This window comes from Alteromonas sp. G5_S2_22_S1, assembly GCF_054968525.1.
The window spans coordinates 1-57490 of sequence record NZ_JBQKUJ010000004.1; the positions used below are offsets into that span (position 1 = coordinate 1).

55 protein-coding genes, 1 tRNA gene, 1 rRNA gene and 1 pseudogene (1 of these 58 cut by a window edge) are annotated in these 57490 nt (G+C 44.7%); 32 read left to right on the forward strand and 26 right to left on the reverse strand.

Annotation, left to right across the window (positions count from 1 at the left end; translation table 11 throughout):
• Positions 1-100: 100 nt before the first annotated feature.
• Positions 101-216 (forward strand): 5S ribosomal RNA (rrf, locus tag ACTRWF_RS05990).
• A 91-nt stretch (positions 217-307) separates the two neighbouring features.
• Here rrf and ACTRWF_RS05995 read toward each other — a convergent pair.
• The 9 genes from ACTRWF_RS05995 to ACTRWF_RS06035 all read right to left on the reverse strand — a co-directional run bounded on the left by ACTRWF_RS05995 (position 308) and on the right by ACTRWF_RS06035 (position 10887).
• A complete protein-coding gene (locus tag ACTRWF_RS05995; RefSeq protein ID WP_462835241.1) occupies positions 308-838 on the reverse strand; it encodes an acyloxyacyl hydrolase in 531 nt (176 codons plus the stop codon).
• 135 nt (positions 839-973) lie between these two features.
• Positions 974-1783: a substrate-binding periplasmic protein gene (locus ACTRWF_RS06000; RefSeq protein WP_012516557.1), complete on the reverse strand. Its 810-nt coding sequence runs from the start codon at positions 1781-1783 to the stop codon at positions 974-976.
• 1 nt (position 1784) lies between these two features.
• Positions 1785-2576, reverse strand: coding sequence for a type 2 periplasmic-binding domain-containing protein (locus ACTRWF_RS06005; RefSeq protein ID WP_012516558.1), 792 nt, complete (start codon positions 2574-2576; stop codon positions 1785-1787).
• A 140-nt stretch (positions 2577-2716) separates the two neighbouring features.
• Positions 2717-5806, reverse strand: coding sequence for an error-prone DNA polymerase (locus ACTRWF_RS06010; RefSeq protein WP_024015430.1), 3090 nt, complete (start codon positions 5804-5806; stop codon positions 2717-2719).
• A gap of 28 nt (positions 5807-5834) precedes the next feature.
• Complete coding sequence (locus tag ACTRWF_RS06015; protein ID WP_232362890.1) at positions 5835-7346, reverse strand: Y-family DNA polymerase; 1512 nt, start codon at positions 7344-7346, stop codon at positions 5835-5837.
• Positions 7292-7996, reverse strand: coding sequence for a recombinase RecA (locus tag ACTRWF_RS06020; protein ID WP_462835242.1), 705 nt, complete (start codon positions 7994-7996; stop codon positions 7292-7294). Before ACTRWF_RS06020 ends, ACTRWF_RS06015 begins: the two co-directional genes overlap by 55 nt.
• A gap of 249 nt (positions 7997-8245) precedes the next feature.
• Positions 8246-8758, reverse strand: a complete 513-nt coding sequence (locus ACTRWF_RS06025; protein WP_012516563.1) for a hypothetical protein — start codon at positions 8756-8758, stop codon at positions 8246-8248.
• 2 nt (positions 8759-8760) lie between these two features.
• On the reverse strand, positions 8761-10512 hold the full coding sequence (locus ACTRWF_RS06030) for a DUF885 domain-containing protein (protein WP_012516564.1): 1752 nt from the start codon (positions 10510-10512) through the stop codon (positions 8761-8763).
• Between the two features lie 39 nt (positions 10513-10551).
• Complete coding sequence (locus ACTRWF_RS06035) at positions 10552-10887, reverse strand: DUF1820 family protein (RefSeq protein ID WP_012516565.1); 336 nt, start codon at positions 10885-10887, stop codon at positions 10552-10554.
• A 188-nt stretch (positions 10888-11075) separates the two neighbouring features.
• On the opposite strand from ACTRWF_RS06035, the gene ACTRWF_RS06040 reads away from it, so the two are divergent.
• Positions 11076-12713 carry a M28 family metallopeptidase gene (locus ACTRWF_RS06040; protein WP_012516566.1) on the forward strand — a complete coding sequence of 546 codons (1638 nt, stop codon included), beginning with the start codon at positions 11076-11078 and terminating at the stop codon, positions 12711-12713.
• 289 nt (positions 12714-13002) lie between these two features.
• Entirely contained in the window at positions 13003-13770 is a 768-nt protein-coding gene (locus ACTRWF_RS06045; protein WP_012516567.1) for a glycosyltransferase family 2 protein, read from the forward strand.
• Between the two features lie 111 nt (positions 13771-13881).
• On the opposite strand, the gene slmA is transcribed toward ACTRWF_RS06045, so the two are convergent.
• Both slmA and coaBC read right to left on the reverse strand, forming a co-directional pair.
• Positions 13882-14469, reverse strand: coding sequence for a nucleoid occlusion factor SlmA (gene slmA, locus ACTRWF_RS06050; RefSeq protein ID WP_012516568.1), 588 nt, complete (start codon positions 14467-14469; stop codon positions 13882-13884).
• Between the two features lie 121 nt (positions 14470-14590).
• Positions 14591-15814, reverse strand: a complete 1224-nt coding sequence (gene coaBC / locus ACTRWF_RS06055) for a bifunctional phosphopantothenoylcysteine decarboxylase/phosphopantothenate--cysteine ligase CoaBC (RefSeq protein ID WP_012516569.1) — start codon at positions 15812-15814, stop codon at positions 14591-14593.
• A gap of 205 nt (positions 15815-16019) precedes the next feature.
• On the opposite strand from coaBC, the gene radC reads away from it, so the two are divergent.
• The 9 genes from radC (at position 16020) to mutM (ending at position 23051) form a co-directional block, all read left to right on the forward strand.
• Positions 16020-16697 (forward strand): RadC family protein, encoded by a 678-nt coding sequence (gene radC, locus ACTRWF_RS06060; RefSeq protein WP_012516570.1) that lies wholly within the window; start codon positions 16020-16022, stop codon positions 16695-16697.
• Between the two features lie 92 nt (positions 16698-16789).
• The gene (locus ACTRWF_RS06065; protein WP_012516571.1) at positions 16790-17149 is read left to right on the forward strand and encodes a hypothetical protein; all 360 of its coding nucleotides are present in this window, start codon (positions 16790-16792) and stop codon (positions 17147-17149) included.
• 93 nt (positions 17150-17242) lie between these two features.
• Positions 17243-17932 (forward strand): YjbF family lipoprotein, encoded by a 690-nt coding sequence (locus ACTRWF_RS06070; protein WP_015065856.1) that lies wholly within the window; start codon positions 17243-17245, stop codon positions 17930-17932.
• Positions 17932-18681 (forward strand): capsule biosynthesis GfcC family protein, encoded by a 750-nt coding sequence (locus ACTRWF_RS06075; protein WP_015065857.1) that lies wholly within the window; start codon positions 17932-17934, stop codon positions 18679-18681. The genes ACTRWF_RS06070 and ACTRWF_RS06075 overlap by 1 nt, the downstream gene beginning before the upstream one ends.
• On the forward strand, positions 18678-20780 hold the full coding sequence (locus tag ACTRWF_RS06080) for a YjbH domain-containing protein (protein WP_015065858.1): 2103 nt from the start codon (positions 18678-18680) through the stop codon (positions 20778-20780). Before ACTRWF_RS06075 ends, ACTRWF_RS06080 begins: the two co-directional genes overlap by 4 nt.
• 327 nt (positions 20781-21107) lie before the next feature.
• Positions 21108-21344: a 50S ribosomal protein L28 gene (rpmB, locus tag ACTRWF_RS06085; RefSeq protein WP_012516576.1), complete on the forward strand. Its 237-nt coding sequence runs from the start codon at positions 21108-21110 to the stop codon at positions 21342-21344.
• 11 nt (positions 21345-21355) lie between these two features.
• Positions 21356-21511, forward strand: a complete 156-nt coding sequence (gene rpmG, locus ACTRWF_RS06090; RefSeq protein WP_012516577.1) for a 50S ribosomal protein L33 — start codon at positions 21356-21358, stop codon at positions 21509-21511.
• A 265-nt stretch (positions 21512-21776) separates the two neighbouring features.
• A complete protein-coding gene (locus tag ACTRWF_RS06095; RefSeq protein WP_015065859.1) occupies positions 21777-22241 on the forward strand; it encodes a hypothetical protein in 465 nt (154 codons plus the stop codon).
• Positions 22242-23051, forward strand: coding sequence for a bifunctional DNA-formamidopyrimidine glycosylase/DNA-(apurinic or apyrimidinic site) lyase (gene mutM / locus ACTRWF_RS06100; protein WP_012516579.1), 810 nt, complete (start codon positions 22242-22244; stop codon positions 23049-23051).
• Between the two features lie 26 nt (positions 23052-23077).
• On the opposite strand, the gene coaD is transcribed toward mutM, so the two are convergent.
• Together coaD and ACTRWF_RS06110 are read right to left on the reverse strand one after the other, a co-directional pair.
• Complete coding sequence (gene coaD, locus ACTRWF_RS06105) at positions 23078-23566, reverse strand: pantetheine-phosphate adenylyltransferase (protein WP_012516580.1); 489 nt, start codon at positions 23564-23566, stop codon at positions 23078-23080.
• 105 nt (positions 23567-23671) lie between these two features.
• Complete coding sequence (locus ACTRWF_RS06110; protein WP_012516581.1) at positions 23672-24397, reverse strand: 3-deoxy-D-manno-octulosonic acid kinase; 726 nt, start codon at positions 24395-24397, stop codon at positions 23672-23674.
• A 93-nt stretch (positions 24398-24490) separates the two neighbouring features.
• Between ACTRWF_RS06110 and ACTRWF_RS06115 the strand changes: the two genes are divergently transcribed.
• From ACTRWF_RS06115 to glpG, 8 genes are all read left to right on the forward strand, one after another.
• Positions 24491-25495: a glycosyltransferase family 9 protein gene (locus ACTRWF_RS06115; protein ID WP_012516582.1), complete on the forward strand. Its 1005-nt coding sequence runs from the start codon at positions 24491-24493 to the stop codon at positions 25493-25495.
• An 89-nt stretch (positions 25496-25584) separates the two neighbouring features.
• Complete coding sequence (locus ACTRWF_RS06120; protein ID WP_012516583.1) at positions 25585-26058, forward strand: hypothetical protein; 474 nt, start codon at positions 25585-25587, stop codon at positions 26056-26058.
• Positions 26055-27230, forward strand: coding sequence for a TonB-dependent receptor (locus tag ACTRWF_RS06125; RefSeq protein ID WP_462835243.1), 1176 nt, complete (start codon positions 26055-26057; stop codon positions 27228-27230). Before ACTRWF_RS06120 ends, ACTRWF_RS06125 begins: the two co-directional genes overlap by 4 nt.
• 9 nt (positions 27231-27239) lie before the next feature.
• Positions 27240-29684 (forward strand): putative bifunctional diguanylate cyclase/phosphodiesterase, encoded by a 2445-nt coding sequence (locus ACTRWF_RS06130; RefSeq protein ID WP_020742591.1) that lies wholly within the window; start codon positions 27240-27242, stop codon positions 29682-29684.
• Between the two features lie 158 nt (positions 29685-29842).
• Positions 29843-31039, forward strand: a complete 1197-nt coding sequence (locus ACTRWF_RS06135) for a glycine C-acetyltransferase (protein ID WP_012516586.1) — start codon at positions 29843-29845, stop codon at positions 31037-31039.
• Positions 31036-32061 carry an L-threonine 3-dehydrogenase gene (tdh, locus tag ACTRWF_RS06140; protein WP_015065862.1) on the forward strand — a complete coding sequence of 342 codons (1026 nt, stop codon included), beginning with the start codon at positions 31036-31038 and terminating at the stop codon, positions 32059-32061. The genes ACTRWF_RS06135 and tdh overlap by 4 nt, the downstream gene beginning before the upstream one ends.
• Entirely contained in the window at positions 32061-32372 is a 312-nt protein-coding gene (gene glpE / locus ACTRWF_RS06145) for a thiosulfate sulfurtransferase GlpE (protein WP_012516588.1), read from the forward strand. Before tdh ends, glpE begins: the two co-directional genes overlap by 1 nt.
• Before the next feature lie 172 nt (positions 32373-32544).
• Entirely contained in the window at positions 32545-33408 is an 864-nt protein-coding gene (gene glpG / locus ACTRWF_RS06150; protein ID WP_012516589.1) for a rhomboid family intramembrane serine protease GlpG, read from the forward strand.
• Positions 33409-33528: 120 nt separating this feature from the next.
• Here glpG and ACTRWF_RS06155 read toward each other — a convergent pair whose 3' ends face one another.
• Complete coding sequence (locus ACTRWF_RS06155) at positions 33529-33942, reverse strand: flagellar basal body-associated protein FliL (RefSeq protein WP_012516590.1); 414 nt, start codon at positions 33940-33942, stop codon at positions 33529-33531.
• A gap of 148 nt (positions 33943-34090) precedes the next feature.
• Between ACTRWF_RS06155 and ACTRWF_RS06160 the strand changes: the two genes are divergently transcribed.
• The 4 genes from ACTRWF_RS06160 (at position 34091) to ACTRWF_RS06175 (ending at position 36393) form a co-directional block, all read left to right on the forward strand.
• Complete coding sequence (locus tag ACTRWF_RS06160; protein WP_015065863.1) at positions 34091-34660, forward strand: chorismate--pyruvate lyase family protein; 570 nt, start codon at positions 34091-34093, stop codon at positions 34658-34660.
• Positions 34657-35517, forward strand: coding sequence for a 4-hydroxybenzoate octaprenyltransferase (gene ubiA / locus ACTRWF_RS06165; RefSeq protein ID WP_278384376.1), 861 nt, complete (start codon positions 34657-34659; stop codon positions 35515-35517). The genes ACTRWF_RS06160 and ubiA overlap by 4 nt, the downstream gene beginning before the upstream one ends.
• Positions 35518-35711: 194 nt before the next feature.
• Complete coding sequence (locus ACTRWF_RS06170) at positions 35712-36086, forward strand: type II toxin-antitoxin system RelE/ParE family toxin (protein WP_012516593.1); 375 nt, start codon at positions 35712-35714, stop codon at positions 36084-36086.
• A 1-nt stretch (position 36087) separates the two neighbouring features.
• Entirely contained in the window at positions 36088-36393 is a 306-nt protein-coding gene (locus ACTRWF_RS06175; protein ID WP_012516594.1) for a helix-turn-helix domain-containing protein, read from the forward strand.
• 110 nt (positions 36394-36503) lie between these two features.
• On the opposite strand, the gene ubiK is transcribed toward ACTRWF_RS06175, so the two are convergent.
• A complete protein-coding gene (ubiK, locus tag ACTRWF_RS06180; protein WP_012516595.1) occupies positions 36504-36755 on the reverse strand; it encodes a ubiquinone biosynthesis accessory factor UbiK in 252 nt (83 codons plus the stop codon).
• Positions 36756-36866: 111 nt separating this feature from the next.
• Between ubiK and rep the strand changes: the two genes are divergently transcribed.
• A complete protein-coding gene (gene rep / locus ACTRWF_RS06185; RefSeq protein ID WP_012516596.1) occupies positions 36867-38882 on the forward strand; it encodes a DNA helicase Rep in 2016 nt (671 codons plus the stop codon).
• A 43-nt stretch (positions 38883-38925) separates the two neighbouring features.
• Here rep and ACTRWF_RS06190 read toward each other — a convergent pair whose 3' ends face one another.
• On the reverse strand, positions 38926-41526 hold the full coding sequence (locus tag ACTRWF_RS06190) for a sensor domain-containing phosphodiesterase (protein WP_348680639.1): 2601 nt from the start codon (positions 41524-41526) through the stop codon (positions 38926-38928).
• Positions 41527-41629: 103 nt separating this feature from the next.
• Positions 41630-42037, reverse strand: a complete 408-nt coding sequence (locus ACTRWF_RS06195) for a c-type cytochrome (RefSeq protein WP_012516598.1) — start codon at positions 42035-42037, stop codon at positions 41630-41632.
• Positions 42038-42317: 280 nt separating this feature from the next.
• Here ACTRWF_RS06195 and ACTRWF_RS06200 point away from each other — a divergent pair.
• A tRNA-Arg gene (locus ACTRWF_RS06200) sits at positions 42318-42394 on the forward strand.
• A gap of 17 nt (positions 42395-42411) precedes the next feature.
• On the opposite strand, the gene ACTRWF_RS06205 is transcribed toward ACTRWF_RS06200, so the two are convergent.
• Both ACTRWF_RS06205 and ACTRWF_RS06210 read right to left on the reverse strand, forming a co-directional pair.
• Positions 42412-43605 carry a type II toxin-antitoxin system HipA family toxin gene (locus ACTRWF_RS06205; protein WP_015065865.1) on the reverse strand — a complete coding sequence of 398 codons (1194 nt, stop codon included), beginning with the start codon at positions 43603-43605 and terminating at the stop codon, positions 42412-42414.
• Complete coding sequence (locus ACTRWF_RS06210) at positions 43595-43885, reverse strand: helix-turn-helix domain-containing protein (RefSeq protein WP_012516600.1); 291 nt, start codon at positions 43883-43885, stop codon at positions 43595-43597. The genes ACTRWF_RS06205 and ACTRWF_RS06210 overlap by 11 nt, the downstream gene beginning before the upstream one ends.
• A gap of 302 nt (positions 43886-44187) precedes the next feature.
• Between ACTRWF_RS06210 and nhaC the strand changes: the two are divergent.
• Positions 44188-45584 (forward strand): annotated as a pseudogene (gene nhaC / locus ACTRWF_RS06215) (Na+/H+ antiporter NhaC).
• Positions 45585-45689: 105 nt separating this feature from the next.
• Here the strand turns inward: nhaC and ACTRWF_RS06220 are convergent.
• The 3 genes from ACTRWF_RS06220 to ACTRWF_RS06230 form a co-directional block, all read right to left on the reverse strand.
• Entirely contained in the window at positions 45690-46109 is a 420-nt protein-coding gene (locus ACTRWF_RS06220) for a YeeE/YedE family protein (RefSeq protein ID WP_012516603.1), read from the reverse strand.
• Between the two features lie 20 nt (positions 46110-46129).
• Positions 46130-46558 carry a YeeE/YedE family protein gene (locus ACTRWF_RS06225; protein WP_278384370.1) on the reverse strand — a complete coding sequence of 143 codons (429 nt, stop codon included), beginning with the start codon at positions 46556-46558 and terminating at the stop codon, positions 46130-46132.
• Positions 46559-46647: 89 nt separating this feature from the next.
• Positions 46648-47100, reverse strand: coding sequence for an RrF2 family transcriptional regulator (locus ACTRWF_RS06230; protein WP_012516605.1), 453 nt, complete (start codon positions 47098-47100; stop codon positions 46648-46650).
• Between the two features lie 129 nt (positions 47101-47229).
• Between ACTRWF_RS06230 and ACTRWF_RS06235 the strand changes: the two genes are divergently transcribed.
• The 5 genes from ACTRWF_RS06235 to ACTRWF_RS06255 all read left to right on the forward strand — a co-directional run bounded on the left by ACTRWF_RS06235 (position 47230) and on the right by ACTRWF_RS06255 (position 51756).
• Positions 47230-48030 carry a sulfite exporter TauE/SafE family protein gene (locus ACTRWF_RS06235; protein WP_015065867.1) on the forward strand — a complete coding sequence of 267 codons (801 nt, stop codon included), beginning with the start codon at positions 47230-47232 and terminating at the stop codon, positions 48028-48030.
• 10 nt (positions 48031-48040) lie between these two features.
• Positions 48041-48895: an MBL fold metallo-hydrolase gene (locus ACTRWF_RS06240; protein ID WP_012516607.1), complete on the forward strand. Its 855-nt coding sequence runs from the start codon at positions 48041-48043 to the stop codon at positions 48893-48895.
• 11 nt (positions 48896-48906) lie between these two features.
• A complete protein-coding gene (locus ACTRWF_RS06245) occupies positions 48907-50580 on the forward strand; it encodes a bifunctional protein tyrosine phosphatase family protein/NAD(P)/FAD-dependent oxidoreductase (protein WP_348680644.1) in 1674 nt (557 codons plus the stop codon).
• A 315-nt stretch (positions 50581-50895) separates the two neighbouring features.
• Positions 50896-51213 carry a TonB-dependent receptor plug domain-containing protein gene (locus tag ACTRWF_RS06250; RefSeq protein ID WP_023559473.1) on the forward strand — a complete coding sequence of 106 codons (318 nt, stop codon included), beginning with the start codon at positions 50896-50898 and terminating at the stop codon, positions 51211-51213.
• Positions 51214-51219: 6 nt separating this feature from the next.
• A complete protein-coding gene (locus ACTRWF_RS06255) occupies positions 51220-51756 on the forward strand; it encodes a DUF2938 family protein (RefSeq protein ID WP_012516610.1) in 537 nt (178 codons plus the stop codon).
• 59 nt (positions 51757-51815) lie between these two features.
• Here ACTRWF_RS06255 and ACTRWF_RS06260 read toward each other — a convergent pair whose 3' ends face one another.
• The 4 genes in view from ACTRWF_RS06260 to ACTRWF_RS06275 are tightly spaced (at most 7 nt apart) and all read right to left on the reverse strand, a layout consistent with a single transcriptional unit that may run on beyond the window.
• Complete coding sequence (locus ACTRWF_RS06260; protein WP_462835244.1) at positions 51816-53480, reverse strand: ATP-binding cassette domain-containing protein; 1665 nt, start codon at positions 53478-53480, stop codon at positions 51816-51818.
• Positions 53481-53487: 7 nt separating this feature from the next.
• Positions 53488-55179 (reverse strand): thiol reductant ABC exporter subunit CydD, encoded by a 1692-nt coding sequence (gene cydD / locus ACTRWF_RS06265; RefSeq protein WP_020742599.1) that lies wholly within the window; start codon positions 55177-55179, stop codon positions 53488-53490.
• Positions 55180-55181: 2 nt separating this feature from the next.
• Complete coding sequence (gene cydB / locus ACTRWF_RS06270) at positions 55182-56183, reverse strand: cytochrome d ubiquinol oxidase subunit II (protein WP_012516614.1); 1002 nt, start codon at positions 56181-56183, stop codon at positions 55182-55184.
• Between the two features lie 2 nt (positions 56184-56185).
• Positions 56186-57490 carry the 3' portion of a cytochrome ubiquinol oxidase subunit I gene (locus ACTRWF_RS06275; protein ID WP_012516615.1) on the reverse strand. 93 nt of this gene lie beyond the right edge of the window, so 1305 of the gene's 1398 nt are visible here — the last part of the coding sequence; the start codon falls outside the window, past its right edge; it ends in the stop codon at positions 56186-56188.

Genomic DNA, 57490 nt, shown 5'->3' on the forward strand with positions numbered 1-57490 from the left:
ATATAGAAGCCGCTACATTTTTATGTATACGGCTTACAGAATTTAGTAAAGTTGATAGTAACCAGCTTTACGCAGTAAACGCTACTGCAAACCAGTTTTTCCTGGCAGCCATAGCGATACGGTACCACCTGAAACCATTTCGAACTCAGAAGTGAAACGTATTAGCGCCAATGGTAGTGTGGGGTTTCCCCATGTGAGAGTAGGACACTGCCAGGTCCCATTAAAAGAAAACCGCCTACCGGCGGTTTTTTTGCTTCTGGAAGAAACAAAATAATAGGGTCAGAGTCAGAACTCTGCCCCCATTTAGTTAGAAGTGGTAGGCGTATGACAAGTTTAGGAAGTCTAGTCCTGGGTTGTCGTTATTAAAGCCACCATTTGAAAAGTGCATATAACGCAGGGCAACGTGTTGCTTCTTATTGATCTCTACAAACACGCCCAATCTGTCTTCAAATTGGTAGTTAGAGCCAATATCTTTACCTGCCACTTTTTGATCGCCAATGTAGCTTGCGCCAATACCTGCTTCTATATATACAGGATACTTGTCATATAGTGTGGATATCTGTTTCATAAAAACAGGCGTCAGTGACGCGCCATAGCTTGTACTGTGCGTATCGTTCTCGCCATATTCCCAAACAACCGCACTAACTTCCCAGTAAAGCTTTATGTCGCCAAACCAATCTGTAGCTAATGTTTGTTCAAGCGGTCGGTATGCGAAGCGCATACCGTCAATGTCATCGAATCCATGCATGTAGTCAACGCTCACGGTTTGCCGTGCTTGTGCTGTAGTCGCAGTAAAAGCGATAAAAAAAGAAAATAAAAGTAATGTTACCTGTTTCATAATTGCTCCTTGATCTGCTAATCAATAAGCAAAATGTTTTCCATCTGATAAAAGTACTTAATATCAGTGGTTTATTTTTTTTGGGGTTTCTTTTTACTACCGATAATCGTGTTATTTACTGACTTTGTGGAAGATTTACAGAGGAGACCAAAGCATGTTGTCTCGAAGTTCTTGCTCTTTCATTAATTGTTTAATTAAGTGCTTCGTCTCTTCGATACCGTATTTTTCTTTTATCTTATTTATAGTTTCAGATTTTGAATGTAAAAACGCATTTAGCTCTTCAATAATGTTGGGGTATTTAAGCGTAGACAGTGAAAACGAGACCGCATTGTGGGGAAGGGTTAAATCAGCGCTAAATGGCCCAACTTGAGGGTGTCGGCGAATAATATGTCGGGCTACGTTATACTCAATGTCCATAGCATCCACTTCGCCATTGTGAAGAAGTGATAAGCCTTCGTATACGCTAGCAACAGTAAAAGTATTTACGGTACCTTCACTAATTTGCTTCTTCCACTTCACCGGTGAAAAACCATCAGGAATAACAAGTTTTCCGATGCTACTAACGCCCTTATTTGTGTTTTCAGGTTTGATTAATGTTACTGAAAACGTCTCGATTAAAGGGGGAGAATAGATTTTATTAAGGTTATACGTTAACGAGTTGTTCCATCGAGGGTTATCTGGAAAAACAAAGTCAACGTTGCCTTTTTTCAGCTCAATTTGAAGGCGTTTAGCTGGCATACTTAGATAGACAAACTGATGTCCGCTTTGTTTGGAAAATGCTTCAAGGATGGCCCAGCCCAACCCTTTTTCATGTTTTGAAGAAAAGTTGTAGTAAGGATCGTACGCAATATTTTGAGCGCCTACGATAAAGGTTTCGGCCTGAATGGCAGGGGTAAAAAGTGCCAGCGCGAACAAAAATGATCTAACATGTCTTAAACCGTTCACCCTACTTCCAAACCTCTTCAATTTCTAATCCTTGTTGCTCTAAAAGTTGTTGAAATAAACGCTCAGTGTCTGTCATTTCATATTTGGCTTTTATATTAGCAATTAATTCTGGGTTTGAGGACATGAAATCATTGAGTTCAGTAATAATATCTTGGTGATAAAGCGTAGATAAAGAAAATGGAATGTCATTATGTGGAAGCGTCAAATCTAAAACAAATGCGTCTTGCTCAAAATAATAAGGCGCAGAATGCTTATGGACAAAATATTCCAAGTCGAGCGCATCCACACGTTCTTGATACACCAAGGTTAGCCCTTGTTGGATATCTTTAACCCATGTGATATCTGTACTCTGATTATCTATTCGCACTTGCCAATTTACAGGTGTAAAACCTAACGGCATGGCAAGGTGTTTTATATTATCTATGCCTTGGCCTGCGTTTTCCCGCTTTACGATAGTTCCTGTTAATGCGCGTGTTATTGGCGCAGAGAAGTATTTTTCTTTAGAGGTTGTAATACTGTTATACCAGCCTCTATTGTCAGGATATACAAAGTCTACATTACCTTTAGCTAATTCAAGCTGAAGTCTTCTAATTGGTAGACTTACGTAAACAAATTTGTGCCCGGAAGCTTCAGAAAAAGCTTCTAATATTGACCAAGCTACACCTTTATCAACCGTAGATGAAAAATCATAATGAGGGAAATATGCTAAGCTCTGTGCACCGATAATGTATTTCCCTGCGCTTATATTAATACTGGCCAAACAGCCACATAAAAGCGCAACCCATCGCTTCATGTTAAACCCCAAAATAATAACTAAAATTTACGATATGCATTTGACTGATATGGTTGGCGATCCTAATGAAGCCAATCATTACAAAAAATATAGCTTTTTTTTAGTATACATTAGACTATAAGTACCAAGGCGTTAAACCCCTAATGAAAGTCTCGCGAATTGAGCGAAATACTTTCCAGCCAGGGTGTTCTATCGATAAGTTTGCCGGCAATAATATGAATTACCCCCTCTTTAGAGCGTTCAATAATACCGTTAACTTGCAGAAGCTTTGCTTTTAAGAAAGTCTTTTGCTGAGCGCGTGCTGTGGCTTGCCAGACAACCACGTTTATATTGCCAATGTCGTCCTCTAATGTAAGAAAGGTAACGCCTGCGGCTGTACCAGGGGCTTGACGTCCGGTCACGGCACCTAGCACTTTAACTACCGACTTATTCTTCTTGTTAATAAGCGTGTTAGACCAGCTGATATCATTGAGTTTATGCTGGCGTTTAAGCAGCGAAATAGGATGGTTGTTAACTGACAAACCTGTCGATGCATAGTCTTCGAGTAAATTTTGCGCATCTGATGGTTTATTTTTTAAAGGCGAATAGCCTTGTTTAGTATTCACCTCTACAGTGTCGAAAAGCGGCAGGCGTGTTTGCGTGTCCATTATTCGCCAGCGTGTTTCGTAGCGGTTGCCGGAAATAGTGCGAAACGCATCGGCGCTCGCTAGCGCCTCTAGCTCGTTACTTTTAATCGATAAATGCTGAATTTGCTCTATATGGGTATAGCCTGCTGCCGGGCGGTTTTTCACAATCTTGTGTGACGCTACTTCACTTAACCCTTTAATCAGCTTAAGCCCTAATTGAATATATTTATCTTCACCCTTGGTAACTAAAGTGTGCTCAGTGTCTGACTTGTTTACACAGGGGGCTTCTACATAAATATTGTGCCGCTTCGCATCTTGAACTAACTGTGACGGCGTATAAAAACCCATTGGCCAGCTGTTTAATAACGCTACGTAAAATTCCACGGGAAAGTAAAACTTTAGCCAGCAAGACACATACGCTAATACTGCGAAAGACGCTGAGTGAGATTCTGGAAAACCATAACCTGCAAACCCTTTAATTTGTTCAAACAAGTTATGTGCAAACGTACTGTCGTAGCCTTTATTCGTCATTCCTTTAATTAACTTGTCTCTAAACTCGAAAATTCTGCCATCTTTTTTCCAGCTCGCCATTGCGCGGCGTAGCTGATCGGCTTCCCCTCCGCTAAACCCTGCGGCCACCATGGCTAGCTGTATAACTTGCTCTTGAAATATAGGTACTCCCATGGTGCGCGACAGAACTTTTTCAACTTCTTTTGATGGGTAGCTAATAGTTTCATTGCCGTGCCGGCGTATTAAATAAGGATGTACCATATCCCCCTGAATTGGGCCTGGTCGTACGATAGCTATTTGCACTACCAAGTCGTAATAACGGCGGGGTTTAAGCCGCGGAAGCATAGACATTTGTGCCCGCGATTCTATTTGGAAAACCCCAACGGTATCAGCGCGACATATCATGTCGAATACTTGCTTGTCATCGCCAAGCTTGGTGATAAAAGGAATGCTTGTCTCGACGGGGTATTGCTTATTGATTAAGGAGAATGCGCGGCGAATGGCGCTTAACATGCCAAGGGCCAGAACATCTACTTTTAATAAGCCAAGGGTTTCTATATCGTCTTTATCCCATTGAATAATAGTGCGCGCTTCCATTGCTGCATTCTCTACAGGAACTAGGTCATACAGGGGCCCCGCACTAATTACAAAGCCGCCTACGTGCTGCGATAAATGTCGGGGCGTTCCTAATAGCGCTTCAGTTAAGCTAATTAGCTGCTGTACACGTTTTTCTTCAGGGTTTAACCCAAGGTCTGCCAATTGGGACTTCCAAGGAATAACGCTGTCCCGTCGGTTTATTTGTTTAACCACAAAGTCTAGCTGAGACTCGCTAAATCCAAGGGCCTTCCCTACATCTTTAAACGCTGATTTAAAGCGATAGCAGATAACGGTAGCTGCAATTGCAGTTCTTTCTCTGCCATATTTTTTATAGATGTATTGAATAATTTCTTCTCGGCGTTGATGCTCAAAATCTACATCAATGTCTGGCGGTTCATTACGCTCTTTGGAAATAAACCGCTCAAACAGCACGCTAATTTGCCTTGGGTCGACAGCGGTTATTTCTAAACAATAGCAAACCACCGAATTAGCGGCTGAGCCTCGGCCTTGGTATAAAATGCGCTGCTGTTTGGCAAATTGAACAATGTCGTAAATCGTTAAAAAGAAGTACTCATACTCTTGCTCAGCAATCAGCCTGAGTTCTTTTTCTATTGTTTGCCTTATCTCTGACGTAATGCCTTCAGGGAAGCGAATCTTAATGCCTTCTTCCACGCGCTCTCTTAAATATGAGGTGGGTGTATAGCCTTCAGGCACAAGTTCAGCAGGGTATTGGTAGCGCAACTCTTCTAAAGAGAAGGTAAATTGTTGGGCAAGGCTATGGGTATTAGCCAGCCACTTTTCAGGATAAAGCTTTTTGATTTTATGGGTTGTACGCAAACTACGCTCTGCATTGCTTAGCGCTTCTCTTCCTATCTCGTGTACGCTGGTGTGCACTTTGGTGGCGTGCAAAATATGCTGTAACGGTAGTCTATCTGCATGATGCATTAATGCACCAGTACAGGCGATGACAGGAAAAGCGTAGGTAGACTGTAAGTGATTATAATGCGCAAACCTATGATGGTCACGCCCGTCTAGCAGGCGTTGCGCGCCGATAAAGGCGTCTATATTGGGGTGTTTCTGTAGCCACTGTGCCCAATACTTATCCTCATTCACCTCACCGCTAGGCAGCCAGATGAATTTACAGTGGCGAATGGTGCGTATGTCCCACTCGGCAAGCTGATACTCCCCTTTTTCAGAGCGTCTTCTGGCGTTAGTGATAATACGGCACAGTTCGCTGTAGGCCGCTTTGTTTGGGCACAGCAATACAAAAGATAATGTCTTATCAAATATGAAATAGCTGCCTACGATAAGCTTAATGGGCAACCCTTGGTGTGTAATTTCATCGAAAGCGCGTACCACTCCTGCCACTGAGCATTCATCGGTTATTGCTATAGCCTCATAACCAAGAAAAGAGGCCGTGGTTACTAGTTCTGCTGGGGAAGAGGCGCCGCAGAGAAAGCTATAATGGCTTTGGCAAAAGAGTTCACTGTACTTCATGGTATTGCCTTATCTTAAGCGCTTAGGGCTAACAAAAAATACCTTGTACCCACCAGTGACTTTGCGCATCTTTAAACACTAAAAGCCTTACACTTTGAGGCGTTTGCGCTATAAAGTAGTCACGGTTTGTAGGGGGATCTCGCCACCACTCGCTATGCAGGCGTACCGGTCCGAAGCATATCTGTGATGGTTGAATAAGCGGTTTAGGCGCTTCAAAGGTGAAGGTTGGGGTGATATCACTGCTGTAGGAATAGCCACTGCCGTTTGGTTCTGACACCGTCATATATTCAAACTGGTGGCTATTGGTAGCGCAAGGCTGAAAAGTACTGTGATCGCCTAACTTAGCGTTTAGGCGACCAATTAGTTGCTTTTGTGCCACATCGTTAAATCTATCGCTAAAAAAGTCGCCATTGTTGCTATCTATTTCTTCAAACTGTTGGCACCGAACGCCAATGGCGGTGGCCGGTTCCGGTAACTCAAGGTTCTCTGTTTTAAGTGTGAATAAAGGTAGCCAGCTTTTAACGGATGCCTGAGGAAGCGCAGAGCGGATATTAATATCCAAAACGGGTGCTTCTCTAAAATGAATATGCACACTTATACTGGATGTGTATAAGTTTCTTGCGCGTAAATAGTGCGATAAGTGCTCGAACTGCTGGGTCACAAAAGGGGTTAGGTGTTGTGTATTTTCTATATCAAAAGGTAACAGCGTAAAATTATCGAAGTGCTCTAGCGGCCTAAACAGCGTAACCCGAGGAAAGATCTCCCCCCTAAGTGCGGTAAGGTACACAATCGTATTATTGTCAAAGCGCTTGCCTAGCTCTTGAACTGGCATTGCCAGTAACTCATGTACACGAGTAATACCTACTCTGGTCAGTGATTCTATAACTTTTGACGCAAGCGCCGTGGTAGAAAGAGGGCAAGCACCAAGCGCCTGTTTAATTTCTTGTTGCGCATGTAAGTAGGTATTGTGTTTGTGAAGCACAAGTACTTTGGCGGCTTCTATTGTCCATGCACTAGCGAAATGGTAACGAACATTGGCCTCAAATAACGCCTGAGTTAATGTTTTCCAGAGTGCCTCATGACCGCCATAATAGTGACTGAGATTATCTAACCTTATAGCCAAACCATCAGGAGCGTCTAGCACAATATCAGACGCCAACGGATAAAGCCTATGCGCCAGCTGAGTTAGCATATGTTTTTCATTTTCTTCATTGAAAGGCAAAATGTGTACATAAGGGCACAGCGCAGCCGCTTGAGCTAACCCATGACCTATTTCAATACCTTCTTTTTTCGCAACCTCGTTACATTGAATTATTTTGCTCGCTTTACTGCTATACACAGCTACTGGTGTACTTAAAGGCAGCGATGAGTCTGCGCTGCTATCAAGTTGCCCAGGCACTTTGCTATTCAACGTTTTATTGTTAGTTGCTTGATTGTGGCCATCAAGAGTGAGTTGATAGCAGTGAATATAGGCCCACAGCATGGTTAACTCACAGAGTGGAGCGCCTGATCGGAAAGCGTATTGTGTGCCATCGCCCATTTGATCGCTCGATTGTCAGGTGTCCACTGATGGTATATAACAATGTTATCTTTAGGCCAACCATGGCGCTGCTTGCGTATGCTTATTGATAAGGTGTGCGGCTCCCCTAACAAAGCGAGATCTAAAGCAATCGGTAAAGCACTAGCGTTGGTATTTTGCTGTGATATACGCTGTTGCTGTGGCGTATAAAGTAAGCACAATGCATCGTTATGTGTTGCGGCTACTTGTAAACGTCGCGCTGCTTTTTGACCTACGGCATTGCTCCATAACACTACACAATGACAGGCGGAGCTTTTTAAACATTGCTCTGCCGCCCATAATGACTCTTGCTGTGAGCTTGCCTTTACTACAAGCACTTGCTGCGCGTTTAACCCTAAATTTTCTAACCAAGGTGACTGTAACAGCCCTGGTGGGTTAATAAACACGACAAGTTTATGCGTACGGTGCCTACAGATAACCTCTTTGAATAACGAAAGTTCACCGACCCCCGTTAATGAAGCTATACGTACAAGGCCAGTAGACGCAACGCCTCCGTTAAGCGCTTTATCGAGATGCGGAAAGCCTAGTGAAAACTTTGCTTCACTTTGCTTTTTTTCTCTGGCCCGCCAGATATGCGGGTGGTTGTTAAGCACAGATAGCGGTTTGTTCATGACACTCAAAATAAACTGTATTTTTATACAGTATTATAGTGCAGCAAAAAGCCTTTTCAAGCCAAAAGGCTTTCGCCCCATTGTTTTGAATGCTAACTCACTGATTAGTTTGAAAAGGTAGAAGATTAAACTTTGAAAAATGGGAGGAAGAGTGGCTAAGGGTGCTAACCTTTGCAATGCATGAAAGATCAACACCCTAGCACATAGGTAATGCAGTAATAATGTAAATTAAACCGCGGAGTTTTAGCGCTACCCTTCAGCTGTCGGCGTTTTCGTTGGTTTTGCTGTAGTGCCATTTACCGTTGCTGTAACCATTTGGCAAAAGGCAATAAAACCATCCGCGGTATTCTTTGACCATACCATGCGTACATTTCCTGGCAGCGCCTTTACCACCTCGCGTATGTCTTCAAGGCTAACATCTTCGTTAAGCAACGCCTTATTCAGCGACTCTTCTAGTGACATACCCTTCTCACAGCACGCCATAATAATGGTCGAGAAGTTTTGCATTAGCGGGTGTAGCGCTTGGTACTGAACCTGATCGATAAGACGACTTTTATAGGCACTTTCAATACGTGATGTTAGGTTCTTTTCTAATGCATCTGTAACAAGAACCAAGTTGCGATAAACATAAGTCACCTTACTATTCGTTTGCTTATTCGAGTGGCGCAACAGCGCCAACTCTTTCTGTAAGTTCTGCGCTCGCAGCACAAAGTAAATTAAAAACAGGATGAGTAATCCAATAACACCAAATGCAACGATCATGTTTATTTAGCCTTTTGTTCTTCTATAAACGCATCGATATGTTGTTCTAAAATGAATAGTGGAACCGAGCCATTTTCTAAAACAGCGCGGTGGAATTTGCGAACGTCGAAACGTTCTCCTAATTCACTTTCTGCTTTTTCTCGTAGCGCTTTAATTTTGATTTCGCCAATTTTGTAAGACAGCGCTTGCGCGGGCCATGAAATATAGCGGTCAATTTCCGTATTCACGTTATGCTCAGAAAGGGCAGTATTTTCCATCATATAATTTACGGCTTGCTGGCGGCTCCAGCCCATAGTGTGCATGCCAGTATCAACAACTAAGCGGCATGCGCGCCACATTTCATAGCTTAAGCGGCCAAAGTTGTCGTAAGGCGTTTCATAAATACCGGCCTCAATACCCAAAAACTCAGAGTACAGGCCCCAGCCTTCACCAAACGCTGAAATATAAGTATTACGACGTACCATTGGTAAGTCTTCAAGTTCTGCTGCCAGTGATATCTGAAGGTGATGACCCGGCACGGCCTCATGTAATGTTAGCGCAGGTAGTGCATATAAAGGGCGCTTATCAAGGGCATAGGTATTTACCCAGTAATAGCCTGGTTGATCATCGCGGCTAGGGTGGATGTAACGGCCCGTGGTGTACTTAGGCGCAATGGCGTCAGGCACAGGAGCAACGCCGTAGGGCGTTCGCGGTAGATATTCAAATAATGAAGGCAGCTTAGCGTCCATTTTCTTGGCAATAAACGACGCTTCTTTTAATAAGTCTTCTGCGCTGGTGGCGTAAAACTGAGGGTCTTTGCGCAAAAAAGTGATGAAGTCGTTAATCGTACCATCAAAGTCAAGTTCATCTACAATTTGTTGCATTTGCGCGCGGATGCGTTTGACTTCTGACAGCCCCAGGTCGTGGATTTCTTGGGGCGTCATATCAGTAGTCGTATAATGCTTTGCGCGATTGGCGTAATACGCTACGCCATCAGGCCAGTTATTGGCAGCAATATCTTCACGAGCATTAGGAATATATTCATTCACCATAAAGTCGTAAAACGCCTGATATGCGGGAAGGACACTCGTGTTTATCGCTGCTTTGCCTTGTTCAATTAATGCTGACTTTTGTTCGGCAGTAAAGTACTCAGGAAAGCGGGTAAACGGAGAATAAAAACCACTGTCTTCGGCATTTTCTACAATGTATGACGCCACCGAATTTTCAAACCCTTCAAGCACCACTTTAGGCTGCGTATAGCCCTCTTTTAATGCCTGCTTCATATATGTTATCTGCTGATCAAAGTAGTCATGTAAAGCATTTAAGCGGCTAATGTAAGCTTGATAATCTTCCACGCGCTTAAATGTGGACACGTTCGGTAAAGATGCCATGGCACCGTGAAAACCGTATTCAGAGTTAATGGGCACTAAATGAGAGCGATAGGTGTATTCATCTACATAGTTAGCCAACCGGTATTGTTGCATCAGTAGTGCAATATACCCGTCGGTAGAAATGTCTTCTTTTTTGTACTGACTTAGTGCTTTTTGAAATGCACGCCATTGTTCGTTTTTGGCTTTTAATGCTTCAGGTGAAATATCAGGTAAAGCATGTGCTAGTGTGTTATCGCCTTGACGGGAAGCCAATAGGGGAGAAACGGAAAGCTCGTATTGCCAAATGTCATCAAGCAGTTGATACAAGCTTTCATCATTAAGGACTTTTGCCGGTGAACTAGCACTGCAAATTAGTAGTAATGCTGCTAATAGATAGCGATACATAAGGGTCTCCGGTAACCTTTACCGGATAGACTCCAGCGGCTACTCTTTCGTTGGTGTATATATTGGGCTAGGGAAAGCCGTTACTTTATCAGATTTATTCTCCAATTTAGTAATTTTGGCCGTTCCTTTTTTATTTACGGCGTCAATGCGTAAAACGTTGTGCATAGGAACGTAAGTTTTTGTTACTTCTGAAAATTCATTTTTTAGTCTTTCATGACTGGGATCGACAACAACACTCGTGTGGGTATCCCACACAAAGTCGCCTATCTCGATAAAGCCAAATAAAGCACCTTGTATAAGGGTTTTTACATATAACTCGTAATGCTCTCCATTGCTGATGAACTTTACGCGATAAAGAATATCGTCTTTCGACATGGATGCTGCTCTTCACTAAAAAATAAAAATACTCCCGGAATCTGATCCGGCGTTTGGCTAACAATTTTACCTTGCTCCTAAAATGCGAGCAACGGTAGGAAACGCATGGTAAACGTAAGGAGTTTAATGGTATTACGCCCAGTATCTGCGTTACCATTGTACCCACTTAGTTATACGGTGAAATTAAAATGATAAAAAAACTCCTTATAGGTAGTGCAATGACGGCAATGACATTTGCTGCAACCGCACATAACCACGCATCGACAGATAATGCTTTCAACCCTGATACACAGCGAATTAAGTCTCACCTGTTTTTTCTAGCAGATGACTTGCTTGAAGGTCGTGACACTGGCTCTCGAGGCCATGAAATTGCGGCCCTTTACATCGCTACTGAGTTTGCAAAGTACGGTTTAACCCCAGCGGGCACCGACGGCTATATGCAGAACGTAACGTTTCGCAAAGCCAACCTGGTACAAGAATCGCCAAGCTTTTCCTTCACACAAAACGGTGAAACGGTAAACTTTGATTACCCGAAAGAATACTTAGCTGGCCCGAGCTTGCTTAACACTGATGCCAGTGTAAAAGGCGAAATGGTATTTGTAGGTTACGGTATTGTGGCAGATGAATTATCGCACAACGATTACAAAGACCTTGATGTAGAAGGCAAAATTGTCGTTGCGCTTGCGGGTAAGCCAAGTGACTTCCCCTCAGAGGAAGGGGCACATTTTGCGTCGGGTTATCAAAAGCAGAAATACGCTGTAGATAATGGCGCTATTGGCATGATTACCATTACTACGCCTAAAAACGAGAAAGTACGCCCTTATCAAAGCCGTTTGAACTACATTCATACGCCGCGCATGGCGTGGTTAGATGACAGCGGTCAACCTGCGAACAGCTTTTCTCAGCTTAAAGGCGGCGCTTATATGAGCGAAGGGGCTGCACGTAAGCTGTTCAAAGGTGCAGAGAAAAGCCTTGATGACGTATACGCACAGCTTGAAGCTGACAAAGTACCACAAGGTTTTGCGCTAAATGGCGTGGTAGATATCAGCAAGAAGAGCGTTCACGACACCATCACAAGCCCGAACGTTGTGGGTGTACTAGAAGGTTCAGACCCAGAGCTTAAAGATGAGTACGTGGTTTTCTCTGCGCACTCTGATCACATTGGTTTTGCCAAAACCGTGAAAAAGGACAACATCAACAATGGCGCAATGGACAACGCGTCTGGCACGTCGGTAATGTTGGAAACCGCACGCTTGTTTAGCGAAATGAAAGAAAAGCCAAAGCGCTCAATTCTTTTCGTGTCGGTAACCGGTGAAGAGAAAGGCCTGTTAGGTGCAGACTATTTCGCCCGTAACCCAACCGTACCTGTTACTTCAATGGTGGCAAACGTAAACTTAGATATGCCAATTCTGACCTACGAGTTTGCTGACGTTATTGCCTTTGGCGCGAACCACAGTGATTTGCAAGACTCTGTGGAAAAAGCGGCGGCGAATGCAGATATCGAGCTAAGCCCAGATCCGTGGCCAGAGCAGGCACTTTTCACACGCTCAGATCACTACGCGTTTGTGAAACAGGGTGTACCTTCAGTATTTATGGTGCCAGGTCTTAAATCAAAAGATCCTAACGTAGATGGCAGCAAGGTGTTCGGCCAGTTCTTATCTACGCACTACCACAAGCCTAGCGATGATATTAATCAGCCATTTAACTGGAATGCGGCAGAAACCTTCACAAAGGTTAATGCACAAATTGGTTGGACATTAGCAAACCAGAAGAACAAGCCTCAATGGAACAGCGGCGACTTCTTTGGGAATACGTTTAGTAAGTAGTGATTACTTAGGTTAAATTAGGAAAGCAGCATTTTTGTGCTGCTTTTTTCCTCTCAAGCAGATATTACAGTCGTAGCGAGCTCGTTTATGCGTTGGCGATGACTGATCTATCGCTGGCATTAACCTTTCAAAGCCCAACAGAAAGTGCTACTTTTTCGCGCTGAAACTGACTTCAGTAAAAATAGTCAAAATATAAACTGACGGAACTTTCCATATCGGCTTGGCGCTTTTCTAAAGATCACTTATGAACACAAAGAAATAACGCATAGCAATACTTAAGGGTTAAATCATGAAGAATACGCTTTCTGTCATTGTGATCACAAAGAATGAAGAAGATCGAATATCACGTTGTTTAAGCTCAGTAACACACATTGCTGATGAAATAATTGTCTTTGATAGCGGTAGCACCGACAAGACCGTTGAAATAGCTAAACAATTCACTGATAAGTTGTTTGTTACCGATTGGCAAGGCTATGGAATCCAAAAGCAAAGAGCGTTGGATAAGGCAGCGTGCGATTGGGTTTTATCAATCGATGCAGATGAGGAAGTAGATTCAAAACTTGCTCAAGAAATAACAAGCCTTTTAAATCAAGACGTTATTGAACACAATGCCTATAAGGTGAGGTGGAAAAACATCATCTTCGGTAAACCCACCCGATTTGGTAGAACTGCGAGAGCGTGTACTCGGTTGTTCAGAAGGCATGGCTCTAGATTTGATGGGGCTATTGTTCATGAAAAGGTACTTTTCGAAGGTGAGACTGGCGTAATTAAAAAGGGCTTCTTAAATCATTACTCTATCCGAGATTTTGAGCACCTGCTGTATAAAAATAGACTCTACGCAGTATTGATGGCTGAAAAGAAATTCGCCAAAGGCAAAAAGAGTTATGGAATACCGCTTGCGGTTCTTAGAGGGCTAATCACTTTCATACAAATATATGTATTCAGGCTTGGCTTTTTAGATGGTGGCAGAGGGCTTTTGTACGCCGTTATTTATGCACAGTATACTTTTAATAAGTATGCAGGCTTGTGGTCTCTCGAGCAACAGAGTAAACAATAACTACTAGAAGTAACCACGCTAGATGCTAAAGCAGTTACCAAAAGTTGACTGCAACAAGAAAAAGGCACTTACATGCGCCTTTCATTTTAGTAGCTCTTGTGTTTGTTTTACTTAAACAAACATCTGCTTAAACGCAGCCCATTGTTCATTGAATTGCTCAGTGGGTTTGCGGGTAAAGCCACTGCGAATAAAGCCATTAATGCGACCGTCAGTGTAGCAAATCATCATATTAGCAATAATTGCTTCATCTGCTGAAAGGGTTTTCCCTTCGCGCAGTTTGCGCTCTCTTAACACCTGTTTAAGCTGGGTTTCTAAACGCTCAAACAGTTTTGCAATGCGTGCACGTAATCGGTCTTGCTCACCCATTAGCGCATCACCATTTAATATGCGGGTTATGCCTGGGTTCTTTTCCGCAAAGCCTAAAATTAGGTGCAGTATAAGCTGGCAGCGTGTTAGTGAATCTTTTTCTTCATTCACTATTTTATTAATACGCGTGAAAAGCGTTTCTTCGATGAACTCGATAAGCCCTTCAAACATTCGCGCCTTACTGGGAAAATGGCGATAAAGCGCAGCTTCAGACACGCCAACTTTTTCCGCTAATTTAGCCGTAGTGATACGTTGACCTGGGCTGGTTTCTAACATTCCAGCAAGTGCTTGCAGAATTTGCGCTCTGCGATTGGTTTTTTTGACAGCAGGCATGACGAAAGTATTTCCTCCGCTACCGAGTTAACGCAACTCGGGCTCCATGTTAAGTTGGCTTACGCCAAAGCGTTTATATTTATCGTTGTTATTATCGACACTTAATAAGCATCTGTTAGTTTTAATTGTTTAAAGCGAAACGTTCTGCAATAAGAGCGAGCAGTTGACCCGCTAGCTCATCTTTACTGGTAGCTGGCAAGCGTTTGTCACCATCTTGCCAAATAACATGTAAGGCGTTTTTATCGCTGTTAAACCCAAGACCTTCTGTGGTGATGTCGTTAGCGGCAATCATATCTAATTTCTTTTTAGCGAGTTTTGAGCGCGCGTAATTTTCCACATTTTGGCTTTCCGCTGCAAAGCCAACGCAAAATGGTCTGTCTTGTCTGTTGGATATCGTTGCTAGAATATCAGGGTTTTTAACAAAAGTAAGTGTTAACTCATCACCTGTTTTCTTAATTTTGTTGTCAGCAATGCTCACAGCTTTGTAATCGGCAACCGCTGCAGTGCTGATAAAAATATCTGTAGCAGGTGCTAGCTTTTCACAGGCATTGAGCATCTCGTCGGCTGTGGTTACATTAACACGAGCGCAGCTGTAAGGTGTATCAAGTGTCACTGGCCCTGCCACTAAAGTCACCTTCGCCCCCGCCAACGCGGCCGCTTGCGCAATCGCAAACCCCATTTTGCCCGAACTGTGGTTTGAAATATAACGTACAGGGTCTAAGGGTTCTCTTGTTGGCCCTGCGGTAATAGTAAGGTTTTTGCCAACAAGAGAGTTTAGCGTGTGAGAGGTTGACGGTGAGCTTTTGCTATCACTGTTCAATATTTCTGCAATATCGACGGGTTCTACCATTCGCCCAGAACCCACATCTCCGCATGCCTGCTCACCACTCGCTGGGCCTATAAATGTAACGCCGTCGGTTTTCAGCGTATCAATATTGCGCTGCGTAGCCACAGCTTTCCACATTTGCTGGTTCATAGCCGGCGCAATATACAGCTTGGCTGTTGTTGCTAGATACAAAGTAGTAAGCAAATCATCTGCCATGCCGTGGGCTAGCTTAGCCAGTGTATTGGCGGTAGCTGGCGCGATAAGCAGTATGTCGGCCCACTTGGCTAATTCGATATGCCCCATGGCCGCCTCTGCAGCCGGGTCTAAAAGGTGCTGGTGAACAGGGTTGCCCGACACGGCCTGTAGTGAAAGGGGGCTGACAAACTCTGCCGCAGAATTGGTAATCACTACGCGTACATTTGCACCAAGTGCAGTAAGCTTTCGCACCAAGTCGGGGGCTTTGTAAGCAGCAATGCCGCCTGTAACGCCTAGCAAAATGTTTTTATTAGCAATAGACATAAAAGAATACTAAATCTAGAAATTACCCATAGCCTACCATGGGGATAAAAAATCGGATAGCTGAACAAAAGTAGATCCTTCTTTCATGCACGGTATTTATACATCGCTTATTTACCGCAAAGAACAAACTGGCCTTTTATTCAGTCGTCAGCGTGGCGAGATTCAATTATAACCACAGTTTTACTGAGCTGGTGGACCGTCAAATATGTCGATAAAAGTATGGCCAAAAAGTGAAAGGCCAAGAGAAAAGCTATTGCAGTATGGTGCAGAGAACTTAAGTGATGCTGAGCTTATTGCCGTGTTATTGGGTAAAGGAGTTAAAGGAAAAAACGCAGTATCTGTAGCACATGAATTACTCAATGAATTAGGGTGCTTGCGCGGTGTGGTAACGGCAACGAAAGACGAGTTTGCTAAAGTAACAGGCATTGGCCCGTGTAAATATGCCCAGTTTCAAGCTGGCTTTGAAATATTTAAGCGCAATTTAGAAATTAAGCTTCAGCGGGAAGACGTGTTTAATAATGTGGATGATACTAAGCGCTACTTACAAGCCAAATTAAGAGACTGCCAGCGGGAAAAATTCGCACTTTTAATGCTAGATAGTCAGCATCAACTCATCGCATTTCGCACTATGTTCAACGGAACGATCAACAGCGCGGCGGTATATCCCAGAGAATTGATCAAACAAGTAATGATCGACAATGCAGCCGCGATCATTTTAGTCCATAATCACCCCTCAGGCGTAGCAGAACCAAGCCATGCGGATATTCGTCTAACAACAGAGATCAAAAGTGCAATGGCATCGATCGATGTACCTGTTCTCGATCATTTTGTGGTTGGAGACAAAGAAACTATTTCATTCGCACAGCGAGGCTTGCTAACATAAGAAATCTAAGTCATTTATCGATTACAATCTAGTCAAATGGTTGAAAATGATTTAGTATAGGATTTAGTGGGTAATTTTATTAAAGGACTGTTATGAAGAAGTCAATTATTGCATTGTTTGCAGCTGCCACTATGGCAGCAGGTGTTAACGCACAAGATGGCGAAGGTGGTGCTGGTGCAGGTGGTGCGGGCGCAGTAAGCGGTGGACTAATCGCTACTGGTGTTGTTGCTGCTGGTATTATCGCTGGTGTTGCTAACAATAACTCGGCAGACGCGCCAGGAAATGGTGGTACTACTCCAGGTCAACCTACTTGTGAAGGCGACGATCCACTAGTAGACGGCGTATGTGTTGGTACAACTAATACTGTTACCGTAACTACTTCTGGTACAAGCACTGTAACTAAAACAATTACTGTGCCTGTTACATTTACTTACGCGCCGACCGTACAGTAAATTTAAGAGTATTCGAAAAAGCCGCTTTTGTTAGCGGCTTTTTTTATTTGTATCGCAAAATAATTTGTTTTTAGTTTTAGTCGGCGTACCTTAATGAAACTACACATTCTATCGGCCATTCTAGGCTTTATTTGCCTTTCTCTTTCTGGGTGTTCCACTACAACACTCGCCTATTACAATACGCTCAAACTCGCTTTAAAAGACAGAACCGTTACTTATACTGTTGAAGAAATTGCTGCCAGTAAAGCCGATCTTATGCAGATAAAAGCCGGTGAGCGCGACGGAGCCTCTTTAGCTTTGGCGTACATCGACGGCGACAAATACAAATGGGTATCAGGTGATAAAGTTATCTTCACAATGCACCACGGTATCATCGTTAAAACAGAAGGCTTAGACAGCGACATCTACTACACCGGCAACTTACAGCACAATCCACTGGCAACGAATAATGTTTTGCCATTTAACTGGAAGCGCAAGGTCGATATCGCAACTATCGGTTATGGCATACCTGTAGACTCGTCATGGCGAATTGAGGGTGAGGAAACTCGCGAATACCTTGGGTACTCTGTGCCTGTAATTAAGGTTGTTGAGCGCGTATCATTTTCAGAATACACCCCTTTTATCGACGTGGGGCTATCGTGGGAAAATACCTACTTTTTGCATAAGTACTCCAAAGAGTTGTTGGCCTCTAAGCAGCAATTTAGTCCAGAGGGAGACGTATACGATATGGTCTACCTAAGTCGAATTGTGCGTGAAATGAACAAGCAAGGAGCGACGCAATAATGAAGTTTATCTCTACGCTTATTGCGGTATTGAGTATCACTATATCGGGGTCGCTATTGGCTGACGAAGATACCGTTAGCATTATGATTAACAAGCAAACGTATCAGTTTGATAGACCAATAAGACTGTCGAGTGCGCTGTCTATCGTTGCTGATAACGGCGACTGGTACTGGCCTAGTGCATCTGCGTTTGACTTAACTAACCCTAAAGCCGAGCGCGAAAAAGAAATCGCGTTGTCCCAAATTAGAACGCTTCTCACACAGTTTGATAAAGACTCTGAAACTCACGTTGCGTTACAGAATTTATACGAGCAAGTGGCGTCATGGACAGTGTCAACCCGTATCGACATGCCCATTTCCTACAACCGGGCCAGACTGTTCTTTGAAGACAACCCTATGTTTCAACCGGGTAAGTATTGGATTCGCTTAAACGGCAGACCGAATGTGGTGCATTTCTCTGGCGCTGTAGTAAAACCAGGCGCCTATAAGCATCAAAGCGATACCTCGGTCTATACCGCAGTACACACTGTTAAAAAGGCAGTAGATGCAGACAGAAGCCATGTCTATGTGATTGATCCAAGAGGCAACATTGAAGAGAAAGGTATTGCTTACTGGAATTTAGACTTTGCTCAGCTTATGCCAGGCAGTCAGGTTTACGTACCTATTTCTTCAGAGCTTTTCAGCGACAAACTAAAGCAACTTAATGAGCGCGTTGCCGCGTTAGCAGTACATAGGGTTTTACCTCAATGAGTGCGCCACTACTTTCTAAGAAAACAACACTTGCGCTTGTAATTGGAAGCGCACTTTCTTCTACCACGCTCGCCGATACGCAACTTCGCGTTACGCCATCTCAAATGGTGCAGGGGGGGAACGGTCTTATTCAAACGCCTACCGCACGTATGCGTGAAGAAGGCGGCATGGCCATTAACTATACCGACAATGGCGAATACCGTTTTTGGTCGGTCAATATTCAGCTGTACGACTGGATGGAAGCAACAGCGCGCTATACCGACGTGCGTACGCGATTATATAGCCAAGTTGATTCGTTCAGTGGCGATCAAACCCTTAAAGATAAAGGTTTAGATGTCAAATTTAGGCTGTGGGAAGAAAGCTACTATTTACCCGACATTAGCGTGGGCTTTAGAGATTTCGGCGGTACTGGCTTTTTTGAAAGTGAATACGTAAATGCCAGTAAATCGGTAGGCCCGTTTGACTTTCACTTAGGTGTTGGCTGGGGTTATTTAGGAACCGCCGACGATATCACTAACCCATTTTGTGAGGTTAAAGATAGCTTCTGTGAACGCCCTGGCGGATTCTCAGGCCGTGGTGGTAAAGTCGATTACGACCAGTTTTTTAAAGGTACTACAGCGTTCTTTGGTGGCGTAGAGTACCAAACGCCTTGGGAGCCACTAACTTTAAAGCTGGAGTTCGAAGGTAATGATTACTCTCGTGACAGAGCTGGGCGACTAGAGCAAGACTCACGCTGGAATGTGGGCGCGGTTTACCGCTACAAAGATTTTGACTTCTCGCTAAACTATCAGCGAGGCAATACCATCGGCTTTGGTGTTACCTATCGATTCAACATGAATACGGCATCGCAAATCAAGTTTGACGACGACCCGCGAAACCTGATGGGTAGAAACGCCCCTTCTGATGTTAAAGACGTGAATAAGTCTCGACTCTATAACGATTTGTACAACTCGGGCGGTTTTATCTTGTCCGATGCCGAAATTAAAGAAGACAGTGCGACTTTCTACGGAACGCAGGTTAAATATCGCGATCAAGATGAAGCAATTGAGCGAGTAGGTCGCGTCGCTGCATCAGAACTGCCTGATAGCGTAAAAACTTATCACATGGTAGATAACCGCGGCGGCCTGCCAATGGTCGACACGCAAATAGATGCCGAAGCATTTATCTCTGCCGCGCGCTATGAGTCAGTAGATGCCGACATAACCGAAACCTACGTAAGAACGTCGCCTTCTAAAGAGGTATTGGAAGCGTATGACCCTGAAAATACGTCAGGGCTTTTTTACAGCGCCGATTTCTTCTTCACCCAGTCGTTCGGTAACCCCGAAGATTTCTATTTGTATCAAACCGGGTTGTTGCTAAACGGCGGCTATGCGTTTAATGAAAACTTCTCGGTTATGAGTAGCGCGCGAGTAACGCTACTTGATAACTTCGATAAGTTTAATTACTTGGTAGACGGTGAAGACGTATCCTTACCGCGTGTACGTACCCGAGTACGTGAGTATGTATCTGAAAACGATGTGTGGTTAGACACGGCATTTTTACATTACAAAGACAATGTTGCTGAAGATACGTATTTCCAGGCGTATGCAGGTTACCTAGAAACGATGTTCGCAGGTGTGGGGGGCGAAGTGCTCTATCGCCCTGTAGATAGCAATGTCGCCTATGGTATAGATATCAATTACGTGAAACAGCGTGACCCTTATAGCCAAACAGGGTTAGAAGATTACGACGCCATAACCGGTCACGCCAGTGTGTATTGGCAGCCGGAATTTCTTGATGATACGCAAATTACGGTAAGCGCAGGTCAATTTTTGGCGAAAGACAAAGGCGTTAATATCGACTATGCCAAGCGCTTTGACAGCGGCATTATCGTGGGTGCGTATGCGGCATTTACCGATGTATCTTCAGAAGAGTATGGCGAAGGCAGTTTCACCAAAGGTTTCTATATTTCCATTCCTACCGACTTGTTCCTATTGGAGCCGTCGAAAGGCCGTGGTCTATTCCCTTGGGTACCTATTTCACGTGATGGTGGGCAAATGCTTCGCAGGCCATCTCGTTTAATTGATTTAACAGAAACAAGGTCGCCTTTTTACGACTAACGAAATAAACGCCACTTCATGTGGCGTTTTTTTAGTTTTTTCTGGGCACCGCCACGCTAAAATATAAATTCAAATAGCGTATTTATTCATAGCCTAAATGCGAAAGGAAAAGTACAATACAGCACGCAAAAAAAGAGGGGTGGTGGTATTTTGCGCAAAAATAGTACGTAAAAGTAACCTTTTTGTACTTTCTTATTGAAATGATCCTGCCTTTGCTGTATAAAATGCGCCCTCTAATTTATAGTAATACGTCATTTGACCCAACCACTGTTTGAGCGCTTGGGATTAACTGACGCGACAGTTATCGTTGTTCTGGAGACAAATACAATGTCAAGAGTATGCCAAGTAACAGGTAAGCGTCCAACGGTTGGTAATAACCGTTCACACGCACGAAATGCGACTCGTCGTCGCTTTTTACCAAACCTTCAAACACACCGTTTTTGGGTTGAGAGCGAAAGCCGTTTTGTTAAACTACGTTTGTCTGCTAAAGGCATGCGTATCATCGATAAAAAAGGTATCGATTCAGTACTAACTGATATCCGTGCCCGTGGTGAGAAAATCTAAGGAAGCCGACAATGCGTGATAAAATTAAACTAGTTTCTTCAGCAGGTACAGGTTTCTTCTACACCACTGATAAAAACAAGCGTAACATGCCTGGCAAGATGGAGATCAAAAAGTATGATCCCGTTGTGCGTAAGCACGTTATGTTCAAAGAGGCCAAAATCAAGTAATTAGCTTGCTTTTGTCTCCACGAAAACCCAGCCTTTGCTGGGTTTTTTGCTTTTTGATACTTTTACCTTCCCAAGCGTAGACTTTGATCTAGCGCGATCCACCTAGCCATACATGAATGATCCCACGTTTTTCAACGATCGCAGTACGGTAAGTCAGTGTATTACTTAACGCCTATAGCCTTTTATTGAATTGAATTAGCTAATGCACGAATGAGGTATTACTATATTGCATTATCTTTGGGTTCATATTTCGCGGGTATAATACGTGGCTAGAATTTCACAGCGAGCAATGAATAACGTGGTCATCATAGCTATGCTTGTCATGATTGCATTGTTTAATTTAGATAGCTTACGTCCACAAAAAAACGTTGTGGAAACCCGCAGTTTGCTACCCGAAAATGCTTATGTGTTAAAAATTGAGCACGATGGACATAGCTTAGAGCGCATAGGGCAACAGTGGCGTCAGAAAGGGCATACCGAAAGCCTTGCCATTACACCTGACGTGCAGTTTTCTCATTGGCAGCGTGGTGTACTTAACCCGGTCACAAAGGTGCCGGCCGATCTTAGCCAGACACAGCCCTACATTGTGGTTGCTTGGCTGGCGGGTAACAGCAACGGGCTGGTTTACGCTATCTACCCAAATACCAGACCTACCGTGATCAAATTCGAAAATAACTGGTACACATTAACTAATACAGATATCGATAATTTATTACCTTGGACATTGTAAATGCCTGAATTACCCGAAGTTGAAGTAAGCCGTTTGGGCGTCTCACCACATCTTATTGGCAACACGATTACCCGTGTTGTGGTTCGCGAGCGAAGAATGCGTTGGCCTATTCCACAAGAGGTGGCCAAGGTTGAGGGGCAAAAGGTCACGGCCGTAAAGCGCCGCGCTAAATATCTATTGATTGAGACAGCGCAGGGTACGCTAATTTTACACTTGGGCATGTCGGGTAAACTACGGGTTATCGACGCTTCTACCCCAGTGATTAAGCACGACCATGTGGACATTGTGCTTAGCACGGGTAAATGTCTGCGCTTTAACGACCCTAGACGCTTCGGTGCCGTGCTGTATCAAGCGCCAGATACACACATTCCCATGCTTGATAATCTTGGGCCTGAGCCCCTTACAGACGATTTTGACGATACGCGCTTATTTACCCTGTCACGCAACCGCAAAGGCCCAGTGAAAAACTTCATTATGGATAATGCTATTGTGGTGGGGGTTGGAAATATCTATGCAAACGAAGCGCTATTTTTAGCGGGTATCGATCCAAGGCGTGCCGCCGGTAATATCAGTGCAGCCCGCTACAAGTCGTTAACCGCTACAATAAAGCAAGTGTTGGCAAAAGCCATTGAACAGGGCGGCACTACGTTAAAAGATTTTGCGCAAACAGATGGCAAGCCTGGCTATTTCGCCCAACACCTTAATGTCTATGGCCGAAAAGGAGAGCCATGCGAGGCGTGTGGTAAGGCGATAGAAAGCAAAGTAATCGGGCAGCGCAATACCTTCTTTTGTACTCGCTGCCAACGTTAATACCGATAAATGCCTGTTACAGGCATTTAGTTTTTCTTACCTAACCTGTCTCTTAACGCTTGCTCTACTACAGGGTGGCAGAAACCGCTTACCGCGCCGCGATGAAGGGCCACTTCTTTTACTAGCGTTGAAGAAATAAACGAGTTTTCTTCAGCAGGGGTGAGGAACACGCTTTCTAATTTTGGGTTCAAGCGACGGTTCATGTTGGCCAATTGAAATTCATATTCAAAGTCCGATACTGCACGCAGGCCTCGAATCAAAATAGTCGCATTTTGTTCATCGGCGAAATCAGCCAACAGGCCTGTAAAACCCACAACTTCGACATTAGGTAAATCTGCCGTTACCTTCTTAATCATTTCTACCCGTTCTTCCAACGTAAATAGTGGCTTCTTACTCGGGTTTGAAGCAATAGCAACAATCACATGAGAAAATAACTGAGATGCGCGTTCAATAAGGTCTGCATGACCATTTGTTATAGGGTCGAAAGTACCAGGGTAAAGTGCTCGTGTGTGCATAAAGTCGAATCTTATCGTTGTAGAGGGTTTATGTGTTCAACAAAGGTTAATGTACCACAATAATGACGAAAGTAGAGCGGGCTGCCAAAGGCTTCCCGTGTGCCACTATCGAGAAACTGCATTTCGATAGCCGTCCATGCACCAAGCCCAATGCTTTTCTTCCCAATGAAACACGGGGTTTTTCGCTTTCTCTTTGTGTAGCGAGCGCAATAAGCGGTCAAGGTTACTTTGCTTCCAGCTATCCCCTTGGCGCTTTGAACAACGGTCAAAATCGATAAGCCAAATCTCTTTATCACTATCAATCATGATATTTCGTACGTTTGCATCGTGGTGATAAACTTGGCAATTATGCATAGCAGCAAGTGCATGGCCTACTTTGTGCCACGCTTCTTCAGACAAAGGCTGGTTACACAGTACATGGTGTAGGTCTTGGCTGTCAGGAATGTTTAGGGTAATAAGGTCGCCCCGATAAATGAGGCCTCTGCGATGAATACGTGCAGCAACCGGCACAGGCACGCGCAAACCTTGCGATTGCATGTGTTCAAGTAGCCTAAACTCTTCGAATGGGCGTGAACGTTCAACACCTAAAAACAAATATTGGTCGCTAAGTATCTTTCCAACTAGGCCGCCACGCATGAAATGGCGCAAAACCCAGCGCTGGTTTTCATGCTCAATGAAAATGGTTGTACCACGTCCTTTCGCTTGACCTGTTATTTTGTTTTGCTGTTGCCAAAACTCGGGGTTAAACATTTCCGCGTGGGGCTGTTTGACCAAGGTGTCGTCGAAAATAAAATGGTGCCCAGCACCTATGTCTCGTCGTATTGTCGCCATGTTGCCCACAACTTATGGTAAATTTCACATTCTAATGATTTATTTTGGTTTTTCAGCAACGATAGAGCTTCTGTGGGAAAAAAGATTTGTTTAATGCGCTTATCAGCCATAGGTGATGTGTGTCACGCCGTTGCCATGGTAACTCGAATTCAATCACAGTGGCGCGATGCTGAAATTACATGGGTAATCGGAAAAGTGGAGTATCAGCTCGTTAAGCTGATGCCAAACGTGCGGTTTATTATTTTCGATAAATCACAGGGCAAAGCTGCTGTTGAATCGCTAAAAGCGGCTGTGGCAGGTGAAACCTTCGACGCGTTACTTATGATGCAGGTGGCGCTTCGGGCTAATATGGCCTCGCGCGTTATTAAAGCAAAGCAGCGCATTGGGTTTGACTGGTCGCGCAGTAAAGAGCTGCATTGGCTATTTGCCAACAAACGGGTTGCTGCGACAAAGCACGCACATGTGCTTGAAGGTTTCATGGATTTTGCCGATGCACTGGGTGTACCCAAATCTGACACGTTAACGTGGAATATTCCTGTCACCCCTGAAGATGCGCGGTGGGCAGAGGAACAAGCAAAGGCGCTTGGAAAATATGTGGTTATTTCACCAGCGGCCAGTAAGGCGGAAAGAAATTGGTTACCGCAGCGATACGCCAGTATTGCTGACTATATCCAAGAGTCTGGCGTCAACGTGATACTATGCGGCGGCCCGGGTGAATTAGATCGCAAAACCGCCGATGCGATTAAAGCAGAGGTCAAACATCCGGTGAAAGACTTCACTGGGAAAACGTCACTTCATCAGCTACTCATGTTGTTAAAGCATGCTCACTTGGTGATTGCGCCAGATACAGGGCCGGCCCACATGGCAACCACGGTAGGAACACCGGTTATTGGGCTTTATGCACACTCTAACCCACGGCGAACAGGGCCTTATCACAACCTTGAAAGGGTGGTGTCAGTCTACGATGAGTGTATCGAAGTGCAAAAAGGAAAGCCTTGGAAAGCCCTGCCATGGGGAACACGGGCCAAAGGTAGCGAGTTAATGGAAAAAATATCTGTGGAGATGGTAAAGCAAAAAGTTGAACCATTTATCGCTTAATTTATTTTACTGTAAGGTAAAACAACCAATTATTATCTACACTTAGCGTTGCTAAGTGAACCTCCGAAACAACAGGGAGTCGTTACTGAATGAAAAAGCCCGCTTTGCGATGGCTATCCAAAGTTCTTGCTTATAACCGCCTTACACTTGTACTGCTAGTATTGGCAGGGCCTATTATGGCAGGGCATAAAGTAAAGGCTTCAGAACTTAATGTCATGGTGAACGAAAGTGTGATGGTAGCAGAGCTTAGCCGCTCTGAGCTTCGTCAGATTTTTACTGGGCAAAGACAGTATTGGAGCGACGGCACAAAAATTACCGTATTTGTTCTGCAAGACAGAGACGAACTGCATAAACAGTTTTGTCGCGATATACTCCAAATGTTTCCCTATCAATTGTCTCGTCTGTGGGATCAAATAACCTACTCTGGACAGGGCCTCACGCCTGTTAGGGTAACCTCGTATCAAGCGTTGATTGACGCATTGGAAAATACCACCGGTGCAATTGGTTATGTAGAGCGTACTGATATTGTGAAGCTACGACGCGTAGAGGTAGATTTAAAATGAAAAAGACCATTACTTTTGCGCTTTGGTTAATGAGTTCATGCGCCGCAGCCTCCCACTCTGACTTCTCATGGCACGGCTATGTTGCGCAAGGCGTGACGCAGTCGAAAGGCAGTAGCTTTATGACTGACGATGATAAAATAACGGGTGAGCTTACCGAAATCGGCCTAAATGGCTATTATCAACTAGCTAAAAATGTATCTATTGCCGGGCAAATCAATTATCTCGACGGTGGCAATCGCTTTGAACAAGGTGCGCGCCTAGATTATCTATTTGTCGACTGGAAGTTACCGGATTTATCGGAAAATTGGCGTGGGCAAATTCATATAGGTCGCTATAAAAACAAGCATTGGTTGTACTCAGTAACCCGTGATGTGCCTCAAACGCGCTATACGTCGGTGCTTCCTCAATCGGTTTATTTCGATGGTTTTCGCGACGTGGCCTTGGGCAGTAACGGCATCCAAGCAAACTTTTCTCACCTAGGTTCTCACTACAATTGGGATCTAAACTGGAGCTATGGCCGCTCTCATATCAACGACACCCAGCGAGACTTTCTTTTAGGGAGCGATGCAAACGGCAAAATAAAACAAGACTTTGTGCACCAAGCGAGCGTGTTTTTACAGCCCTCATCACTCACCTGGAAAGTAGGGGCTAGCTGGCTTAACTCAGATTTTCGCTATACGCCTTCATTAAATGACAACCGTCTTTCTGGCGAGGCGAATATCGAGCGTTTAATGTTGTCTGCGCAGTATTTTGCTGAAAACTGGGAGGTGTCCGCTGAGGTTTTACGAGAAATCCAAGACAGTAAAGGGCTATTTGCCCCCGACTTTGCCGAGAAGCGACGCGGCGAGGGAGGCTTTGTACAGTTTAGGTATCTATTTAATAACGACCTAAGTGGTCTTATTGGCTTTGATACCTACGTCAACGACGTATCAGACAGACAGGGCAAACAGTTAGAAGCACTGTCAGGTGGAACGATCCCAGCCTATTTTGGCTACCAAGACACCTACACCATAGGCTTGCGATGGGATATCGCGCCAAAATGGCGATTACAGGGCGAATATCACTGGGTAGAAGGGGCAACTCGCGTGGTCAGTTTGTTAAATCGGGACGTGGTATCTCATGCAGACAAATATTGGGAAATGTGGTCACTGCAGCTGATGTACTGGTTCTAAGGGTAAAAAATGAAGGTCCAGGTATCTTTTACCACCAAAACCATCCTTATTTTATTGGCGATGGTATTAACCGTTGCTATTGTCATTTCGACAGTGCTGATCCAAGAGTCCGAAGCTCGGGTGTTGCTCGAGCAGCGGGAAAGCCAAATCAGCAATCAGCGACGGGTTCAGCTTTTCGAAGATATTCTTCACGGGCGTATGATCACGCTTATTGATGTTATTAGTCGTAAAAAAGGCACCTATTCCAATAACCTAAACGAACTGCAGCAGTCATTGAGTAATTTAAGCGAGTATTTAACCCTCAACTTTCAAGTAGAGTCGCTTTTATTATTCGATGAGTTTGGCGTGGTAGGCACACCAAATCGTCCAATAGACAACACAATTGAACGGCTTGTCGATACAACACGAGCAACGTTTGAAAGTCGCTCGCTATTGGTTTGTGACAATGTATGTACACACTACATCTCCATTCCTGTTATGGCGGACAGCGACACAATTCCTATCATTGTAGTTTCCACATCAATGCGTGAGCTTTTGTATTTGTTCAGCCGCGCAACAGATGTGCATAAAGTTGCCATTGTCCAAGCTAAAAAAATGCCGGCAGGGGAAACAAAACTAGCTGTAGCTAGCCAAGTTTCTGCGGCAAATCGACAGTATCTGCAATCGCTTTTTGATGTCTTGCCAGAGCAATGGCGTATCGATGATTTAGTGATAAAAGGCTTAAATGTAGTGCTTGATAACCAGCAACTGCTTGTAAGCTTATTGCCCTTTGACCATGCCTCTGGCGATCATCCTTACTTGCTGATAGTACAAGATGTATCGGCTATGGTACGACAAAACGAGCAGTATCAATATGTGGTTATTTCAAGTGCCATTGGGTTATTCCTGCTGTTCTCATCACTGCTTTACGTATTTCTAAATCAATACCGAATCAGGTTATTAAATATAAGTGAACGCTTACCAATGCTGGCGGAGCATAAATTTAAAGAGTTCTATACTATTGCAGCAAAACGCAGAAAATCGCCTATTTTTAGGATTACTGATGAACTCGATGTCGTAGAAGAGGCGGCGAATAACCTAGCTCGTCAGCTTGAAAGCTTTGACGGTCAAATGGCAATAAATACCGCGAAGCTCGAAAAGATGGCTATGTTTGACGTGCTTACTGGCCTGCCCAATCGAAATATGCTGACTTTTCAAATTGAAAAGCAGTTGGCCAGCTCTATCCGCGATGACAGGTTAGTGGCGTTAATGTTCATGGACTTAGATGACTTCAAAAAAGTTAACGACAGCCACGGCCACGATGTGGGCGATAAGTTATTAAAAGCGGCAGCCATGCGTATTTCTCGTCCCATTAGAGATTCTGATATCGCGTCGCGTTTCGGCGGTGATGAGTTCGTTATATTGCTATCAAACATAGAAAGTAAACAGCACGTCGATAAAGTCGCACAAAAAATTATCGATGAATTCATAGATCCAATCATTGTGGATGGCGTGACATTTTATGTGTCTATCAGTATCGGTATTGCTATCACTAGTCACTCGCGTGCAACGCCGGTAGAACTGTTACGTCATGCAGATATCGCCATGTATGAAGCGAAAGCCAAAAAAGGCGCTGCGTTTAAGGTCTACAATGCCACAATGAACTTAAAAGTGATGCAAAAAGTTGAGTTGGAGTCTGAGGCGCGCGAAGCGTTAAGGGATAACCAATTCAGCTTGGCTTTTCAGCCACAAATCGAAATGCACACTGGGAAGCTGATAGGGTTTGAAGCGTTACTGCGTTGGTATCACCCTAAAAAAGGGCACATTTCACCAGCTCAGTTTATACCGCTGCTTGAAAATACGTCTTTTATGCTAGAGCTAGACTATTGGGTGATAGCACGCTCTACTCGCATAGTTCGCGATTTTAAAAACAGTGGTTATCCCGATATTAAGATTGCTATTAATCTCTCAGCCGGGCAGTTTTTAGACCCCACTTTGCCTGAGTTTTTACAACAGCAAATCATTAAAAACGATATAGCGCCCAACCAAGTTTGCCTAGAGCTTACCGAAACGGTGCTGGTGTCCGACATTAAACGTGCAACGAGCATCATGAGAACCATTCGAGAAATGGGGTGTATGCTGGCCATTGATGACTTCGGAACCGGTTATTCCTCGCTTAGCTATTTAAAATCGCTACCGGCTGACTATATTAAAATTGATCGCTCGTTTGTTGCGAATATTGCTAGCAGTGCCGACGACAGGAACATTGTTCATTCCACCATTTCCATGGTGTGCAACATGGGAATGCAGGTGGTAGCCGAAGGCATAGAGACCAGTGAGCAATACGAACTGCTGTGTCATTTCGACTGTCATATCGGACAAGGCTACCTTATAAGTAAGCCCATTTCAGAAACTAATATTTGGGACGTGTTAAATGACAAAGTGGAATATAACGTCTGGAAAGACTTCACCTAGCTATGCGTTAACACCTTGCCCGTAAACCCTGTTCGCGCAAGTGTGCTGAATAATTTACAAACTTGGTCGACAAACCCATTAAATACAGCGCAAGGGTGTGTACCCTTTAATGTGCTTTCATTAAACTACGCGTTTTATACCTATATTCGGAGAATGGCATGTCTGCGGCGTTTATTTCTCATTTGCAATCGCAAATTGAAGCCACGAAAGAAGATGGTTTGTACAAAAAAGAGCGTGTAATTACCTCACAACAGCAAGCTGATATTGGCGTTGCTGGCGGCGAACACGTCATTAATTTTTGTGCGAACAACTACCTTGGTCTAGCAAATAACGAAAGCTTAATTGAAGCAGCGAAAAACGGCCTAGATAGCCATGGTTTTGGTGTAGCATCTGTACGTTTCATCTGCGGTACTCAAGACATCCACAAGCAGCTAGAAACCTCAATCAGCGACTTTTTAGGTACAGAAGATACTATTCTTTACCCGTCGTGCTTCGACGCCAACGGGGGCTTGTTTGAAACGCTACTTGGCCCAGAAGATGCCATCATCTCTGACGCGCTTAACCACGCCAGTATCATTGACGGCGTACGCTTGTGTAAAGCTAAACGCTACCGCTACGCGAATAACGACATGGCGGCGCTAGAAGAGCAGCTCAAGCAGGCCAATGCCGATGGCGCGCGCTTCAAAATCATTGCCACTGACGGTGTTTTTTCAATGGACGGCGTTATTGCCGACCTCGCTTCTATTTGCGATTTAGCCGACAAATACGACGCTATGGTAATGGTCGATGACTGTCATGCGACAGGCTTTCTTGGCGAAAACGGCAAAGGCAGTCACGAATACTGCGGCGTAATGGGCCGTGTAGACATTATCACCGGTACTTTAGGTAAAGCCCTTGGCGGTGCGTCTGGTGGCTATACGTCAGGTAAAAAAGAAGTAGTGGAATGGCTGCGTCAGCGTTCGCGCCCTTATCTTTTCTCTAACTCAGTTGCGCCACCTATTGTTTCAGCGTCACTTAAGGTGTTTGAAATGATGAAAGAAGGCGATGAGCTACGCGCAAACCTATGGCGTAACGCAAACCACTTCCGCAAGCGCATGGAAGAAGCGGGTTTCACCCTTGCGGGTAAAGATCACGCTATCATTCCTGTCATGCTAGGCGACGCTCGCTTAGCCAGTGAAATGGCTGACAAACTGCTGGAAAAAGGCATTTACGTTATCGGCTTCTCATACCCTGTAGTGCCAAAAGGCCAAGCCCGAATTCGTACGCAAATGTCGGCAGGTCACAGCCTTGAACACGTTGATAAAGCCATAGATGCATTTATCGAAGTAGGCCGTGAAATGGGAGTAATTTCATGAAATCGCTAGTAAAAGCGAAGGCGGAAAAAGGCATTTGGCTGCAAGACACGCCAAAGCCGGAAGTCGGGCACAACGACCTGCTGATTAAAATTCGCAAAACCGCTATTTGCGGTACCGATATGCATATCTACAACTGGGATGAATGGTCACAAAACACCATTCCCGTGCCTATGGTGGTAGGCCACGAATACGTGGGTGAAGTAGTGGGTATGGGCCAAGAAGTGAAAGGCTTTGAGGTAGGCGATCGCGTGTCTGGCGAAGGCCACATTACCTGTGGTCACTGCCGTAATTGTCGAGCCGGCCGTGTTCACTTGTGTCGTAACACGGAAGGTGTGGGTGTAAACCGCCCGGGGGCCTTTGCCGAATATTTAGTTATTCCTGCCTTCAACGCGTTTAAAATTCCAGACAATATCAGCGACGACCTAGCGTCCATATTTGACCCATTTGGTAATGCTGTTCATACCGCGCTAAGTTTCGACTTAGTAGGCGAAGACGTACTTATCACAGGTGCAGGACCTATCGGCATTATGGCGGCTGCGGTCGCCAAGCACGTAGGTGCGCGTCATGTTGTGGTTACCGATATCAACCCTTATCGCCTTGAGCTTGCTAAAAAAATGGGTGCTACACGCACTGTTGATGTCAGTAAAGAAAACCTACAAGACGTTATGGATGAGCTGGGCATGTCAGAAGGCTTCGACGTAGGCCTAGAAATGTCGGGCGTGCCGGTAGCCTTCAGAGACATGCTGAACAAAATGAACCACGGCGGCAAAATAGCCATGCTAGGTATACCGCCACAGGATGTGGCTGTCGACTGGAACCAAGTTATTTTCAAGGGCTTGGTAATAAAAGGTATTTACGGCCGTGAAATGTTTGAAACCTGGTACAAAATGGCGAGTTTGCTGCAAAGCGGTTTAGACCTGTCGCCTATCATCACACATACCTTTTCTATTGATGACTTTCAGAAAGGGTTTGATACCATGGGGTCAGGACACTCAGGTAAAGTTATTCTGGACTGGCAATAATGACAACATTTTCACACATTAGCGTCAACGACGTTGCTAACTTTCAAGGCGACGTAACCATTGTGGATATACGCGATCCTCAATCGTTCGCTAATGGACACATGCCGAACGCGGCACCGTTAAACAATGACAACTTTGCCGCGTTTATCGAACAAACGCCCAAAGACATCCCAGTGGTTGTAGTGTGTTACCACGGCGTTAGTAGCCAACAGGCAGCACAAGTGATCGCACAGCAGGGCTTTGAAAGCGTTTATAGTATGGACGGTGGTTTCGAAGCGTGGCGACTGGCGAATCCGGTGGTAACGGCATAAGTTACATCATGCAGGATGTGACGTAAGAACATAACAAAGGTGCACACGGTGCACCTTTGTTTTATGCTTTGCAGAACTAATACATTCCAGTATAAAGGTGTTACGCACCGCACCCACATTATACGTAACATTGCGTTTATCTATTTTCTGCTTTCGGGGTAACAAAAAGTCTATGGGTCATCCTTTAATTGCGTTTAATCAACAAAGTCCAGCGCACCTTCTCGCTAACTACTTAACCAGTCAGAACATTACGGCCAACGTTGTTCAAAGCGATAAAGAATTCGTGGTAGTACTTAACGAAGATGCGCATATCGACCGCGCAAAAATCATAGCGGAAGACTTCTTAGCGAATCCTACTCACCCTAAGTATCAGCAGGCTGCGTGGGACAGCGGTAAGAATGTGCAGCTTGCGCCCTCAGGCAGCGGCTTTTCTATGGGCAATATTATTACCGATGCGGTCAAAGCGCCTTTCACGTCAGTGGTGTTTATACTGTGCGTAGCGGTGTATGGCTTGTCGTTACTTGGCATGTTCGCGCCTATTGCCCAGCATTTACTTATGCAGCCGTTTTCTGTTTTGGCACAAAATCAAGAATGGTGGCGTTTACTCGGTCCGGCGTTCATACACTTTTCGGCATTACACATCATATTTAACCTGCTTTGGTGGGCCATGCTAGGGGCCAAAATTGAACGGACCCTTGGCATGAGCATGTTGCTCATTGTGTTTATCGTATCGGCAACTATATCCAATGCGGCTCAGGCTATTTTTAGCGAACCGGTGCAGGGTAACTTGTATCTATTTGGCGGCTTGTCAGGCGTGGTTTACGCTGTAATGGGGTTTGTGTGGTGGTTAGGGTGGCTACGCCCAAGCTGGGGCTTGTCGCTACCTAACTCTATTGTGGGGTTTATGCTGGTGTGGCTGGTGCTCGGTTATGCCGATATCTTATGGGTAAACATGGCGAACGCAGCGCATACCGCAGGACTGATTTCGGGTTGCCTATTGGCGGCAACATTAAGCCTTGGCTCGGGCAAGCGTTAATTACCAAACTCTCTAATGAGAGCCGGATGCCTAATAGCACATCATTGAACCATTCATACTAAAAAGCGAGCGCATTACACCGGCTCGCTTTCTATTTTTACTTACCCGTTACTCAGCGCACTAGCCGCCCTGATACAAGTACTTGGTAAAGATAACGTTCTTTATAACTTCACCACCGGTTTCTTGTTGCATATGCTCTTGAAGGGCTTTAAGAATGGCGCGGCGAATATCTTCGCGCCCGGTAAGCGACTTCACTTTTTCTGCTGGCTGTTGGCCAAATATTTCAATGGCGGTAGAGCGCAGTAATGGCATGTGGTGTTCCGCAATTTCAAGCTCGTTCACATCGTGAATCATTAGCTCAACCGATACCCGTACGTAACCTAATTTTTGAGCGCTATCGCTAATGTAGTTGGTAACAATTTCTGGTTCTAAACCTAAATAGGCATAATTGGCGTTATCTTGAGCCACTGCCAAGTTTCCACCAAAAAGAAAGAAGCTAAGCGCAAATACACGTAAAACTAAAGGCTTAAGCATAGTGAAGTCCGAAACACCAAAGTAATAAATTCACTGGGTAGTGTAGCAAAACTCTGATTAAACACACTACTGCAAAAGTTTAACCGAGTGAAAATATTTAAACACGACGTGTTATCATACTCACAGATTTATTATTCGGGCTTTTCGTGTGAGTTTTAATGCCACTTTTCCAGTGGGTTTGGCGGTTAACTGGCAAGCACCTTCTGGCATCACAATTCCTAATGCGCAGCTGAAAAACTGGCTGCTTGATACCGGTTCTTTAACTGAGCGGGTGCAGTCTTTAAGTAATCACTTCTCTTTAGAGCTACTAGGCCAGCATACGCAAATACCCCACGATAACGAACTATCGTTACTACACGCTAACGGTGAAACCAGCTATCAAGCCCGAGAAATTTTGCTATGTGGCGATCATCAGCAGTGGGTGTTTGCCCGTTCTATTATTCCTCAAGCGTTTGTAGATAGTGAGCTTTCAGGTCTGGGTCGAGAGCCTTTAGGTAAAAGATTGTTTAACGACACTAGGTTTACACGGTCAGCATTTCAATTATGTACTATGCCCGCCTCTCAATTTGGTATGGGCGGCAACCAAACCTTGTGGGGAAGGCGTTCGTTGTTTACGTTAGATAATTACAGCATGATAGTGGCAGAAGTTTTTCTTCCTGCATCTCCTGCGTATGGCGAAAGTGTCACAAGTAAAGTAGAAAGCGAAAAACAGTTATGAAGCACAATTGGAAGGCATACGCGCAACTTATGCGCCTAGACAAACCCGTAGGTATTTACTTGCTACTATGGCCAACGCTGTGGGCACTATTGATGGCTGCCCAAGGTTTACCGCCATTGGAGATAACCGTAATTTTTGTAGCCGGTGTGGTTGTTATGCGCTCTGCAGGGTGCGTTATAAATGACTATGCTGATAGAAACGTAGACGGGCGCGTAAAACGCACTACACAGCGCCTGCTGGCAACAGGAGAAGCTACACCAAAACAAGCGCTACAGTTATTTGGCGCACTTATCGTAATCGCATTTATCTTAGTGCTGTTTCTTAACTGGCAAACTATCGCGTTATCTGTCGTCGCGCTTATGCTTGCAGCAAGCTATCCCTTCATGAAGCGCTATACGCACTTGCCGCAGGTAGTATTAGGCGCAGCGTTTGGCTGGGCCATACCTATGGCTTTTATGGCCGTGCAAGAAACTGTACCAACGTACGCTTGGTGGTTGTTCATTGCTAACTTACTATGGACAGTCGCGTACGACACCATGTACGCCATGGTAGACCGCGACGACGATTTGCAAATAGGCGTTAAGTCTACCGCTATATTGTTCGGTAAAAACGACGTGCTAATTGTGATGTTGTTGCAGGCCTGCGCGCTAATAATATTGTGGTGTATAGGCTGCACAATTAATGCTACCTGGCCTTACTATACAGCCGTGCTGTTTTCCGCTTTGCTATGCGTGCGCCAATATCAGCTTATTAAACGCCGTCAGCGTGAGGGTTGTTTCACCGCGTTTATTGAAAACCACTACATTGGTTTAGCCATTACGCTTGGTACGGCGCTGCATTTTTATTTGGTTTGGTAAAACTTACCAACAGCAAATTTAGTAGCTATTTAGCGCTGGTATGGCCTTAAGAAATTACAGCACTAAAAGCCTACTCCAATCTGTACCCACGTCCCCTTATAACTTATTTATAGCCAGTCTAAAGTATTTACTCACTAAATGTTTTTAAAGTCGCGCACAAAATGTGCTACTAAGTGTTATACTTTAGGTGTCAAATGGAATCTATACGCATATATAAATTGAAGTGGTTCAAGAGGTGGGCGAATAAAGAAGGTTTATCAGACAGCTTGATAAAATTAGCAGTTGCGGAAATGCTAGAGGGGTTAGTTGACGCCGATTTAGGTGCAAACGTATATAAAAAGCGAATACCTCTTTTGGGGCAAGGCAAAAGTGGAAGTTTAAGAACCCTCATAGCTTTTCAAGTGGATAATAAAGCCTTTTTTATTTATGGCTTTTCCAAAAGCGCCCGCTCGAATGTTAGTGTTAAAGAAATGAAGTCTTTAAAACTCCTAGCTAAAGAGCTACTGAACTATAGCGAGGAAAAGCTTAAGAAAGCTATTGATTCAGGTAGTGTTGAAGAGGTGAGATAACATGAAAGAAAGCATTTTAGATGTGGTACACAGTACTGCAAAAGATTTAAGCGAAGCCGGAGTAATGGATAAGCAGACTATGCATCAGTTCGATGCATTATGTTTACCCAAACTCAAGCAATACGATGGACAGCGGATAAAAGCAATACGTGAGAAAGCAAGAGTAAGCCAAGCTGTTTTTGCCGCCTATTTAAACATCACGCCATCTACAATTAAGCAGTGGGAGCAGGGGAGCAAAAAGCCTCGAGGTACTTCTTTAAAGCTCTTGAGTCTTGTTGAGCAGAAAGGTTTAGAGATCTTGATGTAACGTTTCTTTTGTTCTGCGCCTTTGCAAAGGCAGAAGAGCATTTCTTTATTTCATCGATCCCAACAAAAAAGCGCCGTAAAGGCGCATTGTATTTTTGAAAGTAGTAAGTACTACTTTTCTGCTAGTTTCGCTTCAAGCTCGGCAATGCGGCTTTCCATTGCGTCTAGTTTTTCGCGAGTGCGAATAAGCACTTGGCTTTGAATGTCGAACTCTTCGCGAGTCACTAAATCTAGCTTCGACAGCTGCGATTGCAAAACCGTCTTCACTCGGCCTTCCGCTTCTTCAGCCATGTTTTTAACGCCTGGTGGTACAGCATCAGCAATTTGTTTCGCTAAATCTTCGAGTTTCTTCGGATCCAACATGGAATTCCCTTATAATGCGCAGCTCAAAATGTGAAAGCTATTCTATCGGTATCGACACGACATGCAATGAAAACCGTGTTGTGCCCAAATGTACGTTGTTTTAGGAATTAAATGAAACTAAATGAAGCTCAAGAATCTGCCGTAACCTATGTGTCGGGCCCATGTTTGGTGCTGGCAGGGGCGGGCAGTGGTAAAACCCGTGTAATTACCAACAAGATTGCTCATTTAGTCAGAAACTGCGATATGCCAGCACGCTATATTGCAGCGGTAACCTTTACCAACAAAGCAGCACGTGAAATGAAAGAGCGTGTGGCACAAACTTTGGGTAAGCCCGAAGCGCGCGGGTTAAAAGTATCAACTTTTCACACCATGGGCTTAACCATTATCAAAGCGCATGTGAAAGACCTCGGTCTAAAGCCCGGGTTCTCGCTGTTCGATGATAAAGACTCGTTTGCTCTGCTTAACGACCTAACGTCTGACACACTCGATGGTGATAAAGATCAGCTTCAGCTACTTCAAAGCTGCATTTCGAACTGGAAAAACGACCTTATCTTGCCCGATGCTTTATTAAAGTCGGCAACCAGTACGGGCGAGCGAGAATTTGCAGAGGCCTATAAGCGCTACCAAGACAATCTAAAAGCCTATAACGCACTAGATTTTGACGACCTTATTTTACTGCCCACGCTGCTTTTAAAAAGCAGCGAGGCCATTAGAGCAAAATGGCAAAGTAAAATTCGCTACCTGCTGGTGGATGAATACCAAGATACCAACACCAGTCAGTACGAGTTAGTTAAGCTATTGGTAGGGGAGCGTGCACGCTTCACCGTGGTTGGCGACGATGACCAGTCTATCTACTCATGGCGGGGGGCTAAGCCGCAAAACCTGCATCTGCTACAACAAGATTTTCCGCGCTTAAATGTCATTAAGCTACAGCAAAATTATCGCTCATCGGGGCGCATACTACATTGCGCCAACATTCTTATTCAGAACAACCCGCACTTGTTCGATAAAACCCTGTTCTCCGAGCTTCAATACGGCGAGCCGCTTAAAGTAATAGAAGCCAAAAACGAAGAACACGAAGGCGAGCGTGTAGTGGCAGAACTGCTGGCGCACAAGTTTATGAACCGCACCCAGTTTAAAGACTACGCCATTTTGTATCGTGGTAATCACCAAAGTCGTATCTTTGAAAAACTGCTAATGAGCAACCGCATTCCCTACAAAATTAGTGGCGGCATGAGTTTCTTCGGACGGGCCGAAGTAAAAGACGTTATGGCCTATTTACGGCTATTGGTAAACCAAGACGACGATAATGCCTTACTTCGCATAATCAACACGCCAGGGCGCGGTATAGGCCGTGCTACGCTAGAAAAATTGGGCAACTTTGCTAATAGCTTAGGTGTGTCTATGTTTGAAGCGGCCACGCACCCTAACTTAAACAGCGTATTGCCAGATAAAGCCTTTCACGCAGTCTCGAGTTTTTCGCGATGGATAGTTGAGCTTTCAGACAACGCCGAGCGAGGCAATACAGCAGACGCCGTGCGTACTATGATCCGCACCATGGGCTACGAAGAATGGCTTTATGAAACCAGCGCTAGCCCCAAAGCGGCTGAAATGGCAATGGCTAACGTCAGTACGCTATTTGGTTGGGTGAACGACATGCTCGAGGGCAATGACCTAGACCAGCCCATGACCCTTACCGAAGTGGTAAACCGCCTTATTCTGCGCGATATGATGGAGCGTGGTGAAGATGATGGGGAAGGGGACCAAGTTCAGTTAATGACCTTGCACGCATCGAAAGGCCTGGAGTTCCCGATTGTGTTCCTAGTAGGGATGGAAGAGGGCTTGTTACCCCACCAAAGCAGTGTTGATGAAGACAACGTTGAGGAAGAGCGCAGGTTGGCGTATGTAGGTATTACCCGTGCCCAGCGCGAACTTATCTTCAGCTTAGCCAAAGAGCGCCGTCAATTTGGTGAAGTCATCAACCCTGAGCCAAGTCGTTTTTTGTTTGAACTGCCGGCCGATGACGTGCAGTGGGAAAACCAGAAGCCAAAAGCGACAAAAGAAGAGCGCCAGCAAAAAGCTCAAGTGGGCATCGCTAATCTTCGCGGCATTTTGGGAAAGAAGTAAAGTCTAAATATAAAGCGCTACCGTTAAGAGTAAGCACTTACTTTTAACTAGCTAGCGACGTCATATCCAGCACTTTGGCGTGCTTGAGTATTTTGCCCTGACCGTAAATGCATTCGATTTCATTAAGCGCGTCTAACTGCGCCTGTGAATCTACGCCCTCTGCAATAACCTGAAACTTCAAGTGCTCCGAAATAAGCATTACCGACTGAATCAGTTTTAAATTGCGCTGCGAGCGAGGAATAGATTTAACGAAGCGGTGATCAATCTTTATGAAATCGAAGGGGTAGGCGAACAGATAGCTAAGTGAGGCTAAACCGCTGCCAAAGTTATCAAGCACAAGGGTGACGCCAGCCCGTTTTAACTTTTTAATAGCGGGAAGAATAAACTGTGAACGGCGGTTTAAGTCGTTCTCATCAAACTCAAACACCAGTTGGCTTGGCGTTATATCGGCCGACTCGATAACATCAATCATTTGATTAACCATTGAGGCCTGTAGCAAATGATTAATCGACACATTCACCGCAATCTTGTTAATAGGATCGTCGGTGCCTTGATAATAGTTAATGAGTTCACAAGCTTTGGTTAGCTGAAATAAATCGAGATCTAGCGTTAAGCCGCTGTGCTCAGCCACTTGCCTAAACTGTTCTCTGGCTATTTTGCCGTAAGCTGGGTGCGACCAGCGAACATACATTTCTTTATATAGCGTACTTTTATCGTCTAGTTTAATAACAGGTTGCAAAAAGTAGTCGAATTCTTCTTCACGCAGCGCCCGTCGAAACTCATTTTCAAGTTCTAGCTCTTCAACAAGTCTGTCGCGCATGCTCTTATCGAACATAACAAAGCGGCCGCGACCAAGGGTTTTCGCTTGATACATGGCGGCGTCAGCATCACGTAGTACTTCATCGGCACTGCGATAATAGGTTTCAATGTGTGCAATACCTACACTAGCGCCGGAGTACATCTCTCGGCCATCCAATAAGAAGGGTTCAGAGATAGATGAAATAATACGGCTGGCCACCTCTTCAACGTCGTCTTCATCTTCAAAATTGTCGAGCAATACCACAAACTCATCGCCGCCTAAACGGGCCAACAGGTCGTGCCCGCGAATACAAAGAGCAATACGACGGGCGACTTCAATTAAGAACTCGTCGCCAGCATGATGGCCTAGGGTGTCGTTAATAACTTTAAAGCGATCTAAATCGATGAATAAAACCGCAAACATGTTTTCGCTGTAGCGCTGCTTGCTTGCTATAGCAAGCTCTAAGCGACTGGTAAACATAGCGCGGTTGGGTAAGTCGGTTAACGAGTCGTGATGGGCGTCGTGAATAAGCTTCAGCTCAATCTCTTTACGCTCTTCAATTTGCTGCTTTAGAAATTTGTTTGTGCGGTTAAGCTCGGCAGTGCGTTCTTTTACGCGTTCTTCAAGCTCTACGTTATACCGCTGCATCGACTCGGTATTGCGCTTGCGCTCTATGGCAACAGCAATATGATGCGACACAAAGCGTAAAAGCTCTTGGTCGCGGGCGTTGTACTTTGCGTGTTTGCCGTAAGTTTGCACGGCAATAACCCCGGCAATTTCGCCGTCTACAACTAGGGGAGAGCCCAGCCACGAGTTCGCACTGTTTAACATGTTCTGAGCAACAGACACATCCAAATCGCCAGACTCAGCTAACTCCAGTACTTTAGGCGGGTTTATTAACTCCGCTTGCCCCGTTCTCAATACAAACTCAGTTAGCCCTAAACCAAGCGGCCTAGCATTAATCTGGTCTTGCTTTGCATCGCTGAAATAAGGAAACTCAAGAAGGTCTTTTTCTTTATTGTGTATGGCTATGTAGCAGTTAGGTGCGCTTATCAGCCTTGCCAAAATCTCGTGCAAGCTCGAATAGAATGCATTCATATCCCCTTCAAGGTTGGCGGCGAGTTCAGAAATTTCAAAAAGTGCTTGCTGTAGCGACTCTACTTTTTGTCGTTCTAAAATTTCTTCTTGAAGGTCGTCGTTTATCTTTCGAAGTTGGCGGGTGCGTTCGCGGATGGTACTTTCGGTAAGTTCTCGGTTCTTTACTCTATCAACGGTGGTAACAATGTGCTGAGAGACAAAAAGCAAAACTTCTAAATCTTCTTGTGTGTAATGCACGCCCTCATCGTAGGTTTGCACCACCATCGCCCCGATAACTTGGCTTCCTCGTTTTAAAGGTACGCCTAAAAGTTCATAGGGTTGTGAACCCATAAATTTAATATCGTGTTCAGACGCAAAAATTTCTTCTTCGACACGTTTGTAGAAAAGGTGGTTACCGGTTCTAAGAATGAACCCCGTCATGCCATCCATTAACGACTCGGCGGGCAATTGGTGAACCGTTTGCTCGTCGAATTCATCTACAAAATGAGCGAAGTCGACAACGTGGTTTTCAGGTTCGTAGAAGGCAACAAAGAAGTTGTCGGCATTCATAAAATCAGCAATGATTTCGTGAATGGCAGAATAAAGGCGATTGAGGTGACTTACGGAACTGGCAAGCTCGGAAATATCAAAAAGCGCCTTCTGAACACGTTCAGCGCGCTTATATTTATCGGTGAGTTGCTGAAGCTGCGGTATAAGTTCGCGCAGTTCTTCTTCCGTCAACTCGTGTTGCGTCGAATCTTGTGACATTCCGCTCGCCAGTATAAAAGTAACGTTTACCCAACCAATTAAATTACCCGATAAGCAGGTAAAACGCTACTTTTTCCATCAACTTGTTGTGATTGTGTAGGTATTAAATACCTTCAATCATGTACTCGATAGCCGCTTTAATTTCGTCATCAGAACAGGTGCCGCACGTACCACGAGGTGGCATAGCGTTAATACCGTTCAGTGCGTTTTGCCAAACGCCATCAAGGCCGCGCTCGTCCAAACGAGGTTGCCAGTCTGCAGCGTTTTGAAGCTTAGGTGCGCCTAGTACGCCTGCTGCGTGGCAAGCTACACATGCTGAGTTGTAAACGTCTTCACCAGACTTTGCTCCGCCAGCTGCGCCAGCACTACCTTCTGCCGCCGCGCCTGCAACGTGTACCTGACCTACCGGCTTAATGCGATCGGCAATTTCATCGTTACTCATTTCTTGTGCTTGTGCTGCAAAAACAGTTAGCGCAGTAGCAGCAACAGTTAACCAAGTCTTTAATTTCACATCTGTCTCCAGGCAATGATGAATTTGTTTAAAATATAACTGGCCAGATTATAACGGTAAATTGGGGCTGAACAACTATTTGAAGCCAATTACCTATAAAAAGTAAGGATTTTTAACAATCAAGCCAAGCTACCCGAAGAGATTTTAATAAATGAGTTGAAGCTAACCCTTGGCCTAAGTATTATTACGCCCCGTTTGCAGCATATGTGTTGACGCAGCGCTCTTGATGCAAGAGTGCATCACAGTAAACGCTCGGTGATTATCTCACTGGTTCTACAAACCGCCCTTAGCTCAGCTGGATAGAGCGCGGCCCTCCGGAGGCCGAGGTCAGAGGTTCGAATCCTCTAGGGCGGGCCATTACCTTTTCTAATGACCTATAAAGGAATAATCCCCTTAAGCGTTTCTATATCGGTATCGGGTACACCAGCCTCGGTAAAATAAGATATCCATTCATTAGTTAACGCTTGCACACTAGAAATGATCGTTTTGGCTTTTGCTTGAGAAAGTCCAAACCTTTTAGATTGAGACAGCGCATTTTCAAGCGTTCCTTCTCTGCCGTGAATCCCTATTCCAATTCCATGTTGGCGGGAATTGTTTATCGGCAATACGTCGTAGGCTGGAGATAAGCGCCAGTTTTTATCTGAGAAGGAATACAAGAACGCATGATTTCTGGAATGGTCATCAGTGTTACCCATTAAGATGTTAAAAACCATGCGTGTGTACAGTTCATGGGCATCTCTCGGCTCTGCTCCATGCTTCATTATAAACTCTGCCAAAGCACCATAACTATAATTCTCAGTTAATGCCTGATTCGTCAACTTTTCTTGGTTGATTAGGGAATTAGCACTTAAGAAATGGTGTGTTGGTCTATCAGCGTCACAGTCGAAGCGCTCTACTAATAATATGTCTTCTTGTTGGCTGTTCACTATAGACGTGGCTGCAACTCTAACGTCCAGTTCTTCTAGCATTGTCATTGTTGCGTGTTCTACTAAACATACGTTGTATAAATCATCTGGACGGTTGAATTTCGCTAAGTACTTTATACCACTGTCTTCAATCAGTGTTTTAGGTCGGGCGCCACCCATACTGGACCCGTATTCAAATGCTTTTTTGACTTCCTTGGGAATGTCTTCATTTTTTAAAATTGCCCTCTTTCCCTGCAAAAGCATAGGGATATCGCCAAGCGTATTCTTATTCTTCTTTGGCTTACTTGCACTTCTAGATAAGCTAAAAGTAAGTGCGCCAACACCCATCCCAGAACCAGCCAGAACGAGTTCTAGGTCATTGTTAGGCTTAGTTGAGTGCAGTGACAAAATAAGCCTTTTACCCCAGCTATCTGCACCAGCATCTAAGATAGCGCCAAACATTCCTTTATTTACTCTAGTAATAAACTGATTGCTAAGTAGGGGAAGGTGAAGTGGATCTAGAGGAAATGCATCATCCCTTTGTAGGTAGCTTTGTCCATATCGAAACTTCCCGATATTAGTCTTCGGATCTAACTCAACAACGCCACATATAACCGGGTTATTTTCGAGTCCATCGATAAAGACATAAGCTCTAGAAGTCATTAGGCAGTTCCTTTTCTACGAGTGAGCTTTTTCTCAACGGGTTATTGCTTACTAACTCGTACTCTTTCTCAATAGTTTCAATAAGGGGGTCAAGCACTTCGAGTTGATCTAACACGGTAAACAATGTATCGGAATTAATGCCTTTTCCTCGCTCTAACCTGCTAATGGTATTTTTGCTTGTGCCGGTTCTAAGCGCTAACTCTTCTTGATCCATAGAAGCGGCTCTCGCTTGCTTTACGAGGTTGCCGAGCAGTTTTTTCGTGTATTCAACTTTGCTCATAAAACACCAAATATAGCTATTAGTGACGTAATTCTTTAAGTATGGCTATTTATTATGACATGTCAATTAAATAGTCATAAATGGCGTTTAGGGTCTTAAAGCACCATTTATGGCGTATTAAGAGGAGGTTGTTCTTTCAGTTTCCTCATTTAGGCAGCACTTATTGACTGAACGGGCCATTTCTTTCTGAAGCGTTGTGCGTATTTCAAGCCTATGCTGCGCCAAAGTCATTCCAACGCATAGCAAAGTCGTTATACTGTTTTTCACTACTTTCATTTTTAAAGCGGTTCAACAGGTCTTTCATGTCGCCTCAACCATCGAATACCCCCAGTTTTGCTCAGTCACTGCTTTGTTTTAGCGTTATTGTCGCGCTAATAGCCGGTGGGCTGTTCGGCCTGGGTATTAGCCTGCATGCGCTTATATTTTTGTGTTTATTGTGGGCCGGTATTAATGCGTTTAGTTTGGGGTACACATACCTGCAAATTCGGGAATTAATGACCAGCGCGTTAACCCGAGCCATGCCAGCAATTTATATCTTTATCCTTATAGGCATGGTTATCGCCAGCTTTATGCAAAGCGGCACTATCTCAACGTTAATTTATTACGGCTTAAGTTGGCTAAACCCAAGCATATTTCTGGCGGTGGGGTTAATTTTGTGTGCGGTAATGTCGGTGGCAACGGGCACATCGTGGGGAACGGTGGGACTATGGGCGTAGTGCTAATGGGCATTGGTGAAGCCATGAACATACCACTGCCCATTGTGGCGGCCATGGTGGTATGCGGTGCAACCTTTGGCGATAAAATGTCACCGGTTTCTGATACTACCAACCTTGCGGCCATGAGTGCGGGCACCAACCTTTATCGGCATATGTATGCCATGCTGTTTACAACGTTGCCTAGCTTCCTTCTCGCACTGGTCATTTTTTTAGTGATAGGTTTTAGCTACGCAAGCGAAAGTTTAAACGCAGGTCAGGTATTTGAAATTAAAGCAGCGCTTGCCACGCATTATAACCTTGCACCCTATATAACACTGTTACCTCTGGTGCTACTTACGGTACTAAGCATCAAAAAAGTCCCGGCTGAAGTCACCATGTCATTCAGCATTTTACTTGCGGTCATCATCGCTATTTTCTACCAAAACACCAACACCATTAATGTGCTTAATGCTCTTTGGGAAAATACCCCTCAAAACACGGGAATTGCGAATCTAGACGCACTATTAGGCCGGGGCGGCATAAGCAGCATGAGCTGGACGCTATTACTCGCCTTAATGGCAATAGCATTAGGCGGCATATTGCATGGTGCAGGGTTTTTATCGGCGCTGTTGGCGGGCATCATCAAACGGGTAAAGCGCACGGCAAGCTTAATAGCGGTAACCATAGCCTCTGGCTTTTTGGGCAATGTGGCTATGGGCGAAGCCTACATCTCAATCATCTTAAACTGCCAACTATTTAAACCAAAATATGAACAGCAGAACCTTGACCCTGCCGTGCTATCAAGGTCGGTAGAAGAAGGCGCAACCATGACCACAGGGCTTATTCCGTGGACAACCGCCGGCGCGTTCTACTCTGCTACCCTAGGCGTTGACGTGCTCGATTACGCGCCCTATGCGTTTTTTAATTACTTAAACGGCGTTGTTGCAGTGATCATGGCCGCATTGGGGGTAGGTTTATTGAAAGGGAAAACCGCAAAACGATAAGTCAGCTATTTTCACTTTTGTAAGTGGCTGGCACGTTTATCCCCTTAAAGGGATAATTACGACTTTATACCCACTAGGGGATAAAGCCGCAAAGGCAGTTATGCTTTAAGCCGCTTTTGGCTTCAACCAATGCTGCGCCAGCATGCCAACAACCATAGCACCTACAAACAACAGCACATCGGTTTGAAGCGACGCAATGGCTACCACGGCAGGCCCTGGGCAAAAGCCGCTAATACCCCAGCCAATACCAAAAGCCGCAGAGCCTAAAATTAACTTAGCGTCGATAGTTGTGCTGGTTGGAATATCAAACTTATCGGCAAACAAAGGCTTGTTGCGCTTGCGCACCCAATACATACCTGGCGCTGCAACTAAAATAGCGCCGCCCATTACAAACGCTAATGTGGCATCCCAATTTGAACTGAAATCTAAAAAGTTAAGCACGCGGGCAGGGTTGCTCATACCCGATATAAGAAGGCCAAAGCCAAATAAAAGCCCACAAATTAGCGAGGCGATAATTACTCTCATAGGTTGTCTCCTCAGTTAACTTACAGGTGTCTGATAATTGTGGTGGTAATAATTGCCGCACCCATAAAGGTAAGCGTTGCCACAATAGAGCGGGGGGATAATCGCGATAAGCCTGCCACGCCATGGCCCGACGTACAGCCACAGCCAAGGCGTGTACCGAAGCCTACTAATAAGCCCGCTACTACCAACCACGCCGACCCCATTTGAGTTTGTACCTGCATACCGCCGGTAAAGGCAATATAAAGCACGGCAGACAAAACAATGCCTGCTAAAAAGGCCAGCCGCCAGTAACGCTCTGAACCTTGTTGCGTCATCGCGCCTGCTGCAATACCTGATATGCCTGCAATACGACCAAGGGTATATAGCAGCAATACCACTGACGCACCAATAAGCAGTCCGCCGGCCAAACCGTCTAACGGCTCAAAGGGTGTTGTCGTCCAGTTTTCCAATTTTCTCTCCTAAATCTACCCGTGCGATGCCCAAGTTAAATGACGCTATCGCGAATAAACACAGTACAAATAGAAGCCTTAAAAAACTTCTACTCAACTTCTATAAAATCGATGGCAAGGTGCATCGCTAATGCACCTTCTCTGTCTTTTACCAAATCATGAAGCGTAAATTGATCAAGCTCGCTTATAAATTTATCCGCAGCGTCCTGAAGAATTGTCTTCAAGCGACATGTGGGCGAAATAACACATTTATTCGTTGGTGATGCAAAACACTCAGCTAACGCTACATCTTCAATAGTTAATCTAAAAACCTCGCCTATGTTTATTAGGTTGGCTTCTTTCGCCAACCGAATGCCGCCACCGCGCCCTTTCGTACCAATGATATATCCCTGGTCAATTAGCAAAGTGATGACCTTTTTTAAGTGATTGAAAGACACAAAGTACGCGTCTGCTATTTCACTTGTCTTTACAGTTTGGTTTTTGCGTAGCGCGAGATAGATCAAAACGCGAAACGCTAAATTGGTAAAAGTATTGATTTTCATGGGATATCTAAAAAAACGATTAACGTAATCTAGCAATTTTACAGCACCCCGAAAATTAAATATATATTTAGAATATACTTTAATGTATATTTTGTTCTATTATATATCAAAATGAAATAAGGTGTCGATATGATTATTCTTGGCTACATCGCTGCTGTTCTTATGGGAATGGTTTTAGGCGTAATAGGCGGAGGGGGTTCTATCCTCACCGTGCCTATCCTCGTTTACTTAATGGGCGTTACGCCAGATGTCGCCACCGGCTATTCATTGCTTATTGTAGGGGCCACAGCTGCATTCGGCGCGGTAAGGTATTTCAAAGAAGGTCTAGTAGACGTTAAAGCGTCTATTTTATTTGCCGTGCCTTCCATCATTGCTGTTTATCTTTCAAGGGCCTACCTAATGCCCGCCATTCCCGAAACTATTTCTTTTCAATCGCTAACCATAGATAAGAACCTGGGCATCATGGTGCTGTTTGCTGCACTGATGTTGGCCTCGGCTGCCATGATGTTGAAAAAGGCTTATAGCAAATCGACGCCAGCAACACAGGTCATTGAGAAAAAACAACCCAACATTGGGCTGATAGTTATTGAAGGCGCAGTAGTGGGTGTTGTCACCGGCATACTCGGCGCAGGCGGTGGCTTTCTTATCATACCCGCCTTGGTACTTATTTTAGGCATGCCCATGAAAAACGCGGTGGGCGCGTCTTTATTCATTATCGCCTTAAAGTCGTTGCTTGGCTTCGTAGGCGACCTACAAACCGGAATTCAATTGGAGATGCCTTTGCTGCCGCTTATGTTGGTAGCCACGTTTATTGGGATGGCAGTCTCCACGAAGGTAGCGGGAAAACTAGATGGTGCAGCTTTGCAGAAGTTCTTTGCATTTTTCACTCTAGTTATTGCCGTTTTTATCATGACCAAAGAGCTTCTTTAGGAGAACACCCATGAACGTTGAAACATTTTACGATAACAAAACGGCCACGTTTACCTACGTGCTATTCGACCCCGCTTCCAAAGAGTGTGGCGTGATAGACTCGGTTGCTGACTACGATATCTTTTCGGGTCGCGCGTCAATGGAAAGCGCCGACAAGGTTATCGACTTCATCAACCAAAAACAGCTTACTAATAAGTGGATTCTAGAAACCCACGTACACGCCGACCACATTACGGCTGCGCACTACTTAAAGTCTAAAATTGGCGGCAAAATTGGTATTGGCTCAGGTATTAAAACGGTGCTAAATACCTGGCTAGATGTATTTGAAACGGCCAACGACACGCCAAGCGATGGCAGTCAGTTTGATGTGCTGTTCGAAGAAGGCGACACGTTCAATATCGGCGAATATGAAGTGACAGTATGGCATACGCCGGGGCATACCCCAGCCTGTGCAAGCTTCTTAGTAGACGGCAAAATATTTGTGGGCGACACCATGTTTGCCCCCAACTTAGGTACAGCACGATGCGACTTCCCGGGTGGCAGTGCAGAGCAACTTTACAACACCATTCAGCGCTTCTTCACCCTGCCTGACGACACCACTGTTTATCTTGGTCACGACTATCCCAAAGAAGGTACAGCGCCGCTATCAACAGTATCTATCAAAGAAGCCAAGGAAACGAACAAGCAAATTCGCCCAGAAGTTACGCTTCAGGAATATGTGGAAAAACGCGAGGCAAGAGATGCAACCCTTGCGGTACCCAAACTACTGTTACCCGCTATTCAAGCAAACCTTCGAAACGGCCAGTTTGGCGAGAAATCTGAAGGCGGTAAGCAGTTCATTAAAATTCCTGTAAATGCCATTTGAAGGGGTGAGTTATGCAATACGCCAACGTAACACAACAGCTATCTGTCTGCCCTCAAATCTCAGTGGATGAGCTTGAGGCAATAAAAGCAGCAGGGTTCAAATCTATTATTTGTAACCGCCCTGACGGTGAAGGTGCAGACCAGCCCACCTTTGCTGAAATAGAAGCAAAAGCATCCTCATTGGGCATGCCCTGCGTGTATCAGCCAGTAGTTAGCGGAAAAGTAACTCAGCAAGACGCAATAAAATTTGAAGCGAACTTACAAAAGTTAGAAGGCCCGGTATTTGCCTACTGCAGAACAGGCACGCGCTCTATTACGCTATGGGCAATGACCGCAACCAAAACCCTTTCTTATGAAGAGATACTCGGTCTTTCACAAAAAGCCGGCTACGACCTAAGCGGGGTAGTGCGACGCCTAAAAAACGGCGGCGAAACGCCCAGTGATCATGCCGATCACTCTCATGCTGTAGTGATAGTAGGGGCGGGCGCGGGTGGTGTTGCTGTAGCATCAAGTTTGAAATCGCGATGCCCAGATTTAGATATTGCCATAGTAGAGCCTAACGAAGTGCACTACTACCAGCCTGGCTGGACGCTAGTAGGCGGGGGCGTATTTAACGCCAACGACACGGTGCGCACTGTGGCATCTGTCATTCCTAATAATGTTAAATGGATAAAAGCCGGCGTAGCGGCCTTTGCGCCAAAAGAAAACATGATTGTGGTAGACGGCTGTCGCACCATTAAATACGAACACCTAGTGGTTTGCCCCGGCATTAAGCTAGATTGGAATAAAGTGGAAGGCTTAAGTGAAACCCTGGGCGAAAATGGTGTGACGTCAAACTACCGTTTTGACTTGGCGCCCTACACATGGGAATTGGTGAAAAACCTTAAAAAGGGAAAGGCGGTATTTACACAGCCGCCAATGCCAATTAAGTGTGCAGGTGCGCCGCAAAAAGCCATGTATATGTCTTGCGACCATTGGTTTAAAGAAGGCGTGCTAGATAACATTAACGTTGAGTTCTACAACACGGGCGCCGTACTTTTTGGTGTAAAAGAATACGTGCCGGCACTTATGGAATACGTCAAAAAATATCACGCAACGCTCAACTTTGAACACCAGCTGGTGAAGGTTGATGGCAAAGCAAAAGTGGCATCATTTAAAAAAGTGGCAGAGCCTGATGCACCGCTTGTCGAAACAGAGTTCGATATGCTGCACGCGGTTCCGCCCCAGTCTCCGCCAGATTTTATCAAAGTCAGCCCGCTTGTAGATGCTAATGGCTGGATTGATGTCGACCAGTCAACGCTACAACACAAGTCGTTCCCAAACATCTTTGCCCTCGGTGACGCAATAAACGCCCCTAATGCAAAAACGGCGGCAGCTGCGCGTATGCAAGCGCCGGTGGTTGCCAACAACTTGCTTTACGAGCGTGGTGTACAAACAGATAAAGCCATATACAACGGTTATGGCAGCTGCCCGCTTACTGTAGAGCGAGGCAAAGTGATATTGGCCGAATTCGGCTATGGCGGGAAAATTCTTAACAGTATGCCGACGTGGGTATTGGATGGCACGAAACCGTCGCGCCTGGCATGGTATTTAAAAGAAAAGTTGCTTCCACCCATTTATTGGGAAGGCATGCTGAAAGGCAGAGAGTGGCTGGCTAAGCCTGAAACTCAGCATATAAATAAGTAACTCGTCATTAAATTCGACAGGAAGCTTTAGCCCGTTAGAAAGGCTAGAGCTTTTTTATTTTAGAAAATGGACTGCACTTGAGTTTTACGTAAGCACCGCTTATCAAAGGGCGATGCTAAATAAAATGCTGCTTGTTCCTATCTCTCACACTCCTCCAATTTTTAAAACTAAAAGCAAAAATATAAATAATTCTTTATTTAATATTGTAATGTGTATTTCAAATATATATTATAGAGGCGTAGTGAGTTAGCGAAGTTCAAAATTGGATATCGCTTAACTCATTACAAGATACTTCATGTCTTTTCCAGTTTGGATATGGTCGAAACTACCTGGCCACCTCTTAAAGGTGGCGTTTTTTCAATTTCACATATGGCCGGAGTGGATACGGTAAGTGCAGGCGGGCAAGCGGGAGAGCCAGTTGTAAGAGGCTTAACCGGTAACCGCGTGCGAGTGTTGCATGATGGTGTGCCTCAGGACTTTCAACAGTTTGGAATTAGACATGCACCAACCGTTGACCCCGTTAATGCCTATAGAATTGATGTAGTACGTGGGCCTATGAGCGTTATTTTTGGGTCAGATGCATCAGGCATGGGCAGGAATATTCAGCTTAGCCTGTCGGCTCAACTTAGGTAATTGACCATGAGCATCACTTTAGCAAACAAAGATGACAGAACCACACTCTTAATCTTATCAATAGTGCTCGGTGTAGCAGCAACCGCCTTTTTAGACGCTGTGAACTATCTGCAACACATCGTCCTAGATAAGCCACTAACGCGGTATGAATTTATTGGGCGATGGGTTATTTATATGACAGACGGCGTATTTTCCCATGAATCAATTAAAACCGCAGAGCCGCGAAAGGGTGAATTACTGCTGGGGTGGTTTGGCCACTATGCGATTGGCGTCGGGTTTGCGCTTCTTATGCTTGTGTTTACAGGTTTAAGGTGGATTCAAAAACCATCGTTCATGCCGGCTTTTATTGTGGGTTTTGCCACTTGCAGTATTCCTTTTTTCCTTATGTATCCAGGAATGGGATACGGCGTTGCAGGCTTGCATACACCAAACCCTGCCATGCTTCAGTCGAAAGTACTGTTATCCCATTTTATTTTCTCAGTGGGTCTTTATGCCGCAGGCTGGCTTTTAAGCAGGCGGATTCAAGATGCCAGTAATGAATAAAAAGACTTTCACCACACGCACTGTCGCTCGTTTGCGTTAAATAAACGGCGCCTCAAATTTTACGCTGCTGATAAATCCACATTAAGTGAATGGTAATCAATACTTTGCTGCTCGATAAACAAGGGCACTTCATGAAGTAAAACAATAGATTTTCGTGCCGTAAGCCAAGGCAATATACGCATGAAAATACGCTCTGCCATAGCGCTATCTAGACCATTAAACGGCTCATCCAATACAATAAATTCAGGGTTTCTGAGTAATAAACGCGCTAAACAAATACGCCTTGCCTGCCCACCAGAGACCTTTGCTCCACCTTCACCTAACCAGGTATTCAATCCCTCGGGAAGCGAATCAGCCCACGCTTGTAGCTCTACTAGCGAAAGTACATCGAACACTCTACTGTCTTCTATGCTTTCAAGACCCAATGTTAAGTTGTAGTACAAACTGCCAGACAGTAATGAAGAGGTTTGCTCTAGATAGGCACAGTGGCGATACAAGCTGTCTGACGAAATATTTTGTACAGATATATTATTTATCATTACGCTAGCGTTCGATTTATCTAACGGTACAAGCTTGAACATAAGCTTGGCCAAGGTTGACTTGCCAGAACCAGAGCGGCCTGTGATTAAAAAAGGGGTCGTATCAATCAGATTAAAGCTTATGTTGCGTAACGCACTCGCGGGAATATGTGGGTGATTACTTACCGTGCAACGCACTTCGCTTATCGCCGCGATATCAGTGTTATTACTTACATTGCTTTCACTGGCCAACGTTGATAGGCGCTTACTTGCATAGTCGGTTTTTCCCCATGTACTGAACTGTTCTGGTGTGGTTTGTAAAAGCTCAGCTACACCGACAAACAAAAGTGCCAACATGATAGCTGTTGGCCCCTCAATAATGTGGTGGTTTACAGCCCATAGGCTGGCATAAAGCGTAGCTACAAGGGCAATAGCAAATATTGAATCGGTTACCACCTGAATTCGAGCAATACGTTTTTGCAGATTATTGTGATGTTGTTCAAATAGCGAGAGTGCTCTCGTAGTGTCACCTGAATGATGACTCATCAAATGCTGGCTATTGAGCACAAATGCGCCCTTAAGATGGCTAATCAAGGTTTCTCTCGTGTGATTTAAGTGCGAAATGGCTTGCGAGGCGGCGCTTTTAGTTTGCCGTATTGAAAACAGTATAAGAAGTAACCAGGCTAGCGTTGAAGCAATTATAAAAACAACACCAAACTCAAACCATATGAAGCACAAAAAAAGGCTTACCACACCTAAAAGAAGCCCTGTGGCTAGAGTTGGAATGGTGTAACGAATTAATATGCTATCAAGGGCATCTAAGTCTGATGTGAGCCGGCTTAGCCACTCGCTGTCAGACGTTTGCCTTACATCGTGAAGAGGCCTACGGGAGAGCGCATTAAATATCGTGACGCGATATGTCGCAATTAGCCTCAGAATAGTATCGTGATTGTATAGTCTTTCAATATATCGGCCAATGGTCCGACTAAGGGCAAAATAGCGGATCCCAGAGCCCGGCATATACATATCAAGCTTTACAATTAAACCCGCACCTATGGCTATTCCAGCTAACGCCGTGGCAGTAATGAGCCAACCGGAAAGCGCCAGTAACCCCACGCCAGAAAGCATGGTAAAAAACGACCAAAAGAGCCCAATTAGCAGGCGTTTACGCTCATTCTTAAAGATAATTGAAAACCAAAACTTCATATAACCGTTAGGCCTTATTGGTTAAGTCAAAATGATTACTGGTTTTTGCTATAAGGTCGCTGTCATGTGTTGCAACCACTACAAGGGCGCGGCTTTTAAGCTCGTCTAAAACGCCAGTAATTACGAGCCTACTTTTTAAGTCTAAGCTTGCCGTGGGCTCATCAAGTAAAATAAGTTCGGGTGGGTTTAACAGTACTCTCGCTAGCGCAATACGCTGCATTTGTCCTCCAGATAACCCTTGCCCATGCTCACCGATCACGGTGTCTAGCCCGTTATGATGTGTTAGAAGCTCATCTGACAATTCAAGTCTTTCAAGAACCCTTAACATATCTTCATCTGATGCGAAGGCGGCGGTGACGGATAAATTCTCTCGAACGGTAGCGTTTTTAATCCATGCTTTCTGAGGCAAATAGGCAATGGATTGCACTTCTTTAAGTGCTAGTTCAACACTGCCCGACATTGGGTGTAAATAACCTGCAATGGTGTTGAGAAGGGTGGTTTTACCACACCCCGATTCGCCAGAAAAAACCAGTAAACCTCGCCCGGAAAACGAAAAGTTAAGGGCAGACATTTTCTGTTTATTGCCGCTGTACCCAATAACGGTGTCTTTAAACATCAAGCGCGTTACATCACTTGAAGCTATAACGTGTCTGCCATCGCTGCAGCCTAATAGCACTTGTTGTTCTTCCAAGTGTTGCAGTGAAGACATTATATTATTGGCGGCGCCTAAAGCGCTGGCTCTGTCGTGATAGTAAGTCGATAGCGTGCGCAATGGCTTAAAAAATTCGGGTGCAAGCAGTAAAATACCAAGCCCTGAAAACAGCGTTAACGACTGTGCAGGCCCCCAATTAATTGCCCCGTAAAGTGAAAAACCAATATAAATAGCAAGGCTTGCAATGGCTACGCTGGTGAAAAACTCCAGTACCGTTGAAGAAAGAAACGCTAGCTTAAGTGTTTTCATAACAACGTTACGATAAGTGTCACCACGCTTAGCAACCTCATCAGACATATTTTTTTGCGCGCCTAAAAGCGCAATAGTTGAAAGGTTTGCGACACGGTCGAGAAAGTGCCCGGCTAAACGTTGGCGTAACAACGCATACTTTTCGTTCACATGCTCAGCGCCCATGCCAACCAAAATCATGAAAAGAGGAATGAGAGGCGCCGATACTAAGAGCAAAATGGCGCAAAGCCAATTCAAATAGGCAACAGTAACAAGAATGAGTAGAGGGGTTATCACAGCAAGCATTTGCTGAGGCCAATAGCGAGAAAAATAGCCGTCAGTAGATTCGATATCTTCAACCCATTGCGACGCTAAGGCGCCATTAGATAGGCTTTGTAGTGCAACAGGGCTGGTGGCATTCCACTGTTTAAGCAGTGTATTCCTTAAATGGTTTCTTACATTGGCACTTGCGTCTTGTGCAAGGTTAGTTTGCTTCCATGTGAATAGTGGTTTTACAACACTAACAACTAAAAGAAGCAGCCAATAGCCAGACAAATCACTAAGAGAGGATTGGTTTACAAGCGTATCATGTGCAATAAGCGCAACTAACAGCCACTGCACTATCATAAGCACTGACCCTATCGAACCAAAAAACACTGATTGATTCAAAAGGGAGCGTTGGCTGGCTACTTGCTCTTTTAAAAACTGCGCGCCTGATACAGCTTTGTTGTCAGGCGCGCTTCGGGTACTACTAGTCATGATTAATGATAACCAGCGTCGCCTACTTTTCCTCTAAATACCCAATAAGTCCAGCTGGTGTAGGCTAATACAATGGGAATAACAAATAAGAAGCCCAACAACAAGAAAAGTTGTGAATTATAAGAAGACGCGGCGTCGTAAATAGTAAAGTTTGGTGGAACAATGTAAGGCCATTTACTAACTAATAAACCAAGGTAGCTGAACAAGAATATACCCATTGTGGCAACGAAAGGCATACCATCTTGTTGCTTTTTAACCGAACGAAATACTACATAGGCACACCATAATACCAATACCGGAAGTGCCCAAATAATACTAAAACCTTCAAACCATCTGACCATTGCTGTGCTATCTACATAAGGCGTATAGAAAGACACTACACCAAATACAACAAGCAATGCGATAAGCAATTTAGGCGTAATTTTATATGCCCATTGTTGTACCGCACCGTCCGTTTTCATGATAAGCCAAGTGCTGCCAAGAAGCGCATAGCCTACAACAAGACCAAGACCTGTTAATACGGTAAACGGCGTTAACCAATCAAGGGGGCCACCTGAGTAAACAAAACCTTCAGTTTCAAAACCTTGAATGTAAGCGCCTACTACCGCACCCTGTGCAAAAGAGGCAACAAATGAACCTACAGAAAATGACCAGCTCCATAGGTATTTTGACGTTTTTGCTTTAAACCTGAATTCAAATGCAACGCCTCTGAATATGAGGCCAGCCAGCATTAAAAATACGCCAATATAAAGGGCCGGTAAAAAGACTGAGTAAACCAGAGGGAAGGCCGCAAGCAACCCTGCGCCTCCCAAAACAAGCCAAGTCTCGTTGCCATCCCACACAGGGGCGACAGAGTTCATCATTTTATCACGTGCTTGTTCGTCGGGTGCGAAGGGGTACAAAATGCCTTGGCCTAAGTCAAAGCCATCCATTAGCACGTACATCATGATCCCGAAACCAATGATGCCAGCCCAAATTAAGGTCAAATCAAATGTTGGTTCCATTTTTATAAGTCTCCATCAATAGCCACGTGGCCAGCAGAAAATGGGCGAGCTGGACGTTCTACTTCATCCATTTCATGAGAGGCGTTTGCTTTTTCTAGGCCGCCTTTGAACACCTTAAGCAAGTAGTAAATACCAGCGCTGAATACCAAAGCATATACCACTACATATCCAATTAACGAGAACAGTGCCATGCCACCGGTCAGCGAAGGCGTTAACCCTTCTGCATGAGTCATTTGGCCGTATATAAGCCAAGGTGCTCTTCCAGCCTCAGTGACAATCCAGCCTGCCAGTACCGCAAAGAACGGGCTTATGCTCATCAATCTAAGGCCTTGTAAGAAAACGGGCGATGTATAAATTTTGCCGCCTTTCCTGTATACAAGCCCCCATACGCCGAACAATACCATCAGCAATCCAAGTCCAACCATGACCCTGAACGACCAAAACACAACAAACACAGGAGGTTGTTCCTCTTTAGGTACCGCCTTTAACCCCGGCACTTCACCATCCCAGTCGTGAGTGAGTATGAAGCTGGCTAACTTAGGAATTTTCAATTCAAAATGATTGGTTTGTGCTTCTTTGTCTGGAATAGCAAAAAGCAGTAGAGGAACACCTGTACTTGTCTCCCAGTTACCTTCCATCGCCGCAACTTTTGTAGGCTGGTGTTTCATGGTGTTTAAACCGTGGAAGTCTCCAATAACCGTTTGAAGTGGAGCAAGGAACAATAAGAACCATAACGCTACAGACAGCGCTTTTTTATTCGCTTCTAGTTCACGTTTTTGCAAAATGAACCATGCACTAACGCCTGCTACAACGAGCGCGGCAGTAAGGAATGAAGCTAAGGCCATGTGCGTAAAGCGATATCCGAAAGATGCTGTGAATAGTGCATCAGCCCAAGATTTTACGTGGTAAATGCCGTCGATAAGCTCCAAGCCGTCTGGGGTTTGCAGCAGTGAGTTGGCTGACAATATCCAAAATGAAGAGATAAACGTTCCTGTTGCCACCATGATAGCGGCAAAAAGGTGTACCCCTTGCGGTACTTTTTCTCGACCAAAAAGCAGAACGCCAAGAAACGCCGCTTCTAGGAAGAAAGCCGTAATGACTTCGTAACTTAGCACAGGCCCTAAAAAGTTAGCCGTGGCATACGAGAAGTTACTCCAGTTTGTGCCAAACTGGAACGACATAACAATACCGGAAACCACGCCTATGCCGAAAACAACGGCGAAAACCTGTATCCAAAATTTTGACAAACGTTGCCAAATTGGGTTTTCAGTTTTGAAGTAAAGTGTTTCAAATCCAGCAATAGTGCT

What these genes read in the sequence shown, in the direction of transcription:
- ACTRWF_RS06115 (WP_012516582.1), top strand. Translation starts at nt 24,491, where the DNA reads ATGCGCTTATCAGCCATAGGTGATGTGTGTCACGCCGTTGCCATGGTA.
- ACTRWF_RS06210 (WP_012516600.1), bottom strand. Translation starts at nt 43,885, where the DNA reads ATGAGCAAAGTTGAATACACGAAAAAACTGCTCGGCAACCTCGTAAAG.
- ACTRWF_RS06005 (WP_012516558.1), bottom strand. Translation starts at nt 2,576, where the DNA reads ATGAAGCGATGGGTTGCGCTTTTATGTGGCTGTTTGGCCAGTATTAAT.
- rpmG (WP_012516577.1), top strand. Translation starts at nt 21,356, where the DNA reads ATGCGTGATAAAATTAAACTAGTTTCTTCAGCAGGTACAGGTTTCTTC.
- ACTRWF_RS06240 (WP_012516607.1), top strand. Translation starts at nt 48,041, where the DNA reads ATGAACGTTGAAACATTTTACGATAACAAAACGGCCACGTTTACCTAC.
- coaD (WP_012516580.1), bottom strand. Translation starts at nt 23,566, where the DNA reads ATGCACACACGAGCACTTTACCCTGGTACTTTCGACCCTATAACAAAT.
- ACTRWF_RS06260 (WP_462835244.1), bottom strand. Translation starts at nt 53,480, where the DNA reads ATGAAGTTTTGGTTTTCAATTATCTTTAAGAATGAGCGTAAACGCCTG.
- ACTRWF_RS06045 (WP_012516567.1), top strand. Translation starts at nt 13,003, where the DNA reads ATGAAGAATACGCTTTCTGTCATTGTGATCACAAAGAATGAAGAAGAT.
- rpmB (WP_012516576.1), top strand. Translation starts at nt 21,108, where the DNA reads ATGTCAAGAGTATGCCAAGTAACAGGTAAGCGTCCAACGGTTGGTAAT.
- ACTRWF_RS06070 (WP_015065856.1), top strand. Translation starts at nt 17,243, where the DNA reads ATGAAACTACACATTCTATCGGCCATTCTAGGCTTTATTTGCCTTTCT.
- ACTRWF_RS05995 (WP_462835241.1), bottom strand. Translation starts at nt 838, where the DNA reads ATGAAACAGGTAACATTACTTTTATTTTCTTTTTTTATCGCTTTTACT.
- ACTRWF_RS06235 (WP_015065867.1), top strand. Translation starts at nt 47,230, where the DNA reads ATGATTATTCTTGGCTACATCGCTGCTGTTCTTATGGGAATGGTTTTA.
- ACTRWF_RS06190 (WP_348680639.1), bottom strand. Translation starts at nt 41,526, where the DNA reads ATGTCACAAGATTCGACGCAACACGAGTTGACGGAAGAAGAACTGCGC.
- ACTRWF_RS06120 (WP_012516583.1), top strand. Translation starts at nt 25,585, where the DNA reads ATGAAAAAGCCCGCTTTGCGATGGCTATCCAAAGTTCTTGCTTATAAC.
- ACTRWF_RS06030 (WP_012516564.1), bottom strand. Translation starts at nt 10,512, where the DNA reads ATGTATCGCTATCTATTAGCAGCATTACTACTAATTTGCAGTGCTAGT.
- ACTRWF_RS06040 (WP_012516566.1), top strand. Translation starts at nt 11,076, where the DNA reads ATGATAAAAAAACTCCTTATAGGTAGTGCAATGACGGCAATGACATTT.
- ACTRWF_RS06025 (WP_012516563.1), bottom strand. Translation starts at nt 8,758, where the DNA reads ATGATCGTTGCATTTGGTGTTATTGGATTACTCATCCTGTTTTTAATT.
- ACTRWF_RS06080 (WP_015065858.1), top strand. Translation starts at nt 18,678, where the DNA reads ATGAGTGCGCCACTACTTTCTAAGAAAACAACACTTGCGCTTGTAATT.
- ACTRWF_RS06125 (WP_462835243.1), top strand. Translation starts at nt 26,055, where the DNA reads ATGAAAAAGACCATTACTTTTGCGCTTTGGTTAATGAGTTCATGCGCC.
- ubiK (WP_012516595.1), bottom strand. Translation starts at nt 36,755, where the DNA reads ATGTTGGATCCGAAGAAACTCGAAGATTTAGCGAAACAAATTGCTGAT.
- ACTRWF_RS06135 (WP_012516586.1), top strand. Translation starts at nt 29,843, where the DNA reads ATGTCTGCGGCGTTTATTTCTCATTTGCAATCGCAAATTGAAGCCACG.
- ACTRWF_RS06170 (WP_012516593.1), top strand. Translation starts at nt 35,712, where the DNA reads ATGGAATCTATACGCATATATAAATTGAAGTGGTTCAAGAGGTGGGCG.
- radC (WP_012516570.1), top strand. Translation starts at nt 16,020, where the DNA reads ATGTCGATAAAAGTATGGCCAAAAAGTGAAAGGCCAAGAGAAAAGCTA.
- tdh (WP_015065862.1), top strand. Translation starts at nt 31,036, where the DNA reads ATGAAATCGCTAGTAAAAGCGAAGGCGGAAAAAGGCATTTGGCTGCAA.
- cydD (WP_020742599.1), bottom strand. Translation starts at nt 55,179, where the DNA reads ATGACTAGTAGTACCCGAAGCGCGCCTGACAACAAAGCTGTATCAGGC.
- ACTRWF_RS06010 (WP_024015430.1), bottom strand. Translation starts at nt 5,806, where the DNA reads ATGAAGTACAGTGAACTCTTTTGCCAAAGCCATTATAGCTTTCTCTGC.
- slmA (WP_012516568.1), bottom strand. Translation starts at nt 14,469, where the DNA reads ATGCCTGCTGTCAAAAAAACCAATCGCAGAGCGCAAATTCTGCAAGCA.
- ACTRWF_RS06245 (WP_348680644.1), top strand. Translation starts at nt 48,907, where the DNA reads ATGCAATACGCCAACGTAACACAACAGCTATCTGTCTGCCCTCAAATC.
- ACTRWF_RS06015 (WP_232362890.1), bottom strand. Translation starts at nt 7,346, where the DNA reads ATGGGCGATGGCACACAATACGCTTTCCGATCAGGCGCTCCACTCTGT.
- ACTRWF_RS06230 (WP_012516605.1), bottom strand. Translation starts at nt 47,100, where the DNA reads ATGAAAATCAATACTTTTACCAATTTAGCGTTTCGCGTTTTGATCTAT.
- mutM (WP_012516579.1), top strand. Translation starts at nt 22,242, where the DNA reads ATGCCTGAATTACCCGAAGTTGAAGTAAGCCGTTTGGGCGTCTCACCA.
- ACTRWF_RS06020 (WP_462835242.1), bottom strand. Translation starts at nt 7,996, where the DNA reads ATGAACAAACCGCTATCTGTGCTTAACAACCACCCGCATATCTGGCGG.
- ACTRWF_RS06220 (WP_012516603.1), bottom strand. Translation starts at nt 46,109, where the DNA reads ATGAGAGTAATTATCGCCTCGCTAATTTGTGGGCTTTTATTTGGCTTT.
- coaBC (WP_012516569.1), bottom strand. Translation starts at nt 15,814, where the DNA reads ATGTCTATTGCTAATAAAAACATTTTGCTAGGCGTTACAGGCGGCATT.
- glpE (WP_012516588.1), top strand. Translation starts at nt 32,061, where the DNA reads ATGACAACATTTTCACACATTAGCGTCAACGACGTTGCTAACTTTCAA.
- ACTRWF_RS06250 (WP_023559473.1), top strand. Translation starts at nt 50,896, where the DNA reads ATGGTCGAAACTACCTGGCCACCTCTTAAAGGTGGCGTTTTTTCAATT.
- ACTRWF_RS06155 (WP_012516590.1), bottom strand. Translation starts at nt 33,942, where the DNA reads ATGCTTAAGCCTTTAGTTTTACGTGTATTTGCGCTTAGCTTCTTTCTT.
- ACTRWF_RS06110 (WP_012516581.1), bottom strand. Translation starts at nt 24,397, where the DNA reads ATGGCGACAATACGACGAGACATAGGTGCTGGGCACCATTTTATTTTC.
- ACTRWF_RS06075 (WP_015065857.1), top strand. Translation starts at nt 17,932, where the DNA reads ATGAAGTTTATCTCTACGCTTATTGCGGTATTGAGTATCACTATATCG.
- ACTRWF_RS06130 (WP_020742591.1), top strand. Translation starts at nt 27,240, where the DNA reads ATGAAGGTCCAGGTATCTTTTACCACCAAAACCATCCTTATTTTATTG.
- ACTRWF_RS06255 (WP_012516610.1), top strand. Translation starts at nt 51,220, where the DNA reads ATGAGCATCACTTTAGCAAACAAAGATGACAGAACCACACTCTTAATC.
- ACTRWF_RS06065 (WP_012516571.1), top strand. Translation starts at nt 16,790, where the DNA reads ATGAAGAAGTCAATTATTGCATTGTTTGCAGCTGCCACTATGGCAGCA.
- glpG (WP_012516589.1), top strand. Translation starts at nt 32,545, where the DNA reads ATGGGTCATCCTTTAATTGCGTTTAATCAACAAAGTCCAGCGCACCTT.
- ACTRWF_RS06035 (WP_012516565.1), bottom strand. Translation starts at nt 10,887, where the DNA reads ATGTCGAAAGACGATATTCTTTATCGCGTAAAGTTCATCAGCAATGGA.
- ACTRWF_RS06175 (WP_012516594.1), top strand. Translation starts at nt 36,088, where the DNA reads ATGAAAGAAAGCATTTTAGATGTGGTACACAGTACTGCAAAAGATTTA.
- ACTRWF_RS06205 (WP_015065865.1), bottom strand. Translation starts at nt 43,605, where the DNA reads ATGACTTCTAGAGCTTATGTCTTTATCGATGGACTCGAAAATAACCCG.
- ubiA (WP_278384376.1), top strand. Translation starts at nt 34,657, where the DNA reads ATGAAGCACAATTGGAAGGCATACGCGCAACTTATGCGCCTAGACAAA.
- cydB (WP_012516614.1), bottom strand. Translation starts at nt 56,183, where the DNA reads ATGGAACCAACATTTGATTTGACCTTAATTTGGGCTGGCATCATTGGT.
- rep (WP_012516596.1), top strand. Translation starts at nt 36,867, where the DNA reads ATGAAACTAAATGAAGCTCAAGAATCTGCCGTAACCTATGTGTCGGGC.